Origin of the sequence: uncultured Chloroflexus sp., assembly GCF_938091255.1 — a bacterium.
Taxonomy (GTDB): Bacteria; Chloroflexota; Chloroflexia; order Chloroflexales; family Chloroflexaceae; genus Chloroflexus.
This window is the reverse complement of record NZ_CALLJH010000046.1, coordinates 1-52,677: the sequence shown is the minus strand read 5'-3', so window position 1 is coordinate 52,677 and position 52,677 is coordinate 1. Positions and strand designations below refer to the sequence as shown.

Here is a 52,677-nt window from a genome sequence, read left to right as displayed (position 1 = left end):
GGGAGGCGACGCCCGCAGCGCGTTGCTCGTCCGGCTAAGCACGGCTGCCGCGCCCGGCCCTAAGAGCATTACCTTTGCGATTGCCACCCCACCGGCGGCAGACACCACCGTACTGGTGCAGACCTTCGACAGCCGCGAGGTATTGGAGTATGCAACGGTAACGATCATCGGAAGCGGTATCTTCCCAACCCCAACCCCGATACCGCCAACGACAACCCCAACACCGATCAATTCGCCAACCCCAGCGCCAACGAATACTGCCACACCTACGCCAACCCCGCCACCGAGCGGCAACAATCAGCCTTGGAGCTTCGTCGCCGGCTCATGTGCCAGCGGCGCGATCTTTGGCATCGCTGACAGCGCCTGTGGCGGCGGCGGCACGAACTTCGATGCTGACGAAATCTTCCCACCGAGCGTCGTGTTTGATGAAGCATCGGCACTACGCCCCTGCGAGAACGGGCGCACGAGCGGTGTCTGCTACCGGATGTGGTATGTCGGGGTTAATAACCCTATTGAAGGGATCCGGCGAATTGGTTACGCGGTTTCACCCGACGGCATTACGTGGACGCGCATGCCCGGCCCGTTCGCCGGCGGCGCAGTATTTATCGGATCTGGCGTACCCGGTAGTTTTGACAACTTTGGCGTGACGACGATGCATGTAATCCGCTATGGTAATGGCTTTCGGATGTATTACAGCGGATTTGCTGCACCCGGTGTCATTGATGGCATTGGCTTAGCCGAGTCAATCGACGGCATCGCGTGGACGCGCGTGCCCGGCCCGTTGGCTGGCGGCGCAATGATCCGCGCGTCAGAGCAAGCCAATCAATTTGATACGACGTATGTCGTCGCCCCATCGGTACTGGTCGATGAAGCATCACCGATCGCACCATGCGAAGATGGCCGCACCAGTGGCGAGTGTCACCGGATGTGGTTTGAGGGTGTGCGCACCTCACCAAGCTACATCTTCCGCATTGGCTACGCCGTCTCGCCAGATGGAATCAACTGGACGCGGATTGCGACGTTTAGCGATGGTTCGGTGGTGCAGCCCGGCCCATTCCGCGATTTTGACGACAACAACGTCGGTGTGCCAATGGTGATCAAAGACGGCGCGATCTACCGGATGTGGTTCGAGGCTAACGGCTACGATACAGGTTACACCACTGGCTACCTCGTCTCAACTGATGGTCGCAACTGGACGCGTGCCGTACCGAACACACCGGTGTGGACAGGCGCGATGGATACGATTAACGAAGGTTCGCCCGATGAAGTGTGGGCCGTGCGTGCGTTGAAAGAGGGGCTATCGTACCGGCTCTATTACACGACCAGCACGCGGCCTCATTCGCGTCGCTTCGCGCTGGCCGCTATGACTCCCGGCACACCGCTGAGCGTCAGTGTTGCGCAGACCGGTACCAGCTATACGCTGAACTTTACGACGGATGCGATTTCGGCAGGCGGAAGTGTGTTGATCACGCTGCCCCCGAGCATCCCAACCAATGCCCTGAGCGCCGGCGCAGTGAGTGGCTTTGGTGGTGAGGCTAGCTTTGCGGTTGATCCCGCCGCTGTGACTGATGCACTCTCTGGCGGCGTTGCCCGTGGCGCATTGTTGTTGCGTCTCCCTACGGGAGCGCCAGCGGGGGCGAAGAGCATGACCTTTACCATCACCGGTCTCAGCACCGAGGTCAGTGCGCTGGTACAGGTGTTCAATGCGCGTGAAGTGATAGGATATGCAACTGTCACGTTAGCTGCTTCGACGGCGCCAACCGCAACCGCAACCAACGGCCCTTCGCCGACGCCGACCGCAACGAATACGCCATCACCAACCGCGACGGCAACCAACACCCCCATGCCGAGCAGTAACTTCGCGCTCAGCTTCGTGAGCAACGACAGCGCACGCGGCACGGCGATCCCCGGCTTCAACGCCAGCCATACTCTCGAATTCTGGTTCCGCCCCAGCGCCACCGGTCAAACCGGCGTCATCGCCGCCAGCGATATTACTGGCAATGCCGGTTGGGCCTTGGAACTGGAGAATAACCGGGTGGTCTGGTGGGTCTTGCGCACCAATGGCCAATGGGTTGCGGTGTCTCACCCCACCACCCTGACAGCCAATAACTGGCATCACATCGCCGTCACCTACGATGCTGCCACCGGCACTGCCCGCGTCTTTGTCAACGGTGCACCCAGCACCACTGTCACCGTGGGGACAATAACCGCCGGCCCGGACTTTGTGCTCGGCGGTGTGCCCGGCTACGGCTTCATCACTGGCCAGTTCGATGAACTGCGCGTCTCGAACACGATTCGCTACCCGGCGGCCTTTACGCCACCCAGCGCCGCCTTCGCGACCGATGCCAATACACTGGCCTTGTTTAGCTTCGACGAAGGGAGCGGCCAAGTCACCACTGACCGTTCCGGCAACAATCGCACCGTGACCCTTGGCACGACCCCTAACGCTGATGCTGACGACCCCCTCTGGGTAACGTCAACTGCGCCAACAGCGCCGTAGAGGAGGGACATAAGGGATGCAGCTTCACTGCGGATACCAGCTCAACCAAGCTACATTCAAACTCACGTTGACGGGGCTGCTATTTATTACGATTTTATTTGACACGCCGAATCTGGTTAACCCCCTGCAAGCACAGGGAGGATCATCACTACGCTTCTATGGAAGTGGCGATACGGATGCTGACCGTGTTAAGATTCCGCTTGGTTCGATCAACAGCAGCGGACGTCTTACTACGTCGTATCCCGTCAATGTAAGCAGTGCGTTCACGATCGAGTTTTGGATGAAAGCCACTGCTGCCCACAACCCCGCCCCGGCCTGTCCCGGTGGTTGGTATACCGGCAACATCCTCATCGACCGAGATGTGTTTGGCGCTGGCGATTATGGCGATTATGGCGTCGCCATCTGCAATCAGCGGTTAGTGGTGGGGGTGAGTATCGGGAGCGATGAAGCCCTCTTGACCGGCGCTACGATTGTGACCGACGGGCAATGGCATCACATCGCGATTACCCGCGCTGAGAGCGGGCAGGTGCGCTTGTTTGTCAATGGCCAGCCTGACGGAGCTATCGCTGGCCCAGCCGGACGAATCGATTACCGGCTCAATCGCGCCACCGCGTACCCCGCCAGCGACCCTTTCTTGGTGCTGGGAGCCGAAAAGCACGACTACCCCGGCAGTCGGCATTACAACGGCTGGCTCGATGATCTCCGCATCTCGCGCGTCGTGCGCTACACCGACGCCTTTCTCCGTCCAACCGCGCCCCATCCGGTCGATGCGGATACTGTGGCCCTCTACCGATTTGATGAAGGTGCGAGAACGGTCATCACCGATAGCGCAACGGGTGGGATCAGCACTGGTGAACTCAAACCTCGTAATGGCAACCCGACCCAGCACTGGTCAACCGATACACCGTTTAGTGGTGGGATCACTCCTACATCCACCAGCACCCCCGTCCCCACCGCTACCCCGGTGCCCACCGCCACCGCTACCCCGGTGAGCACGCTCACGACAACACCAACCACTACACTAACAGCAGTGATTGCGCCACCGGAAAACGATCAAAACATCCGTGTCTATATACCTCTGATCAGCCGTTTGCACCGCGTACAAGCATCGTCGACACAGGAGTAACCAGCGTATGACCAGCCTACCCGTTAGCCGAACAAACCTCGCCAATCTCGTCATCACAAGCTTGCGCGACGTGCTCGAACAGAGCGGACGCCCCTCGCCGGCAACGATTGACGAGAACACGCTCCTTTTCGGCAAGGGAGCACTGCTCGACTCTTTAGCGCTCGTGACTATGGTGGTCGATCTTGAACAACGGCTCGAAGAAGAGCATGGGTTGACGTTGACGTTAGCCGATGATCGAGCGATGTCGCAGCGCAATAGCCCATTCCGCAGCGTTGGGGCATTGGTTGATTACCTCGAGCAATTGATCACCGAGGAGTACGGACGTGACTAAGCAGGAAGTGGTGCTGATTACCGGCAGCAGCCGTGGAATCGGGCGCTTTCTGGTTGAGCACTTTCTGCAACGCGGCGCCTTGGTTGAAGGATGTGCGCGTAGTGCAGTCGATTGGGAACTGCCCGGCTACACGCACCATCAAGTCGATGTCAGCAACGAAGGACAGGTCAAAGCGATGTTGAGCGCCATTCAGCGCCGGCATGGCCGGCTTGATATCGCGATCAACAATGCCGGGATTGCGGCAATGAACCACGCCCTGCTGACCCCGGGAGAAACGGCTAGTCGCATATTGAACATTAACGTGCTGGGCAGTTTTCTCGTTTGCCGAGAAGCGGCCAAACTGATGCGCCGGCGCAACTATGGCCGTATCGTCAACTTTAGCACCATCGCTGTGCCACTGCGGCTTGAGGGAGAGGCGCTCTACACCGCAGCGAAGAGCGCGGTCGAAATGCTGACGCGCGTGCTAGCGCGTGAATTTGCCCCCTTTGGGATCACGGTCAACGCGCTTGGGCCAACACCAATCGAGACCGATCTGATCCGGGGTGTGCCGCGCGAGAAGTTGCAGCATATCATTGACACGCTTGCGATCAGGCGCTTTGGCACCTTTGCCGACGTGGCCCATGTGATTGACTTTTTTACCAATCCGGCCAGTGATTATATCACCGGACAGGTGATCTATCTCGGCGGCGGCGGCTAATGCCGATTGTCGCATGGAGGCTGCTATGAGCATCGCATGGCTTCGTGAACGGATGGAACAGTGGGCCGATCACCCGGCCATTGTCTGGAATGACCATCCTTACCCATACCGTGACCTACTGACGCGCATGCAAGCGTGGCACACGGCGCTCGACCAACACGATGTCGGCCCCGGCCACGTCGTGACGATTGAAGGCGATTATTCGCCGAACGCAGTGAGTTTGCTCTTGACCCTGATCGAACGCAACACGATTGTGGTTCCGCTGACCCGTAGCGTTGCTGCGCAGCGCGACGAGTTTCTCGCTATCGCCGAAGTGCAGGTCGTGGTTAGTTTCGATGACAATGATCAGTGGCAGATCGAGCGCCGCACCGTTGCCGTGACCAATCCGCTCACCCGCCAGTTGATCGATCGCGGTCATCCGGGGTTGGTGCTCTTCTCGTCGGGTTCGACCGGCAAGAGCAAGGCAGCCCTGCACGATTTCATCCCGCTGTTAGAGAAGTTCCAAGTGCCGCGCCATCGCCGGGTGACACTGACCTTTTTGCTGCTCGACCACATCGGCGGGATCAATACGCTCTTCTACACGCTGGCCAACGGCGGCACGGTGGTAGCGGTGCAATCACGCGATCCCGATATCGTTTGCCGCGCTATCGAGACACACCGGGTGCAAACCCTACCAACCTCGCCAACCTTTCTCAATTTGTTGTTGATTTCGGAAGCCTACCGGCGCTATGATTTCTCGTCGCTTGAGCTGATCACCTACGGCACCGAGGTGATGCCAGAGAGCACCTTGCACCGGATTCACAACCTCTTCCCTAATGTGCAGCTCTTACAAACGTATGGCCTCTCAGAGCTTGGCATCTTGCGCTCGAAATCGCGCGACTCCAACTCGCTATGGGTCAAAGTCGGCGGCGAGGGCTTCGAGACAAAGATCGTCGATGGGGTGCTGTGGGTGCGGGCCAAATCGGCCATGCTCGGCTACCTTAACGCACCCAGCCCATTTGACGAAGAGGGTTGGATGAATACACAAGATGTGGTCGAAGTTGATGGCGAATACATCCGCATTTTGGGACGGCGGAGCGAAATCATCAACGTCGGCGGGCAGAAGGTCTACCCAGCAGAGGTAGAGAGCGTGCTGTTGCAGATGCCAAATGTGAAAGACGTGGCCGTAGTGGGTGAGAGCAATCCCATCACCGGCCAGATCGTCACTGCTCGCTTCAATCTGTTCGAGCCGGAAGACCCGAACGAGTTTAAGCGGCGGGTGCGTGCCTTCTGCCGCGAGCGGCTCGCGCCGTACAAGATTCCAGTCAAGATCATCATCACCGAGGACAAACAGCACAGCGCCCGGTTTAAGAAGATGCGGAAAGCGTAATCATACAACATCCATGATTCCAATTATCACGCTTGCCATTGACCCTGCGCTGGCGGCGCACCGCGCCGAGATCGGTTATATCTGGCGCACCCTGCTCACTGGAATGGGGTACGGTTGGTGTGAACAACCGTGGGACAGCGAGCGGGTAACGATTGCATACACCGCCGGGCAGGTCCAACCCCCACCGGCCCAGATCGTGATCCATGCGCGGCCCGAGCGGTGGGTCAACCCTGCCCAAGCGCGCCTGCTCGGCGCGAAACAGTGGAATGGGTATGATCTGCCGTTGCTGGCGGGTGATCAGGCTGACGCCCAACCTACGACCAGTGACAGCACGCTGCATATTCCCGATGACCCCATCTTTGCCGCGTTCTGGCTGCTCAGCGGTTACGAAGAGGAACAATACCCGACCGTTAAACACGGCTACCGCGACCTGACCGGCACGCCGATGCTCGAGCGTGGCCTGCTGCGCCGCGCATTGGCATCGGCGGTTGGTTGCTGGCTAGCCGATCTGCTCCGGCACTGCGGCTTGCCACCCGGCCTGCCGCGCTGGCCGAACGGCGCAGAACTAGCTGCTACCTGCGGCCACGATGTCGATTACCCGGAAGTGATACGCTGGCTCGAGCCGCTGCGCATCCTGCTGCGGCAGGGGAACGGCGGCCTCGGCGCGGCGATGGATATTATCAGCGGACGCCGCACGCACTGGCACTTTCGCTCGTGGATGGATCTCGAAGAGCGGATCGGGGCGCGCTCGGCGTTCTACTTTGTCGCCCGCCAAGGCTCGTTGTTGGAATACGCTACCGGCCTACCCGATCCCTTCTACGACGTGCAAGCGCCGCACTTTCGCACGCTGTTTCAAGAAATCAGCGCGGCAGGTTGGGAAATCGGGCTGCACGCGAGTTATCGCGCCTATACCGACCGCACGCTCTTTGCCGCCGAACGCGCCCGCCTTGCCGCAGCTAGCGGGCAACCGATCGACGGCAACCGCCACCACTACTGGCATCTCGACCCGCGCCAACCCGAACAGACCCTGCTGATGCATGAGCACGTCGGCTTTCGCTACGATGCCTCGCTGACCCACAACCGCTATCTTGGTTGGCGGCGCAGCAGCGTATGGCCCTTCTTCCCATGGCACCGTGGGTTACGCCGCGAGATTCGCACCCTGCAACTGCCTACCGGTTGGATGGATGACCATCTGTTTGGGCAGAAACAGTTTAATCCCGGTGATCGCCAGACCTTGCTCGCTGAGCTGCGCGAGACGGTGACCCGGCACGGCGGTTTACTGCTCGTTGACGTACATGATTATGTCTACGATGACCGGCTTTTTCCGGGATGGGCGGCAACCTACCGTGCGTTGTGGGAAGATCTGGCAGCGCGGGGAAGGGTCTGGTTCGCCACACCGGCAGCAATTGCCGAACATTGGCGGCAGCGCGCAGAGCAGATCGCGGCAGCGAGCGAGGGGTTAGGGCCGTGAACGCTCCAATGCAGGCGGAGCGCGAGCGGCGCGCCCGCCACCAGTGCGTACCAGCAACGGTTCCGCTCCAGCGGGAGATTGCTTCGGGAGCTGCACCACCGCGCCATGACAGACCAGCTCGGCATTGCGAGTCGAACGGAGGGGCAGCGCGGTGAAGCAATCCCCCGCGAGCGCGGGAGACAACCGCTCAGGTATACTTACCGCTCCAGCGGGAAATTGCTTCGGTCGGACAACCTCCCGCTGTGCGTGGTACCGCCGCTCCCTTGCAATGACATCTACGGTATCCTTATGAACCTGTCATCGGTTCGTTATTTACCGCGCCGAGAAGGATCACTTGCAATGACATCTACGGTATCCTTATGAACCTGTATCGCACCATCATCTTCATCTTACTCTTCATCGCACCGCCAGCGACCAAGCCGGCGATCTTGCGCATCTGCTGCGGTGCACAGATCGGACGCGACGTTTCGATCGGCTGGTTCGCCACCGTCATGGGCCGGCATATCAGCATCGGCGACTACAGCGCTATCCGGGCGCTGACGGTGATCAACTGCGGCGGCGACATCAGCATTGGTCGCTATAGCATCATCAGCAGCTTCACGCTCGTGTACGGCGCTGATGGCTTACGCATCGGCGATCACAGCTACATCGGCCCGCAATCGCTGATCAACACCGAAGAAGAAGTCCGGATCGGTCACTGGAGCGCGCTCGGCGCGCGCTGTATGGTCTACACCCATGGTTCGTTCTTGCCGTACACTGAAGGCTACTGGGTACGATTCGCGCCGGTGGCGGTCGGCAACCGAGTCTGGTGCGCCGCCGGGGTCTTCCTCCATCCCGGCGCGACGGTCGGCGATAACAGTTTTGTGAACTCGCGCTCGGTGGTAAGTGGCGAGATTCCGCCCGACTCAATTGTGGAAGGCAACCCAGCGCGGGTGGTCAACGCGATGAGCCGCATGCAACGCGCCATCACTCCGCGCCGGCTCGACGCGATCGCTGAGCAGATGGTGCGCCACTTTGTGGCGCTAGCGGCTGCGCATGGCGATCTACGGGTGCTGGCCAAACAGCCCCACCTGCTCGTGCAGGCCGGACGGCAAACCTACCAGATCGCGATTGCGCCGGCAGCAAGTGACGTACCGGCAGTTGATCCCGCTCCCTCTACCATCTGGTTGATCTGCCGGCGCGACTGGCAGCCGTCGTCGGATCTATGGCTCGATTTGACCAATAACCGGCGCAGTCCACGCCATGCTGCGCCACTCGATGCGCTCTGCACCTTCTTGCAGCGATACTACGGCATTCAACTCGAATACGAAGCGAGGTAAGCTATGGCTCGTGTCCTCACCGTGCTCGGCACCCGACCTGAGATTATCAAACTCTCACCACTCATTCCACTACTGGAAGAGCGGTTCGAGCATATTTTGGTGCATTCTGGCCAGCACTATTCCTACGAAGTTGATGCTATCTTCTTCGAAGAGCTGAGTTTACCAGCGCCGCGTTACACCCTTGGCGTCGGTTCGGCCCAGCATGGTGAACAGACGGCGCGCATTCTGACCCGGCTCGAACCGATTTTGCTGCAAGAACGGCCCGATCTGGTGCTGGTGCAAGGCGACACCAACACGACCATGGCCGGCGCACTCTGCGCAGCGAAACTCGGCTTGCCGGTAGTACATCTGGAAGCGGGAGGACGGTCGTTCAACCGGGCTATGCCCGAAGAACTTAACCGGATCATTGTCGATCATATCGCCGAGGTTCTGCTGGCCGCCGATGAGATTGCCGCCAACAACCTGCGCGCTGAGGGGTTGCCGGAGGAGCGCATTCACGTGATCGGTTCGACCGCGATTGACGCAGCGCTGCTGCATCGTGAGCGGGCCAAACAGAGCGCGATCTTAACCCAATTGGAACTTCAGCCGGGTGAATACCTCGCGCTCACCCTGCACCGGGCCGAGAACACCGAACCGGCAGTGCTGCCCGGCATCGTGCGCGCGCTCAACGAACTCGCCGAAAGCTATCGGATCGTCTTCCCCGTACATCCGCGTACCGCCGCGGCGTTGGAACGGCAAGGGTTGCAGCTCTCGCCACGGATTCTGACCACACGCCCGCTTGGCTACCTCGACACGCTCTGCCTCGTGCAAGCGGCCCAAGCCCTGCTTACCGATTCAGGCGGGTTGCAAGAAGAGGCCGCCGTGCTCGGCACCCCCATCCTGCTGGTGCGCAACGAGACTGAATGGCGCTATCTGGTTGATGCAGGGGTTGCAGTGCTGATCGGCAACCGTTATGAGAGCATTCTTGCAGGAGCTGCGACGTGGCTCAGTCCCGCCGGACTCGCTCGCCTGCGCGCAGCGCGCTCGCCGATTGTCAGCGGAGCCGCCGAGCGGGCCGTGGCGATTATGGCCGCATACGCTCAGTAACTACTACGCTTGGCCGGCCCTTCCGAGCGACGTTGCAATGCAACGTCGCTCGGAGATTCCTTATTACGTTTTTGTCACGCTCACACCTACCGGTAGTTAGTTAAAGTTCAGACCTGCCAGTTATGCTGGCAACACCTAGAAAAAGATGTGTGGGTGGATGAGTACCAACCATGACCGATCGATTGCAGCTCTACCTCAACCGGCAAGCCAATTCTCTGCCACGGTACATTACCGAGCAGCTCATGCAAAGTTTGTTCGGTTGGATACCGAGCGTGATCGGGATTGGCATCCGCGCGATCGCCTACCGCGCCATGATGCACATGGACGGCATTGCTGCCATTGAAGACGGCGTGCGCATCCGCTTTGCCAGTAACGTGCGACTGGGGGCGGGAGTGTACCTCGATCACGGCGTCTACCTCCACGCTTGTCCGGGAGGCATCACCATCGGCGACGAAAGCATGGTGATGAAAAACGCCATTCTCCACGTTTACAACTTTCGCAATCTCCCCCATAGCCACATCACCATTGGCCAGCGATCGCTCATCGGCGAAAGCTGCATTCTGCGCGGTCAAGGCGGTATTACCATCGGCGATGATGTCTATTTGGGGACGCTCGTGCAAATACTGGCGGTCAATCACGTCTTTAGCGACACAACCCGCCCCATTAGCGCCCAAGGCATTACCGCACAGGGGATCAGCATCGGCGACGGCTCTTGGATCGGGAGCGGCGCTATCATTCTCGACGGTGTACGGATTGGGAAGAATGTCGTGATTGGTGCGGGCGCGGTAGTGACGAAAGACATTCCCGATTACTGCATTGCGGTGGGCAATCCCGCCCGTGTAGTGCGCAATCTGAGTACCGATCCGTTACCTATCGAACAATTGGCAATGCCAGTGTACTAAACGGCGAGGCGCACAACGGTGCGTCCGGTAGGGTTGCAACTGTGCAACCAAAGGGAGGGGGAAACATGACCACGCTTTCTGTTGTGATACCGGCCTACAATGAAGAGGACGGGATCGCAGCCATTATCGAACGAGTCTTGGCGATCCGGCCGGCATTGCAAGAGGTTGGCGTTGACGAACTTGAGTGCATTGTGGTTGACGATGGTTCGAAGGATCGCACCGCAGCAATTGTGCAGAGCTTTGGGGATCGGGTGCGGTTGATCCGGCAGCAGAATCGCGGCTATGGCGGCGCATTGAAAACCGGCTTCAGCCAAGCGCGCGGCGAGCTGATTGGCTTCCTCGATGCCGACAGCACCTACCCGCCCGAATACTTCCCGCAGATGTGCAAAATCGTGCTGGAAGGCGCCGACATCGTGATCGGCAGCCGCATGGCGGGTGCGCACAGCGAGATGCCGTTGGTGCGCCGGATCGGCAACACGATCTTCGCTACAATGCTCTCGCTAGTGGCTGGCGTGCGGATCAGCGACAGCGCCAGCGGCCAGCGCGTGTTGCGCCGCTCAATCTTGCCGGTCATCTACCCGCTGCCCAACACCCTCGATTTCACCCCTGCGATGAGCACCCGCGCCCTCCACGAAGGGCTACGGATGGTCGAAGTACCCATCCCGTACAAAGAACGGTCGGGTCGCAGCAAGCTCCACGTGATTCGCGACGGTCTGCGCTTTACTAAATCGATTGTCTGGACAGCATTGACCTATAACCCGGTGCGAATCTTTGGCGGAATCGGGCTAGCCTTGTTGGCATTAGCCTTGCTGATCACAGTGGGACAGAGCATCGGGATCGGACTAGGGCTATTGAGCGGCTGGTCGTTCCCGCAGCTCTTCGGCGCACTGGTACTCGCCGTCGCCGGTGTGACTCTCTACACCACCGGCACCTCGTTCAGCTATCTGGTCGCCCTCTTTCACAAGCGCGCCATCAGGCAAGGCTTGTTTGGCCGACGTGGCAACGGACGCCGGATCGAGCGCCATTACTGGTGGTTGGGATTACTGGCTATCTTTGGCGGAATTGTCACCTACATCGCCGCGGTCGCGTTTGACCTGACCAATCCGGCGCTAGCTAATTCGTGGTTCGCGCCTGTGCTGAGCGCGATGCTGGTATTGATGGGAGTGCAACTCGTCAGCGCATGGGGACTGGCGCGAGTCTTGGCCGAACTGAGCCGGCGCGAGAGCGAGCAAGTGGCCGATCTCAACTGGACATACACGCCGCTGACAACACCGGTCGAGCCGGCAGCGCAAACAGCCTAGCGCAAGGCAAGGATGTGGAGTCGTTTTACGTATGGAGTGAACAGAACCTCGGCCAGACTCACTATGTGATCGGCTATCTGATCATCTTAATCAGCCACAACTGGCCGATTATGGCTGCAATAGCAGCGGCGCTGTTCTTCAGCATCCAGCTCTACCAACAACCATCACGGGCCAATGCCGTCTGGCTATTTAGCGCGCTGCTCTTTGGGATGGGGTACGAATACGAAAAGCACGTGGCCGGCGAACTCCATCACGCGATCGATGTGCTGTTCGGCTTGGAAATCGTCCACTGGAACCGCCCACTGCACCTCATCGTCGGCCCATTGATCAATACGGGTTTCGTGCTGATAACTTTTCTGATCGTGTCTCACGGTCTATACCTTTCGTTCGGATCGTCTGTTATGAACGCATTCCGCCGCTTTTACCCTGCCCACATCGCTACGACAACCAGCGGCGCTACCGCATCACGTGATGCAGAACAACAAGAGGAGAACCATGAGCGAGCAGGAAACGACGCCAACTCAACGCAAACAAGCGCCGGGCGATAAACCGACCGGCATTAAGCTGGTCGCCCCGGCCCGACCCAACGAACGCGCCGGCGAGATCCGCTTTGTTGAAATGCCGCGCGAGAAGACGCCCCGGCTTGATGTGCTGGTGTTAAACCCGCCATCGCCCGACGGTGATCTCTTCTTGCGTGACATCGCCCGTGTTGGCCGGCGCACCCGCGACGGTATTATCTGGCCGCAAACCGCACTAGCCCAGATCGGCGCGGTGGTAAAAGAGGCCGGTTACACGGTCGAGGTGATCGATGCAATCGGCCTTATGATGGATTGGAAATCGTTCGAGAAATATATGTGGGAAAAGAAGCCGCGCTACATGATCATTCACGCGACGGCGCCCACCTTAACGAACGACATGCGGACGACGTTCATCGGTAAAGCGGTGGGTACCATCACGATGGCGATCGGCACCCACGTCACGCCGATGACCCGCGAGACGCTCGAATCGTACCCGACGCTCGACATCGTGGTGCGCGGGGAACCAGAGCTGACCATTGTCGATGTCATCCGCACGATTGACCGAGTGATTCAGCAAGAGCACGCCGACGAGACAGTGCCAGTCGGTAACCCTGATCTTACCGCACCATGGCGCAAATTGCCATTCCCTGACGCTTCGTACCTGACCACCCGCGGACGGTTTCTCGGTGTGCATCCCAAGATTATTGCCAAAGCCTTGCGCGAAACACTCGGCGTCGGCTACCGCGACGAGCACGGCGAGGTACGAATCAATCCTGACCGGCCATTTATTGAAGATCTTGACACCTTGCCTATCCCGTTGCACGACCAGTTGCCGTGGCAGCGCTACAAGGTACCGATTGTCGGCGGCCCCTACACCTTTGTGCTGACCAGCCGCGGCTGCCCAGCCGGATGCCGCTACTGCATCAAGCACGTGACGTATCAATCGAGCGTGCGCCACCGCAGCCCACACCACGTCTTGCAAGAGATGATTATGCTCAAAGAGATGGGCATGCATCACATCCACTTCGAGGCCGACCTGTTTACGGTCAAGAAGGAGTTTGTTTACGACCTCTGCCATACGATTATCAAAGAGGGCATCAAGTTGCGCTGGAGCTGCAACAGCCGGGTTGACTTTGTTGATGAGGATGAGTTGCGGTTAATGCGCAAGGCCGGCTGCTTTATGATCGCATGGGGTCTTGAGAGCGGCAGCGAAGAGGTGCTGAAGCGGGCACGTAAGGGCACCACCGTCAAGCGGATCGAAGAGACAATTACAGCCAGCCACCGGGCCGGGATCATGAACTGGGGCTATTTCATCATCGGCCTGCCGGGTGAGACGGTCGAAACGATTCAGCAGACGATCGCCCTCTCGAAGCGGTTGCCACTTGATATCGCCCTCTTCCATATCGCCACGCCCTACCCCGGCACGCCATTCTATTACGAAGCGGTAGCCAACGGCTGGATCAAAATGAACCAGTGGGAAGACTATGACATGTATTCCCACACGGTGTTGAACTACCCGCACCTCAGCTCGGCTGATCTGGAATACTGGGCCAAGCGGGCGGCACGCGAGTGGTCATTGCGGCCACGCCCAATCATGACCTTCCTTAAGGGCGCAGCCAACCCCGAGACGTGGGGCCAACTCTGGCAGATCGGCGTCAACCATCTGAAATGGATCGGCGGCAGCGTGCGCAATGAGGGCCTGCGCCGCCTGAGTGGCAGCGGCACGATGTAGCTCTCAACCCCCGCCTCTCTCACGAAGTAAGGGCGGGATGATAACGCAACGGTATGTGCGGCATGCGCCGCAGCCCTCGTCCCTAGCCCCTCTCCCGCCTTGCGGGAGAGGGGAAATAGAGCACCGAAGCGCGCAGCGTTCTACCAACCACTACAGCCGCCAAGCCCAATTGCTGCCGGACACCACTGACGTTAGCAACGGGGAATTATGAATAAACCCATCGCCACCCAACCACGGAGTTCATTAACCACACTTATTCACAATGGCGAGCGCATTGCAGCGTTCATCTTAATCGCTCTCATCGTTATGCTCGCTTTGATTAACCTGCCCTACGCACCCCGCACGTGGTTCGATGAAGGATCGCACCTGCACGTGCCAGAGACGCTGGTGCGCTATGGCGTCTATGCCGACATCAGCAGCGAAGGGTTTCGTTACTTTGGGCCAACGATCGGGGTCGGGCCGACAGTGATGTTGCCGGTGGCGCTGGTCTTTGCGGTGGTGGGGGTCGATCTGCTGCCGGCGCGGCTAGTGATCGTAGCGTACCTCTTTGCCGCACTGCTGATCTTCTATCAATTGGCCCGCCGCTTGCATGGGGGGCGCTTAGCGCTGCTGACGATCTTGTTACTGCTCGCCTCACGCACCCGCGGCTTTGAAGGCATGGTCGAATATGGCCGGCAAGTGTTGGGCGAGGTGCCGGGACTAGCGTGGCTCGGTGCTGGTCTGCTGGCGTATACGGTAGCCATCTTTCAGCCGGCCCAACGCCGGCGCTATGCGCTACTCGCCGGGGTTGGCTTTGGCTTGGCCCTGATCACCAAAAACCAGTTTGCGTTGATCGTAGCGCCGGGTTTAGGATTGCTGGCCCTGCTCGACTGGCGTTACTTCCGGGTGGGTGACTGGTGGTTGCGCTTGGCGCCGCCCATCATTGCTGGCGGTATGTTTGCCGGCTGGTTATTGATCATGCTGGCCTTCCTCGGCCCGGCTGATTTCAGCGCCAATCTCGCCAAGACCCGGCAAGCAGCCGGCGGCGCTATCTTTGTGTTTGATCTGGAAGCGACCCTACGCGCAGGGCGTTATCTGGTGCAAGTGTATGGCGGTTTGCTCGTGCCGGCGCTGTTGTACAGCCTCTGGCGGTGCCGGCGTGGGGGTGCTGCTGCTTTCGCCGAACTAGCGCCAACCCTCTTGGCGGTGCTCTGGCTGGTTTGGTACCTTGTATCGCTCGGCTGGCCGCGCTACGCCTTCCCGGCGGTTGCCCTAGGCGCGCCGGCGGTGGCACGTATGATCGCTGACCTGATCGGTTGGTTCTGGCAACACCGGCAACCACTGCTGGCCGGAGTCGCCGGCGCGTATTTGGCGTTGGTGATCGGTTTCTCGCTGAGCCTGACTGCTCAGGTGGTGTTCACTCCCGATGACTCAGCTCACCGGATGGCAGCGTTCCTCAACCAGACCGTGCCTGCCGATCGCATCATCGAGACATGGGAACCAGAATTAGCTACTCTTACCGACCACACCTACCACTACGTGCCAACCGAACTCCTTGATCGGGCAGTGCGGCAGGCATGGTTGAACGGGCCGCCGGTGGCTTATGATGGCCTCGCTGCCCAGCCGCAATATGTGCTGACCGGGCCATTTAGCGCATATACCAGCATCTATTCCGTCGATGCTTTAGTGCGTGAGTACACCATCATCTATAGTGCCGGGCCGTACACCCTGTGGCAGCGACGGGAACAATAACTCGACGAAAGGATCGCTATGCGTCGTTTTTGGCTGATCGTCTTTCTGCTGTTGTGCAGTTATGCCTACGTCTTGCCGCGCTGGTCGGATTGGAACCAGAACTCGCGGTTAAATTTGGTGTTGGCGCTGGTTGACGATGGCACGCCAAAAATCGATCGCTACGTTGCAAATACCGGCGACTACGCGCTTTACAACGGCCATGCCTACACCGATAAACCGCCGGGTCTCTCATTTCTCGGTATCCCGATCTACGCTGCTATCCGGCCATTGCTTGACGCGCCACCAGTGCAAGCCCAATTCGAGCGGATCGGCAGTCGGTTTGAAGAGACGCTCAAGCCCGATGGCAGCGGCTTACAGGCTGACAAGATTCGGTTTGCGTTGGTGCAGTATCTGCTCACGCTAGTGGTAGTCGCGTGGCCGGCGGCGTTGTTTGGCGGCTTCTTCTTTCGGGTGCTGCAACGGCTCGGCGTAGCGCCAGCGCCGGCCAGTATCGGCGCACTGGGGTATGGTTTAGCTACCAGCGCCGCACCATACGCCGGCAACTTCTACGCTCACCAGTTGGTAGCAGTGCTCCTCTTTACCGCCTTCGCCTTCGCGTGGTCACCACCGGCGCGCTGGTCACCGTGGGCTAGCAGTGCGCTGGTTGGCCTGCTGCTTGGCTGGGCCGTGATCAGCGAATACCCGGCGGCGCCGGCAGCCACCATTATTGGGTTGTACGCGCTCTACCGGCGCGGTTGGCGCTGGCTGCCAGCGATGGCGGTGGGAGGAGTGTTGCCGGGAGCATTGTTGATCAGCTATGACCTTGCCGCCTTTGGCACGCCGTGGCCCATTGGCTACGCCTATTCCGCGCTTTGGCAAGAGCAGCACCACACTGGTTTTATGAGCCTCACGACCCCCCAGTGGGAGGCCATCTGGGGCTTGACATTCAGCGAGTTCCGCGGCCTCTTCTTCCGCGCACCATGGCTGCTGCTCGCATTGCCGGCCTATTGGATCGGCTGGCAACGGCGCGAGCAGCGGGCCGAGTGGTGGGTGCTAGTACTAGTACCACTAGCCTTTCTGCTCTTCTACGGGTCGTCGATTATGTGGTGGGGCGGATTTGCCGCCGGGCCGCGCTATATTGTGCCGCTGATCCCCTTCCTTGCCCTGCCAGCGGCGCTCTTGATCGGGCACTGCTGGGGCCGGATTGGGTGGCGCATTGGCGCCCTCGGCTTGCTCAGCGTCTCATGGATCCTCATTTGGATGGAGGCCACAGCAACCCAACTCTTCCCCAGCGACGCCATCCGGGCCACGTGGCGCGAGTATGTCATTCCAGCATGGCAACAGGGCGATATTGCCCGCAACGCCGGCATGGTCTTACAACTTGAGGGAGCGGCCAGCTTATTGCCGCTGATCGCCGTGTTGGTCGCCGGCATCATCATCTTATTGCGCCCGCTCGAAGCGGCAGAGCGCGCGAGCGCGCGCCCAGCCGCTACTCCGCCCACCACACCCGTGGCGCCGCCTGCCCAGAGGTGAACTCATGCGTATTTTGATGCTGACACTGATCGCACCTTATCCGCCCGACAGCGGCCCCAAGATCAAGACCTACAACGTGTTGCAGTACCTATGTGAGCGACACGAGGTCACGCTAGTCTCGCTGGTGCGGAACGAGCAAGAGCGCGCGCATGCCGAATCGCTCCGCCGGATCTGCCGTGAAGTGTACACCGTGCCGTTCCAGCGTTCGCGCTGGAAAGATGCGCGCTTTTTGCTCAAGAGCGCCCTCACCGGTGAGTCGTTCATTCTCAGTCGCGACGCCTCGCCGGAACTGCACCAGTTGCTGCGCCAACTAACCGCGCGTGAGCATTTTGACATCATTCATGCCGACCAGCTCAATATGGCGTCGTTTGCGGTTGATTTACCGGGAGGGGCGCGGATCATCGACCAACACAATGCCGTGTGGACGATTGTCGCCCGCATGGCGGCCCGGTCTGATCTGATCCGACGAATCGGATTGCAGATCGAAGCTCGCCGGCTGCGGCGGGCCGAGGCGCGGTTGTGCGCGCGCTTTGATGGCATGCTGGTGGTAAGTGAACCAGATAATGCATTTCTCAAGCTCGCCGCCGCCGACGCTGGGGTCGAATTGCCGCCCACGGCGATCATTCCGATCGCGATTGATGCTCACAGCGAAGCGCCGGTGCAACGGCACAGCGCACCCAATACGATCCTCAGTATGGCGACGATGTTTTGGCCACCCAATGTCGATGGCGTGCTCTGGTTTGCCCGCGAAGTCTGGCCATTGGTACAACAAGCCGTGCCACAGGCGCGGGTCGCGTTGGTTGGTTCGCGCCCACCGGAGACGGTGCGCCAGTTAGCCGCCGATCCCGCGATTGAAGTGCCCGGCTACGTTGCCGATCCACGTCCATACCTCGAACGGACGGCAGCTTTGATCGTGCCGGTACATGCCGGCGGCGGCATGCGGGTGAAGATTTTGGAAGCTTTAGCCCGTGGCCTGCCAATCGTCTCAACGACCATCGGGTACGAAGGGATTGACCTGACGCCGGGAGAGCACCTGCTAGTGGGTGACACGCCGCAGACGTTTGCCGAAGCGTTAATCCGGCTCCTGCGCGATCCGGAGCTAGGGCGACGATTAGCCGCGCAGGGGCGGCGCGTCGCCGAAGAGCGCTACGACTGGAGAGTAGTCTGCCCAGCTATCGATCACCTGTACGCCACTGCACTGCAACGAGTCAATTCTCTGCCAGCGGGTCAGCGATGATGAACATTTTGTTTGTTGCGCCCTACACCCCATCACCGATTCGCGTGCGTCCGTACCAATTCATCAGGCATTTAGCGCAGCGCGGGCATTCGATCACGCTGGTGAGCGCCGCCGACAATGCGGCAGCGCTCACCGAACTGCGAACAATTTGCCGGCGGGTAGTCGCAGTGCCGGTGCGACGCACCGATCACCTGCTGGCCTACGCGCGCGCCGTACCGAGCGAACTGCCCCTGCAAGCGGCCCACTGCCTAACTCCCGCGATGGTCGCAGCGGTCACGCACGAAATCAAGCATGGTGAACATCACGTCATCCACATCGAACACCTCCGCGCGGCTGAGATCGTCCGCGTCGCCTTGCACCAATGCGGCGACGGCCCTCCTGCCGTGCTCGATGCCGTTGACAGTATCACCCTCTTATTCGAGCGCACACTGCGGCGCGGCGCCAACCTAAGCAGCCGGCTGCGCGCGCTGGCCGATCTGGCCCGCACCCGGCGTTACGAAGCCGCCTACCCGCACCGCTTCGCCGCAATCGCGGTGACCTCGCCCGAAGACCGCTGGGCATTGATGACACTCAACCGCGCCCTCGACCGTCCGGGAGGCAGCCCAATCATCGTCGCGCCGAACGGGGTCGATCTGACCTACTTTCAAGCCTATACCGGCCCGCGCCAACCGCACCATCTTGTCTTCACCGGCAAGATGAGCTACCACGCGAACGAGGCAGCCGCGCGCTACTTAATTGAAGAGATTATGCCGCGCGTATGGGCCAAACGGGCCGAAGTGACCGTCACCTTGGCCGGGGCCGAGCCGGGGCCGCGACTGCGCGGCTATGCCCGTGATCCGCGGATCACTGTGACCGGCGCCGTACCCGACCTACGCCCCTACCTCACCGAAGCCACACTGGCGGTCGCCCCCATCCGCTATGGCGTAGGGGTGCAGAATAAAGTGCTTGAAGCGATGGCCACCGCTACGCCCGTTATTACCACCCGACAAGCGACGGTTGCGCTCAGCGCGCAGCCCGGACACGATCTGGTGGTTGCTGAAGATGCCAACAACTTCGCCGATACCATCCTCACCTTGCTCGCCGATGATGAGCGTCGCGCTGCGATTGGGCAAGCGGGACGCATGTACGTCGAGCGCCATCACAACTGGCAGCAGAGTGTTAGCCGGCTGGAAGCCGTCTACGCTTCAGCCGGCACATCACTACCTTACCGCCAGTGATGAAGAAATCTTCATGTTTTCCACGCTAATCTTCAGAGCATCTTTAGCTCATACATCGATAATTTGACTGGCATTGGAGTAGCGCTTTCTATTCAACACCTTGCTCTCGCTCATCACCGGCGCCTGTTTACGAGGAGAAGGTCATGACCGGATACGACATATCGATTGTGATCCCCTGCTACAACGAAGCTGAAGGCATGGATGCAATGCACGAGCGGCTCACGCAGGCGTTGGCCACCCTCCGCGAGCGCGGACGGATTCAACTCGTGCTGGTCAATGATGGCAGCCGTGACGGCACTGGCGAATTGCTTGAGCAGACCTTTGGCGGCTGGCCCGATACAGTGATTGCGCATCACGCCACTAATCGCGGCTTAGGGGCCGCCTTGCGCACCGGCTTCGCACATGCCACGGGTGACGTGATTGTTACCTGCGATAGTGATGGCACCTACCCATTCAGCGAGATCCCGGCGCTGCTCAACCGGTTAACGCCCGATGTCGATCTGGTGACAGCGTCGCCGTATCACGCAGACGGCGGGATCGAGAACGTGCCAGCCTACCGGGTCTTCATCAGCAAATCTGCTTCGCTCTGTTATCGCGTGCTGGTCAATCCGCGCATCCACACCTACACCGCTCTCTTCCGCGCTTGCCGGCGTGAAGTCATCGAACGGGTCACCACGTATGCCGACGGATTTTTGATGGTGACTGAATGGTTGGTTGAAGCGATCCTCAGCGGTTATCGGGTCGCCGAATACCCAACCACGCTGCGGGTGCGGCAGTACGGGCAATCGAAAGCGCGGGTGTGGCAAATCACGAAAACCCACCTACGGTATATGGCCGGCATTCTGCGCCGCCGATTATGGGCGCAACCGCGAACCAAAGCGCTACCACGCAGCCACTAACCAATGGCTGCGAGATGATGGGAGAAACGCATGCAACAGGTGGAAGAACGCACGATTGCAACGACCGCACTAGCAGACGCCACAGAAACCGAGCAACCAACGCCACGAAAGGGCAAACTGGCTATGAGCACGATTATGCTGATTTTGATTGCCACTGCGCTAGGGGTGATCGGTCAGATGATGCTAAAGCAGGGGATGGGATCGATGGGGCCATTGGCGCTGACATTAGACACGACTCCCAGCATTGTTTGGCGAATCGTCACCTCGCCGATGGTGATTGGCGGTCTACTGATCTATGGCATCGGCACCTTCTTCTGGCTGATCACTCTCTCGCGAATCGAACTCAGCGTGGCCTACCCGTTCGTGAGTCTCAACCATATCATCATCTTCCTATTGGCATGGCTTGTGTTGCACGAACAGGTGAACCCGCTGCGCGCCGCTGGCGTGATAGTGATCTGCGCCGGTATGTTGATGGTTGCGCGCTCCTAGCTATCGTTCACATCACCGTATTGGGGGGAGGATCATGAACACACTCACGTCATACTTTGACCAAATTCGCCAGACGCTTGAGCAGTTGCCGCAGGCGTCGCTGCAACAGGTGGCTGATGCGCTGTGGGCAGCGTATAAACGCGATGCCACCATCTTTGTGTGCGGGAATGGCGGTAGCGCCGCGACTGCCTCGCATTTTGTCTGCGATTTGGCGAAGTGGACGATCAAACCATCAGTGCGCCGGGTGCGCGCGATCGCCCTCACCGACAATGTACCGCTCATTACCGCATGGTCGAACGATCAAAGCTATGCCGATGTCTTCGTCGAGCAATTAAAGGCGCTCTATCGCGATGGCGATATCATCGTCGCCATTTCGGGCAGCGGCAATTCGCCGAACGTGGTGCGCGCCATCGAGTGGGGTAATGTAGTTGGCGCTGTCACCATTGGCCTGACCGGCTTCAACGGCGGACGCCTGCACCAGATTGCGCAGATCGGTCTGCACATCAATAACCACGTGATGCCGCAAGTAGAAGATATTCACAGCACTATCTGCCACGCGCTAGCGGTCAACTTGGGCCAGCAGATTGAACTGTCGCTCCAGCCGGCAATCTTGCAGACAGTTGAAGTAGGAGGTTAGCGATGATCCCGGTTGCCCGTCCTCTGATTGGGCGCGAAGAAGAAGAGGCCGTCCTCGCCGTGTTGCGGTCGGGTATGATCGCGCAAGGGCCGGAAGTGGAGCGATTCGAGACCGAATTTGCCGCGTTATGCGGCACGCGCCATGCCGTTGCCGTGATGAACGGCACCGTCGCGCTGTACCTCGCGCTCTTGGCCCACAATATCGGGCCGGGTGATGAAGTGATCACGACACCATTCAGCTTCATCGCCACCGGCAACAGCATCCTGATGGCTGGCGCGACACCAGTGTTCGTTGATATCGATCCGCACACCTACAACATCAATCCCGATCTGATCCCCGCTGCGATCACCTCGCGGACGCGGGCGATTATGCCAGTGCATCTCTACGGGCAACCGGCTGATATGGCGCCGATAATGGAGTTAGCGCAGCGGTACCATCTGGCCGTGATCGAAGATGCCGCGCAAGCCATCGGCGCTACTTACCGCGGCAAACCAGTCGGCAGCTTTGGGGTTGGCTGTTTCTCGCTCTACGCCACGAAAAACGTGACTAGTGGTGAAGGCGGCATGATCACGACTAACGATCCGGCCATTGCCGAGCGGTTACGGTTGCTGCGCAACCATGGCAGCCGGGTGCGCTACTACCACGAACTGCTTGGTTATAACTTCCGGATGACCGACTTGCAGGCTGCGATTGGCCGGGCGCAATTGGCCAAGTGCGATCGCTTCAATTCAAAACGAATCGCGAACGCCGCGTTTCTAAGCGAACAGATTCGCCACTCCGCCGTGATTACGCCCTTTGTCCAGCCTGATGTGCGGCACGTCTTCCACCAGTACACCATCCGGGTATTAGGTGATCGCGACGCAGCGATCAAGCAATTGAATGCAGCCGGCGTCGGCACGGCCATCTTCTACCCGCTGCCGATCCCGCAACAACCGCTGTACCGCAAGTTGGGCATTGAAGCCGAAACCCCAGTAGCTGATCGGGTGGCGCGTGAAATTATCGCTTTGCCGGTGCATCCGGCATTGAGCGACGACGAGCTACACCAGATCGCAGCAGCGGTCAATGCATTGACTGTGAGCGATCCGGTGACTGCCTAGCGACGTTGTAAAACCAATACCTGCGATGACCGGCCTTGCCGCTGCTAGCGGCGGGAAATGGGCAACGGGGGTCAAGAAAGGGAGATGCAATCAATGGTCGATATTATCGGCGGCGGCATTCTCGGGCTAAGCCTTGCGTATGAGCTGCTCAAGCGCGGCACACCGGTACGGGTGTGGGAGCGCGCCAGCACGCTTGGCGGGCTCATGGGCCGCACGCGCTTTCCTGAGCTTGGCGGGATGGAGTGCGATCGCTACTATCACGCGATCCTCAGCAGTGATCGCACCCTGATGAACCTGTTTGATGAGCTTGGACTGCGCAGCCGCTTGCGCTATACCGCGACCAAGATGGGCTTTTACCACAACGGCAACATCTACCCGATGTCAACGCCGTTGGAGTTTCTGCGCTTTCCGCCACTGCGTATGATCGATCGTCTGCGCCTCGCTTACACCATTCTTGCCTGCCGCCAGATCAAAGACTGGCGCCGTCTCGAACAACTCCCGGTCGCCGAGTGGCTCACCCGTCTCAGTGGTGAACGCACGGTGCGTCATGTGTGGGCGCCACTGCTACGAGCCAAGTTCGACGGCGATTTTAGCCAAGTGCCGGCCACCTACATCTGGTCACGGCTAGTGCGCACGACCGATACCCGCACCAAAGGCGGCAGCCAAGAGTTGATGTGCTACCTGCCCAATGGCTATCAAGAATTGATTGATGCGCTGGCGGCGGCTATCCGGCAGCGCGGCGGCCAGATCGAACTGAACGCGACAATCGACACGATCAAAGTTGAGGATGGGCGCGTCAGCGGGCTGGTTGTCAATGGTCACGAAATCTCAGCCGACCATGTGGTGATTACGGCCCAAACCCCAATCGCCCGCCGGTTGTTGCCGCCGGAAGCGGCAGCCGTATCAGCACGGTGGGGCCAACTCGACGGCTTTTTGGGCATTGTTTGCATGCTGGTCGTGCTGCGCCGCCGGCTGACGCCCTACTACACACTCAATATCACCGACGAGCGCATTCCGTTCACCGGCGTCATCGAGACGACCAACTTGATCGATCCGCAGTACGTGGGCGGGTATCATCTCGTCTACCTGCCGAAATACGTCGCCGCCGACAGCCGGTTTGCCCGTATGCCTGATGATGAGTTGCGTCACGTCTTCCTTGGCTATCTGCGGCAGATGTTCCCCGATCTGCGCGACGATGAGATCGCTGCGATCCGGATCGGGCGGGAACGGTATGTGGAGCCAATCCACCCCATTGGCGCAACCGACTTGATCCCGCCGATCACCACTGACATTCACGGTCTTTTCCTTGCCAATACCGGCCAAATCTACCCGCAACTCACCAACGGCGAATCGGTTTGCGCCTTTGCGCGCTCGGTAGCAGGACAGATTCAGCCGATCGTTACCCAGCATCCATCGGCAGCCGCTTTATCACTTGCCTGAGGTGACGTATGAGCCTGACCAGTGTTGAGCTAACCAAAGTAGCTGCTACTCATTCCGACCGCGAGGCGATCTCGTACCGGAAGCTGGCTCTGATCGGCACGCTGATGGTAGGCGACGCAGCGGTGATTACCTTGAGCTTCCTACTCGCGTATGCGGTGCGCTTTTTCACCAACTTGCCCATCTTCGCCGAAGGCGCAATGCAACCAGAGTTTTATAGTCTCTTGATTGCAATGCTGGTGCCCGGCTGGATCGCGCTCTTTGCGATGCATGGACTGTACCAGCACACGGCGCTGTTCAACGGCACCCACGAATACAATCAGGTCTTCAATGCCGCCAGTAAGGGGATGTTGTTGGTCGTCATACTTACCTTCTTCTTGCCGGATATCGTCGTGGCTCGCGGCTGGCTGGTGATGAGCTGGATCCTCTCGTTTAGCTTAACGATCGCGTGGCGGTTCGGCTTTCGCCGCATCGTGTACTGGTTGCGGCGGCGTGGCCATTTGCTTGAGCGCGTATTGTTGGTCGGCGCTACTGAAGAGGGCCGGGCCATTGCCGAGCAGTTGCTGGCCGAACAACGGGCTGGCGCGCAGATTGTGGGCTTTATTGATGACCGGTTGCCGGTGGGAAGCGACGTGATCGCTGGCAAGGCGCGGATATTGGGGACAACACGTGATTTTGTGCAACTGGTCAAAGAACAAAACGTTGAGACGATTATTATTGCCGATACCAACTTGATCCGCGAACACCTGATCAACCTCAACGGCGCCATGGATCTGCTGAACCAACTCGAAGTGCGGCTAGCGCCGGGGCTGTTTGACCTGCTTACGATTGGCGTGCAGGTACGCGAGCAAGGGGCAGTACCGCTGTTAAGCCTCAACAAGACGCGCATTACCGGCTTGCATGCAATTGGCAAGACGATCATCGACCGGGTAGGAGCGCTGGTTGGCCTCATCTTGCTCGCACCGCTGTTTCTGATCGTTGCAATCGCGATTAAGCTTGATAGTCCCGGCCCGATCTTCCACCGCCGGCGCGTGATCGGAGTCGGCTACCGCGAGTTCGATGCGTTCAAGTTCCGCACAATGTACGTTGACGGCGACCAGCGCCTCACGCCGGAACAGCGGGAAGCATTACAAACCCACGGTAAGCTGAAGGACGATCCCCGGATTACGCCGATCGGTCGCTTTTTGCGCCGCACGAGCATCGATGAACTCCCACAACTCTTCAATGTGTTGCTGGGTCAGATGAGCTTGGTTGGGCCACGCATGATCACCACCAGCGAAATGCACCATTTTGGGCGCTGGCAGCATAACTTGTTGACTGTGCGACCGGGCTTAACTGGGTTGTGGCAGATCAGTGGGCGGAGCAATCTCGGTTATGAGCATCGCGTCCGGCTCGATATGCACTATATCCGCAACTATTCGATCTGGTTAGACCTGTTGATTATCTATCGCACTATCCCGGCGCTCTTGAAGGGTGAAGGAGCGTATTGATTATACGTCATAGGACGGGGAGGGGAGCAATGGAACAACGGACACTACGGGCAGCGGTGATCGGAGTCGGCAGCATGGGGCGCAACCATGCGCGCGTCTACGCGAGCCTACCGGGGGTCGAACTGGTAGCGGTCTGCGACACCAATATCGCCGCTGCGAACAGTCTGGCCAGCATCTACCGCTGTCACGTGTACACCGATTACCACGATATGTTGAGTAGCGAAGATCTCGATCTCGTGTCAGTAGTGGTGCCAACCAAATACCACTTTGCGGTGGCGAGCGCAGTGATTAGTCATGGTGTGCATGTGCTGATTGAGAAACCGATTGCTGCGACCGTCGAGCAGGGTTGGATGCTGATCGAGGCAGCGCAGCGGCAAGGCGTGATCCTCACCGTTGGCCACATCGAGCGATTTAACCCGGCGATCATCGCGCTGAAAGAGCAATTGAACAACCACGAGTTAGGCAATCTGTTCCAGATTATGTCACGCCGAGTCGGCCCCTTTCCAGCCCGGATTATGGATGTCGGCGTCGTGGTTGATCTCGCAACGCACGAGATCGATATTCTCAACTACCTGATCGGCTCGCCGATCATGCGGATGCATGTCGAGTTGCACCGCCACTTACATCAGAGCCATGAAGACATGCTCTCGGCGCTGCTGCGGTTTGAAAATGGTATGATCGGTGTGCTCGACATTAACTGGCTGACGCCAACCAAAATCCGCGAACTGAGCGTCATCGGCGAGCGGGGGATGTTCGTCGCCAACTACCTTACCCAAGACCTGACCTTCTACGAGAACGATTCGTGCCAAGGGCGGGCGTGGCCGGAATTGGCGTTGATTGGAGTCAGTGAGGGACGTAGTATCCGGCTGAAGGTGCCGCGACGCGAACCGCTGTATGAAGAGCTGCGCAGCTTCTGCGCAGCAGTGCGAAACGGCACCGAGCCGGCTATCAGCGGTGAGGCAGGTGTGGCGGCGCTGGCAATTGCCAATCAGATCGTCGAGGTTGGCTTGCGCGAACAACCGGCGGCAGGACTGATCGAGCGGGCGTTGGCCGTAGGGATATAGGGCGGGTCTGGTACGGGCGGGTTTCCAACCTGCCCGCACCCTATCTCACCGCGATCGCTTGATCCGGTAGCCAGCGGCTTCGCGATCCCATGCGTTACCAACCCCCTCAGCTTTAAGTTTGTACTTCTCAACCCGCTCGGTAGCCGTTTTGGGTAAGCTGTCGCGGAATTCGATGTAGCGCGGCACAGCAAAATAGGCCAGCCGTTCTTCGCACCAGCGCACCAACTCGAGCGGATCGAGCGTCGCGCCGGGGCGTAGCACCACCACCACCTTAACCTCTTCCTCACCCAATTCGCTCGGCACACCAACTGCGGCGCTCTCAAGCACGGCGGGATGCGTATTGACTGCTCGCTCAACTTCCCACGAGGAAATATTCTCGCCTCTCCGCCGGATTGACTGCTTGATCCGGTCGATGAAGATTGCGTAACCCGCCTCATCGAGCTGGCCAAGATCGCCGGTATGGAACCAGCCGCCGCGCATTGCCGTCGCCGTCTGCTCAGGCTGCCGGTAATACCCCATCATAATGAGGTTCTCGCGCTGCGGGCGAATCGCAATCTCACCGGGGACGCCGGGCGGGAGCGGGGTGTCATCGGGGCCAACGATCGCCAATTCAAATCCCGGCATAGCAACGCCGAAGGTTCCTACCCGCACCGCATCGCGTGGGTTAGCGACGCAAAAGCCGGCAGTCTCGGTCAGACCATAACCTTCGATGATCGTCAAACCAAACCGCTCTTCAAACGCACGCCACAGATCGGGTGGGGTTGCTGCGCAGGCCGCTATGCGCACCCGGTGGGCGAGGTCATCGGGAGAGGGCGGCTGTTTCATCAAGATCGGGATCATCGCGGCTAGCAGATTGCAGATGGTCGCCCCCAAATCGGCCAATTGCCGCCAATAACGTGAGGCGCTGAATTGTTCGAGCAGCGCGATGGTTGTGCCGCGATAGATCGCCGGCAACACGGTATGGGCCTGCGCATTGATATGAAAGAGCGGCAGACTAGTACCGAAAACATCATCCGCCGTCGCCCCAATCATCACATCAGCAAAGAGCGCTGCCGAGTGGAGATAGGCGTGATGGTTGAGCATGACCCCCTTGGGCGGGCCGGTGGTACCAGAGGTGTAGAGAATGCTGTGTAGATCAGTGGCATGGCCGGGGGTGGGATCGGCATGCCGCGCTGCGGCGAGCATTGTGTGCCATGCGAAACAATCCGGTGCGGTGACAGTACCTCGCACTAGCAGATGGCGCAGTTCGGGCAGTTGTTCGTGCAACGCCGTGATACGTTCAAGCAACGACTGCTCGATCACCAACACCTTTACGCCAGCATGTTCGAGAATGTAATGCAACACATCGCCTTTGAGGTGAATGTTGATCGGCACTGTCACCGCCCCAAGGCATGCACAACCAAACCATGCCCAGAGATAATCGGGCGTATTGCCAAGCATTAGCGCCACCCGATCACCGGAGCGTACACCGAGATCGGCCAAGACACCGGCGGCGCGCCGGGCCAGTTCGGCTGCCTCGGCGTAGCACCACTGCTGATCGGCAAAGCGGAGGAAGACGCGATCAGGCTGGCGTTCGGCCTGAGCCACCAGAGTATGCCAGAGTGTGTTCATAGACATATCGGTACAATTAAACGCGGCTTATACGGCTATTGTACCTCATGTGAGGCGAAAGGTGTCCCCCCACCCGGGGAGGGGAGATGGGCGGAATGTATTCCGCCCTACATTCAGGGCGGGTGGTGCTAGGAGGGTGCTATGGATTCCACCCCCGTCGAGCCGTTGGACGAGGAGATGTCCCCTCACCCCCGGCCCCTCCCCCACCCGGGGAGGGGAGATGGGCGGAATGTATTCCGCCCGGCGATTCGGGGAACTTTGCCCCTCACCCTAGCCCTCTCCCTGTTGGGGAGAAGGGGAAGGGGATGGTGCTGCCTCCATCAACGCGCGTTCGCCCATAGCGGCCAGCAACTGCTCATCGCGGCAATCGCTACCGACGCTCAGAAACGCCAACCAACCCACACCAGCAACCACCAGCGCCAACGGCAGCCACGATGCGCCGAACGCCGGCCAGAACGCGCTGAGGGTAGCAACCGCACCGCTACCATGCAATTGATACCATTGCACGCCTAGGCCCATCAAGCCAAACGCGCTGACTTGCAACGGGCGTAGACGCGGACCATCGATCCGGCACGAGACAGCCTTCCGTTGGCGCCAATGGGCAATCACCCCGCCGCCGATCAAGCTCACGGCCACACCTATGCCGCCACCACCGGGGCCAAGCGCCAGCTCTAACCCGATCGCGACCAGCAACCCCGCTATGATGGCCATACTCCAACGCACCCACCGATAGACAAACATCGTATGCTACTCCAATTTCACCGGCCCCAACTCAGCCTCAAGCACATTGAGCGCAGTGCGCAACACCTTAATCCGAGCATACTTCTTATCTTCCGCCTCAACGATCGTCCACGGCGCAAACGGCGTGCTGGTGCGCAATAGCATCTCATCGGCTGCTTCGAGATAGAGCGGCCACTTTTCACGGTTGCGCCAGTCTTCATCGGTCAATTTCCATGCCTTATACGGCACATTTTGGCGCTCGGTAAAGCGGCGCAACTGCTCTTCGGGACTAATGTGCAGCCAGAACTTAGCAATAATTGCGCCGAAATCAACCAATTGGCGCTCGAACTGGTTAATCTCGGCATAGGCGCGCCGCCACTCATCGGGCCGGGCAAAGCCTTCGACTCGTTCGACCAGCACCCTCCCATACCACGAACGATCAAAGACGGCGAACTGGCCGCGGGGCGGTAATCGACGCCAAAAACGGTAGAGGTAGTGGCGTGCTTTGTCATCGCCAGCCGGCGCGGCAATTGCATGGACAGTATATGCCCGTGGATCGAGTTCGGCGGTTAGGCGTTGGATAGCACCACCTTTGCCGGCGGCATCCCAGCCTTCGAACACGAACACGACTGGCCGTTTCTGATGGTAGACTTGCAAACCGAGCAGATACAGTTTGGCCTGCAACTGTTTCAACTCGCGGTGATACACATCATCATCAAGGCGCAAACTCAGATCGACCCGCCGCAACGGCCCAGCAGCGCGCAGCAGTGGCGCAGCAGGAGTGGTAACAACTGGCGTTGGAGCCGGTTCGAGCTGGTGATTCGCTGTGGCAACAGGCATAGAAACCACGGCTGCCGGTTTGCCATCAGCCGCGCCTATCGCTGGCATCCGGATCGCCACATTATAGCGTCGCAACCCTACACCACTATCATCAATACTGGCACCGCGATTGGCGGCGGTAATACCCAACCGGCTTTCCAAGGCTCCCACAATAACTTGCAGCACGGTCAAGCGGGCATAGCGTTTATCAGCCGCCGGAACAATGTGCCACGGCGCAAAGGCGGTATCGGTGCGAGCCAGCATCTCTTCAACGGCGCGGTAGACCCGCTGGTAGTGCCGGTTCTGCCAGCGATCCTCTTCCGTCACCCGCCACGCATTGAGCGGATCAGTCAATAGCTTGGCAAACCGGCGTGACTGCTGTTTCTTGGTAATGTGCAGCCAAAATTTAAGAATGAGCGCGCCATCATCAGCCAATTGGCGCTCGAAGATTGCCGCATCTTCGCAGCGGGTGCGCCACTGATCGCGGTCGCCGTTGGTCGTGTAGGCGGCCAGTAACTCGCGATACCACGAACGATCAAAGAAGGTCATCTGGCCGTAGCTTGGCACCTTCAGCCAGAAACGGTACAACCACGGATACTGTTGCTCGTAGGTGCGCGGCGGTGTAATCGAGTGGACACGAAAGCCACGCGGATCGAGACGGCGGGTCAAGGTGGCGATTGTACGCGCTTTAGCGGTACCGGCCCAGCCTTCAAACACGAAGATGGTCGGGATGCGGGCATCAAGCAACATCTGCTCAAGATCAAAGAGTCGCGCCTGCAATTCGGGAGCAGTCTGCTGATATTCCTCTTTGCCGAGCGTCACATCAGTACTACAGCGATCAAGCATAGTTTAATTCCTCGCTGATAAACCCGTCCCACGTATAACCATTCTCAGCATAGAGTGCTAAAAACACTTCAACCACTTGCGGATCGAAATGGCGGCCCGCCTGTTCGCGAATATAGGCCAGCGCGCATTCCGGCGGCCATGCCGCCCGATATGGCCGATTACTGGTCAGCGCATCATAAACATCAACGACAGCAAAGATGCGAGCTGCCAACGGTATCTCCTCGCCGCGCAAGCCGCGCGGATAGCCGGTACCGTCCCATTTCTCGTGGTGGCACCATGGAATTGCAAGAGCGGGGGCAAGAAAATTGATTGGGCGCAACAATTCAACAGCTAAGGCGGGATGGGTGCGCATAATCGCCCATTCCTGCTCGTCGAGCGGGCCGGGCTTATTCAAAATTGCATCAGGAATGCCCATCTTGCCAATATCATGCAACAATGCGCCCCACCGGATATGCACGATCTCTTCGTCCGAAAAGCCCATCCGCTCAGCAATACGCACTGTTAATTCGGTGACACGACGCGAATGGCCTTCGGTCTCGTGATCGCGTAAATCAAGGGCGCGCGCCCAGCCCTCGATAGTTGCATCATACGCAGCCCGCAATTTATCATGGGCATGTTGCACCTGTTCAAAGAGATCGATACGGCGCAGTGCATTACCCACCCGTTCGGCAGCGGCAGCCAAGAGATCAACGATGAATGCCGAAATCGAACGAGCGCAGATCAATGTTGCCACCGCATGGCAATGATGATGCGCACAATCAAAGCAACGGAACGAGACAACAACAATTTCACCAGTAGGTGCCAGCCCAGCAGGAGCCGGCTTGCGCCACACTGGACAATCTATCCATTGCTGCTCCCAGTGCGACAACCAATCAGCCAAGCCAGTAAACAGTGAGGGATCGCCAAATACTTGCTCGATCTGCCATGTCTCGTCCGTCTGCCGCCACAAGGCTACCGCATCAGCTTGGGTAATGGTGTGAAGCTGCTGTACCAACACCAAGGCCAACTCGGCCCAGTTTTGGGCCGCACGCATGACCTCGTTTAAAGCGTTTATAATCGTCTGCTTCTGCTCGCGTTGCACCCGCTCGGAAATATCTTGCTTCACGGCAATGAAATGTTCGATTACGCCATCGCGCTTGACCGGCGTAATCGTCATCTCTTCATGGTACAGCGAACCGTCTTTGCGACGATTGATCAACTCGCCACGCCATGACTGACCGCTCAGGATTTGCGCCCACATTGCGGCGTAAAACGCCCGATCCTGCTGCCCTGAACGCAATAAGCGGGTATGCTGGCCAAGCATCTCGGCCACCGAATAGCCGGTCAAGGTTGTAAACGCCGGGTTTGCCCATTCGATGGTGCCATTGGTATCGGTAATCACTATCGCCTGCGCCGACGCATTTAGCGCCGTTCGCAGCAAATCGAGCTCAGCTTGGGCTTTTCTACGTTCGCTTATATCGCGGATCACGCTCAACAACACTCGTTCGTTGCCAATATCGGCGCCGATCGAACTCACCTCAACCGGAAACACGCTGCCATCGCGACGCAGATGCAAAGTCTCAAACAAAATGCCTTGCATATTGGCCTGATTCATCTGATCACGCACGATCTGGCGCGTCTCAGGCGCGCACAAGTCATAGATCGTCTGGGCGCAAAGTTCAGCCCGGCTATAGCCATATACGCGCTCGGCAGCAGCGTTGGCTTCAAGAATTCGACCATCGCTCGCCCGGATAAACAGCACAATATCGCGGGTATAGGCGCTCAGCAACTCATAACGCGCCAGCCGGGCCGCCGCTTCGACCTGCGCCGTCACATCGCGTGCAATCCCTTCGACGGCGCCATCAACCACCACAAAGCGCACATCAAGCCAAACATACCGCCCGTCGTTCCGGCGGGTGTATAGCTGGATCTGGCCGCGGCCTTGGGCGATCAGATGTTTCGCCTGCTCGATCTGCGATTGATCAATGAATGCACTAACCGCTGGCATCTGCGTGAGCAATTGTTCCGGCTCATACCCAAGAATGTCGCGCACTGCTGGATTAACCAAATCAAGCTGCGACTGCGGCGCGAGCGCATAGCGAAAGATAATATCCGGCGCTTGTTCGGCCAGACGGCGAAAACGGGCTTCGCTCTGCTGAAATGCTGCTTGCGCCGCGTCGCGTTCAGTTGCGCGTTTACGTGACTCGATAATGTGGGCTAGGTTGCCGGCCAATAGCATGCCAATATCGATCACCGTTTCACTGAAAAAGTCCGGCTGTTCAGCGTACAGATTCAGCGTTCCGATCACCCGACCATCAATATACAACGGCAACGCCGCCGACGATCGCAACCCGCGCGGCAAGGCAGCGTCACGCCAAGGTTTCATGCGCGGATCGGTCGCAATATCGGCGGCGACCACTGGCTGGCCGAACCGCAAACTCGTGCCGGTCGGCCCGCAACTCCGCTCGGCGTCATCTAACCGGATCTGCACCACATCCACGTAATCGCTGGCCGGCCCCCAGCGCGCGACCGGCACTACCTGCTGCGTTGCCGGATCAACTAGTCCGATCCATGCAAGGCGTAAGTCAACCTCTTCGACCGCCAACCGGCACACTTCCTGTTCGAAGAGTGGTGATGGCGGCGCATTGATGGACAGTTGATGCAAGCGGGTGGCTAAACGGCTCAGGCCGCGTTGCAAGTCGATTTGATGCCAAAGCTGGGTAATAAGGCTATAACCGAACAAGGCGCTGGCGGCGATAAAGCCAATATCGAGCGGCAATCGCGTCCAAGATAGTAGCGTTTGATCGTGCCGCATCCAGAGATGCATGATCAAGAGCCACATCGTCGCGAGCAGGATATAACCGCCGGTGAAGCGAACAAGGTATTGGGCTGAAAGCGATTTATTCTTCATAGCATCACCAGCGCAAGGTGGGTGCTTGCGTGATGGTATTGTAACAAATTGATGCAGCGAAAAACGTACCAATTAAGCTGTTATGAGCACAATTGTCGCAACTCGCCGTAGCTAAATAGAAATGTTATGGAAAGATTAGTGGCGTATAATACATCAAAGAGTCGCCACATCAGCTCGAGGAGTCGCGCTATGCCATCAATCACTGATCACACCGCCGATGAGATCGAACGGCTCGTCGAAATTGCCGAACACCTGCGCGATGGCGACTTCACGATTGACGTGCCGGCCGTGCAGAGTCACGACCAACGGATCAGCCGGCTAGCAGCCTCGCTCCGCGAACTGGCTGCTAGTCTTGCCCGCCGCCAGCGCGAGATCGAGACCCTACACCGCATTACCACCCGCATCAATGCCGGCCTCATGCTCGATGAAATCCTCGACGGCGTGTATAACGACTTTCGCGAGGTGATTCCTTATGAGCGGATTGGGTTTGCCCTGCTCGAAGACGGCGGTAAGGTGTTGCGCGCGCGTTGGGCTCGCACCAGCTTACCCGCAGTCCATTTGAAACGCGGTTACGCAGCACCGATGGCCGGCAGCAGCCTTGAGAAGATCATACAAACTGGTCAACCACGCATCATCAATGACCTCGTACAGTATTTGCGCCGCAAGCCCGAGTCAGAATCAACCCGCCTGATCGTCAACGAAGGGATTCGCTCTTCGCTGACCTGCCCACTGATCGCCAACGGCGTACCGGTCGGCTTTATCTTCTTTTCAAGCACCAAACCCAATACCTACACCAACGAGCATATCGAACGTTATATGCAGATTGCCGAGCAGTTGTCGGTCATTGTGGAAAAAGGCAACCTCGTCTCGCAACTCGCGGCTCAAAAAGAGCTGCTCGAAAAGCAAAACGCCGAACTCCGCCGCTTATCGGCGCTCAAGAACAACCTGCTCGGCATGGTAGCCCACGACTTGCGCAACCCAGTAGCGATTATCCAGATGATGACCGCTATTCTGCGCAACCAAGAATTGCAGCGCCCGCCGGAAGAGCGCCAGCGGATGCTCGATGACATCTATCGCCAGACCGAGCGCATGCTAGCAATGCTGAACGATCTCCTTGATCTGAGCCAGATCGAGAATGGCACGGTGACGATTTCACCCGAACCGGTGGCGATCAAGCCATTGCTGGAAGAGACGATCAACCGCCACCAGTTATTAGCCAATCCCAAACAAACCCGCATCGAACTGGCGAGGTCGATTGATGGCACGGTGTATGCCGATCCATTGCGTCTTCGCCAAGTGCTCGACAACCTGATCTCAAACGCGGTCAAATTCTCGCCTCCCGGCAGTACCATTACGGTGAGCGCCGAACGCGACGGCGACTGGTGGAAATTTGCGGTATCCGACCAAGGGCCGGGGATTAGCCCCGATGAACGCAGCCGGCTGTTTGAAGCGTTTAGCCGGCTATCCGCCCAGCCCACCAGCGGCGAAAAGAGCACTGGTCTTGGGCTTGCCATTGCTCGTAAAGTGGTGATGGCTCATGGTGGCGTGATCGATGTCTCGTCTACACCCGGAAAGGGCGCAACCTTCTGGTTCACCCTCCCTGCCGCCCTCCGTGAAGAGGCTTAACTATGCCGCGCATCTCACCGATCCAGCGACTAACACACACGTATATCATTGGCCTCATACTAATTGCCCTGCTGGCAGTTGGCGGTTACTCGCTGCTCGCGATCAATTCGCTGCGGCTATCACAATACGATTCAGTGCTTGACCTCACCTATCGCCAGCAGATCCGCGCCCAGCAAACGGCGCTGCTCGCCACCGAGCTAGCCCTCCTTGCCAATGCCTCGCAGGCCACCTCGATCCGGGCCGAACTGCGCACCCTCAGCTCTGAATTACAGCAAACACACCAACGGTTGCTGGCAGAAGCACCGATAGCCTATCTGACCCACATGACACCAGCCCTAGAGCGGTTTTTGTTTTATGTCAAAAACCTAGTTGAAGCGCCACCCGATCAACTGAGCCGGGATAATCCCGATCTGCGCGCCATTCAAACAAACCTGATCACGGTGCAAAGCGATCTCAGTGCAGCCAGCAGTCTCTTGCTGATGCAAAGTCAAGCCTTGCGTGATCAGGTTTCACTCATACAAGCTGGTGTGCTAGCGATGATTCTCTTCCTCTTGACGGCTGGCGGTCTGCTGGTCATCCGCCCTTTTGCCCGCAGCGCTCGCCGCGAAGCCGACCAACTGCGCATGCTATCGCTAGTCGCCCGTTATACCGACAACGCGGTGATTATCACCGACCGCACCGGCATAGTAGAGTGGGTCAACGAAGGCTTTACCCGCATTTCCGGCTATACTTTCGATGAAGTGCGCGGGCGGAAACCGGGCGAATTTTTGCAGGGACCGGCGACCGATCCGGCCACGGTAGCCGCGATCAGCCAAGCTCTACGCAACGGGGAGTCAATCAAAGCCGAGATCGTCAATTACACCAAGCAAGGCCGGCCCTACTGGCTCGCACTCGACATCTCGCCGGTCTACGACGAGCAGCACAAACTCACGCACTTTATCGCGATCGAGTCAGACATTACTCATCAAAAAGAGATGGAGCGCATGCTGCGCGCGGCGTTGAAAGAGAGCCGCGACGTGATGAATGCACTCGAACAATCAGCTATCCTGTCGATTGCCGATCCCGAAGGGCACATCCTCGAAGTGAACGAACGATTCTGCGCGATCACTGGCTACCGGCCCGATGAGCTAATCGGGAGAGATCATCGCATCTTCAAATCGGGCGTGCATCCGCCAGAGTTCTTTGCCGAGTTGTGGAACACGATCAAAGCTGGCCAGATCTGGCGCAACGAGATCTGTAACCGGGCCAAAGATGGTCACCTCTTCTGGGTTGATACAACCATTGTGCCGTTTATCGGCGAAAATGGCCAGCCCGAACGATACCTCGCGGTGCGCTTTGACATCACTGCGCGCAAGAAGAGCGAGGAAGAGCTACGTGCTAGCGAGACCCGCTATCGCTCGGTGATTACTGCGATGAGCGAGGGGATCGTGGTCATGAATAAAACTGGCGTGATCGAGACGTGCAACGCCAGCGCCGAACGGATTCTTGGCCTGACCCACGACCAACTGGTAGGCCGCACCAGCTTCGATCCGCGTTGGCAAGCGATTCACGAAGACGGCAGCCCCTTTCCCGGTGAAGAACACCCAATCATGGTTGCACTCACCACCGGACGTCCGCAGAGCGATGTCATCATGGGGATACGAAAACCAACCGGTGAATTGACATGGATATCGATCAACTCTCAGCCGCTGTGTGATGAGCATGGGCAAGTCTACGCCGCCGTCGCCAGTTTCCACGACATCACGGCTCGCCGCTTAGCCGAACAAGAGCTACGCTTCCAGAAGACGCTGCTCGAGTGCCAAACTGAAGCCTCACCTGATGGTGTGCTAGTCGTGTCACCCGAACGGCGCTGCCTCTACGCTAACCGGCGTTTCTGCGAGCTGTGGAAGCTCGATAACATTCCCGTCGAACAGGCAATCTGCGCGGCCAGTATGGAAGCCATGCTAGACCAAGTGTGCGATCCGGAGCGGATGCGCAACGAGATTGAGGAGCTTTACGCCAACCCGCACCTGACCAGTAAAGCCGAGATCGAGCTGAAAGATGGCCGCACCTTCGAGCGTTACAGCGCGCCGGTGATCAGTGCCGAAGGCGATTACTACGGCAGAGTGTGGTTCTTCCGCGACGTCACCGAACGGCGGGCGGTCGAGCGGATGAAGAACGAGTTTGTCGCGGTCGTCTCGCACGAATTGCGCACGCCACTGACCTCAATCCGCGGTTCGCTTGGCTTGTTGGCTGGCGGAGTGGCTGGCGAATTACCGCCCCGTGCCGCAGCTATGATCGACATTGCGCTGAAAAATAGCGAGCGGCTAGTGCGGCTGATCAACGACATTCTCGACATCGAGAAGATCGAGTCGGGCAAGATGGTGTTTCAGCTACAACCGGTCGTACTTGACGAACTCGTGCGGCAGACGATTGAAGCCAATCGCGGCTTCGGCCAGCAATACGATGTCAAGATTGAGTTGACCGCTACCTTGCCCAATGTGCAGGTGTACGTCGATCCCGACCGGATGACGCAAGTCATCACCAACCTGATCTCGAACGCGGTCAAATTCTCGCCAGCGGGGGGCAAGGTGGAAGTAGCGATCGGGCGCGAGCCACAAGGACGGGTGCGGATTACCGTTACCGACCATGGGCCGGGGATTCCGGTAGAGTTTCGTGATCGGATCTTCCAAAAATTCGCGCAGGCCGATTCATCAAACACGCGCCAACAAGGCGGCACCGGCCTTGGCCTGAGCATCAGCCGGGCCATTGTTGAGCGGCACGGCGGCCAGATTGGCTTCGTCACCGCAACCGGCGTGGGCACAACCTTCTACGTCGATTTGATCGAATATCGGGCAAACACCACCTCTTTACCGATGCCGGCAGCGCCTCAGTATGCGCCGCGCATCTTGATCTGCGAAGACGATCCCGACATTGCTGCGCTGCTGTCACTGATGTTGCAGCAAGCCGGCTATGCCACCGACGTTGCCCACACATTGGCCAAAGCGCGCGAACTCTTGCAACAACACGACTACCGGGCAATGACGCTTGATCTGATGTGGCCGAACGAAGACGGCAGCACCTTTATCCGTGAAGTGCGCAACAAAGCGCGCACGCGCAATCTACCGATCGTCGTGGTATCGGCGCGGGCCGACGAAGAACAAACCATTGGCGGGGAAGGCGTTGATGTGATAGACTGGTTGCCAAAGCCGATCGATCAGCAACGGTTGCTCACCGCGCTGCGCCGGGCAGCACGGCGCGCCAGCGCGAGCCGGCCCCAAGTGCTGCATATCGAGGACGACAGTGATGTGGTTGCGGTCGTGCGGTTGTTATTAGCCGATATTGCCGAGGTGCAACAGGCAGCCACCATCGCTGAAGCGCAGCACTTGTTACGTACCCAAACGTTTGATCTGGTTATTCTCGATCAGAACTTGCCTGACGGCAACGGGATTGATCTCTTGCCACTGATCGAGAGCCAGCAACCGCCACTGCAAGTCATCCTCTTCTCTGTGCGCGATCTCGACCCGGAAATTGCCAATCGCGTCGCCGTTACGTTGGTCAAATCACGCACGACGAATGCCGAGCTCCTGACCGCCGTGACGCGCCTGCTCGATCAGGCTGCTCCCGCCTCAACATCGCCCACATCGACTAGGTAAAGGAGAACCGCGTATGGCATCGTTGCAGAAAATCCTCTTCGTCGAAGACGATCCTGATATTCAGATGGTGGCCCAACTGGCCTTAGAAGCGGTTGGCGGCTACACTGTGCAGATGTGCAGTTCAGGAGCTGAAGCATTGGCAGTGGCTGAACAATTTGCGCCTGATCTGATCCTGCTCGATGTGATGATGCCGGGGATGGACGGCCCGACGACGCTGGCCGAGTTGCGGAAGAAGCCGGCGCTGGCACAGACGCCAGTGATCTTTATGACGGCGCGGGTGCAGCGCCACGAAGTCGAGCAATACTTGGCGCTTGGGGCAGCCGATGTGATCTCGAAGCCATTTGATCCAATGACATTATCAGCGCAAGTGGCTGCAATCTGGATGAAAGCCTATGAAACCCGATCCTGCTGAACAGTTTGAAGCATTGCGCCGGCGCTACGCCTCGCAGATTGGCGACCGGGTCGAGGCGATTGTAACGGCTTGGCGCCAGCTCGAGCAGAGCCAGTGGGACAAGACGGTTGGGATGGAGGCCCGCCAACTTGCCCATAAACTGGCCGGCTCGGCAGCAATGTTCGGTTTTGCCGATTTGGGTGCGGTTGCCCGCGAGATTGACATCGGCCTGAAAGAGTGGCTCGAACATGATCAGCCCCTCGATGTCGCCGCTTACCACGCTTTGGCCCAGCAGGTCAGGCTGTTGCAGCGGATGGTAAAGGAAGGGAAAGTTACAACTGTCTTGCCGGAATCGGCATCTAAACCACCGCCAGTGCTAGCGCCAACACCCGCCGATCAACCATCTGAGCCACCGCCGCCATCGACGACCTTACCCCAACCACTAGCCCTCCACTCCTACGCATCATCGTCACGCGAACCGAACGGTCGTCCACATACGATTATCTTGGTAGAAGACGATCAAGATTTTGCCATCAATTTGAGTGAACAACTCCAGCTCTTCAACTACGATGTCCATCTCGTCAATGATCTCGAAGGATTGCCAACACTGGTGCGCGCGCTCAACCCAGCGGCGATTGTGATGGATGTCGTCTTTCCCAGCGGCGATCTCGCCGGCACCGAGTCCATTGCCGCCATCCAGCGCGAGCGCACAGTGCCGGTGCCGGTCATTTACATATCCCAACGGGATGACTTTACCGCCCGATTGGCGGCCGTGCGCAGCGGCGGGCATGCCTATTTTGCCAAGCCGGTCGATGCCGGACGGTTAATCGAAGCGCTTGATCGTCTGACCGGTGTGGAAGAGAACACGCCGTTGCGAGTGTTGATTGTTGATGATGACCCCGATTTTGGTCAGCGTTGCGTCCAGAGTCTGGAAACTGCCGGTATGTACGCGCGCGCCATTGCCGACCCGCGCGAGACGCTCGACCAGTTGCAGACCTTCCAGCCCGACTTGATCATTCTCGACGTGTACATGCCGATTTGCAGCGGCAAAGAGCTAGCTAGCGTCATTCGCCAACAAGATCGCTACGTTGGCATGCCGATCGTTTTTCTGTCAGCCGAAACCAACCGCAGCCAACAGCAATCGGCCCTTTCGCTAGGGGCAGATGATTTTCTCGCAAAGCCCATTACGCCAGAGGATCTGGTCGCTGCCATTTCGGCTCGCGCCGGCAGGGCACGCTACATCCAGCGTTTTCTCTTGCGCGACAGTCTGACCGGCCTGCTCAACCATCAGGCTGTCGAGGAAGAATTGGCGCGCGAGTTTGCCCGCGCCGAACGGTTACAACAACCGCTGGCCATCGTGATGATCGATATCGATCATTTCAAGCGCGTGAACGACCGCTATGGCCATATCATCGGCGATCAGGTGTTGCGCAGCTTTGCCCGGCTCTTGCACCAACGGTTACGGAAGAGCGATCTGATCGGGCGGCACGGCGGTGAAGAATTTCTGATCGCCCTGCCCAATACCTCGGTGATTGAGGCGCGCACGCTGATTGACGGCATTCGCGAGAGTTTTTCTGCCCTGCGCCACTACGGGCCGGCAGGTGTGTTCGGTGTCACCTTTAGCGCCGGTATTGCCGGCTATCCGCAGCATCGCAGCCAGATCGGGGCCATGCAGGCCGCCGATGCCGCCCTTTACCAAGCCAAACGGGCCGGACGCAACCGGGTGGTGGTTGACATGACCAGCAGTGAAGCTCCTTCGGCAATCACGATGGCCGCAATCGTCCCCTCGCCTGCCGGGCAGCAACTCAATTGGCGCGCGCTGATCATCAGCGCCAATGGCATTCAGCGCCGGTTGCTGCGCCAAGCACTGACCGAACACAACATTATGTACGATGTGGTCGACAATGTTGAACATGCGCTCACGTATGAGTCACCCATTCCTCCCAACTTGATTCTGGTCGATATGACGCAGATCGAGGGTGTACGAACCCCGCACTTGATGTCGCTGCGCGATCATTTTACTGCGGCGCGTATCGTGACGATTGCGCCGGCGGCTGCCGAACCTCGCGCTGCTGCCACCATCGCCTTCGGCACTGATGACTATCTTTTGCTCCCGCTTGCAGCGGGGGCTTTACCAGCCCTGCTCGACCGTCTGTCTGCATCCGAGAGGAACGCGCTATGAAACCGCCCACCCTGCTCATTGTTGATGACGACGATGTTGTCGCCGAGATGCTTGAGGTGATGTTGCGCAATGCCGGTTACGAGGTGCGGCGGGCCGCTAGTGGTGAAGAGGCCTTGCAGCAGATTTACAAAGCTCCGCCTGATGCCCTTATCTGTGATGTGCTGCTACCCGGCATCGATGGCTACACCCTTTGCAAGCGGGTGCGCCAGCATCCATTGACCAAAACGCTGCCGATACTCATGTTGACGGCGCAAGGCGATATTAGCGCCAAGATCGCCGGCTTTGAAGCGGGAGCGAACGATTATCTCGCCAAGCCGTTTGAACCGCCAGAGCTGGTTTACCGGGTGAAAAACTTGCTCGCCCGCACTGTGAGCGCAGCACCGAGCGCACCGTTGCGGCGCGGTAACATTATCGCGGTGTTTGGCGCGAAAGGCGGTGTCGGCAAAACCACCATTGCGGTATCGTTGGCACTTGCCATTCGCTTACGCACCCGCCAGCGCGTCATCATCGTCGATGCCGATCTCACCTTCGGCGATATCGCCGTTCACCTCAATATTGCGCCAACCCGCAGCATCGTTGATATTGTGCGCAGCGGTGATGAGATCGAGCGTGAAATGGTCAATCAGGTGCTGCTAGCCCATCCTTCCGGCTTGCAGGCGCTGCTGGCGCCACCCCGCCCTGAAGAAGCGGAATTGGTCAGTCCTGACCATATCACTCGCATTCTTGATTTGCTCGCCGTCAGTGCCGACTATGTCGTGGTTGATTGCCAGACCAGCTATGACGATCGCACGCTGTCGGTATTTGATCGGGCCGATCACGTCTTGTTGGTGATTACGCCCGAAATTGGCCCGCTCAAGAACACCAGCCTGTTCCTCGGCTTAGCGAACCAGTTAGGCATCAATCCCAACGCTATCAGCATTGTCTTAAACCGGGCCAACTCTGGCGTTGGGATCGGTGTCGGCGAGATCGAGCGCGTCTTGCGGCGCAAGATCAACTTCCACATCGCTAGCGGCGGCCAACCGGTGGTGACATCCGTCAATCGAGGAATGCCACTGATCCTTGAGCAGCCGAAACATCCCTTTGTGCAGCAAATGTTGTACCTTGGCGACCAGTTGGTGAAGCAGTTGGGAACCGTACCAGCCCCCCAAGCCACTGCACTGGCGGCAGAGTAGAGGCGCAGGGCATGGCACATTGAGTGCGGAGTGCGGCAGTTGAACTGTCGCACTCCGAATTTATTATTTCTTACGGGGTCGCCGTAGGCGTCGGCACTTCCGTCGGCACTTCCGTCGGTAGCATCGTTGGTATCTCCGCCGGAGGTATATCTGGCGTGGCAGCCGGCAACTCGATCGGTGGTAATTCTGGCGATAGCGTCGGCGTGGCCGTGAAGAACACCGGCGGCGGTGGAATAATAATCGGAATCGTCGGCGTATTCGTCACCGGGATCAATTCGTAAGGCGTCGCTGTTGGTGAAAGGAGCAGCGGTGCGGTTGGCGAAGCAGCCACTGTGGACGACAATGTCGCCGTAGGCGAGGCAAACTCGGTCGCTGTCAGTGAAGGCATCGTCGTGGTCACCGTCGGTGGCAGCGCTAGCGTGGGGCCGGTTGCAGTCGGAGCTGCAGTCGGATTGAGCATTGCGCCAACAAAGGCAAGACCGCCTAGCGCATACCCAAACAAGGCCAACAGTAACACCGCCAGTAACACACTGTAGATCACACGATCGCGCGGCGCAAGATCAGCGAACCATGCGCGCAGACCACTTGCCGGGGAAACTGAGACCGGCGCTAGCGCAGCCGGCGCTGCCCCAGCCGGAGCAGTCGCCGCCAGCGGGGTTGACGTTGTAGGTAATGGCATCCCCATGTATAATGGGCAACGTACATGGGACGCCGACAAGCAATAGCGAACTTGATAGTCAGGTTCAATTTGAGGGATATCTTGCGCCTGCCCGGCCGCATAGCAGCGATGCTCTGGCGTCGGCGACGCAAACCGGATCGCTTGATTCTGTTTTAATCCAAGGTACGGGCAGTGTCCTGACGGTTCAACCATAACGGCGACGCTCCTGATAACCGGGTCGCTGCCAATTATACGATCTGGCTGCGAGCATCGTCAAAACGTAAAGATATGCGGATTCTGATCCTCTCTGATATTCATTCCAACATCGTTGCACTTGAAACAGTGCTAGCCGATGCCGGTTCGTTTGACGGGTTGTGGTGTCTCGGCGACACGATCGGCTACGGGCCGGCACCGAATGAGTGCATTGAATTGATGCAGCAACACGCCTCGGTCATCTTAACTGGCAACCACGATTTGGCCTGTCTGGGTAAGATTAGTCTCAACGACTTTAACCCCGATGCCCGGCGGGCTAATCTCTGGAACGGCGCTCAACTCAAACCGGCAAACCGTGAATGGATGTTGCCGCTCCAACCAGTCCATACAGTTAACAATCGCTATTATCTTGCGCACGGCAGCCCACGTGAACCGATCTGGGAATACCTGCTTATGCCATCACAGGCGCTCGCCAACCTCGAATGGTTTACCGAACCGGTCTGCTTCATTGGGCATTCACACGTCCAGTTTGCCTTTCGCTGCCCCAACGGCGAAGATCGGTGCGAGCGCATCATACCGGAAGGGAATAGCCAAATCACGCTCACCAGCGATGCGCGCTACTTCATCAATCCCGGCAGCGTCGGCCAGCCACGCGATCACGATCCACGCGCTGCATACGCCATCTTCGACACCGACAAGCAGATCCTTACCTTTAAGCGGGTAGCCTACGATGTGCAACGCACCCAAGAACAGATGCGCAGCTACGGCTTGCCGGCAGCACTGATCTATCGCCTCAGCGTAGGGATGTAATGCGTATGTCACTCGAACAACTCTACCGCCAACGATTTGCCGGCTCGGCTGTCTTGGCCGAACGCGCCTTGCAACGCTTTCCCGGCGGCGCGACTCACGATGGCCGCTACGCCGATCCCTTCCCTCTCTTCATGGAACGCGCCAACGGGCCGTATAAGTGGGATGTGGATGACAATCGGATGATCGACTATTGGTGTGGCCACGGTGCGCTCTTGCTCGGTCACGGCCACCCGGCGATTGTCGAGGCCATCGAACGGCAAGCGCCGGTCTCAACCCATCTTGGCGCCAGCCACCGGCTCGAGCTAGAGTGGGCCGATCTGATCGCCGAGCTTATTCCGGGAGTGGAGCGTATCCGATTTACCGCTTCGGGCAGCGAGGCAACAACCCTCGCCCTCCGCATTGCCCGTGCTGCAACCGGCAGGATGACACTCATCCGCTTTACCGGCCATTTTCACGGTTGGCACGACGCGCTCGCACCCGGCGCTGATCCCGATGACCCCAATCGCGGCGTGTTACCTGAAACACTAGCGAGTTTGATCATCTTACCAACCGACCTTGATCAGGTAGAAGCAACCCTTGCTGCACGCGATGATGTCGCTGCGGTGATCCTCGAACCAACCGGCGCATCGTATGGCTCGATCCCGTTGCCTACCGATTTTTTAGTCGGCCTGCGCGAGATAACCCAACGCCATGGCGTCTTGCTGATCGCCGATGAAATTGTGACCGGCTTTCGCGTCGCTCCCGGCGGAGCCTGCGCGCGGGCCGGCGTTGTTCCTGATCTGGTCTGTCTGGCTAAGATTGTGGCCGGCGGCTTGCCCGGCGGCGCATTGGCTGGCAGGACCGAATTGCTCGACCTACTGGCGCACGACGAGCATGGCCCCCGCGGGCGCATCCGCCAACAGGGAACGTTCAATGCCAACCCGCTCTCGGCGGCGGCAGGAATCGCGATGTTGCGCGCTGTCGCAACCGGTGAACCCGGCGCAATCGCAGCTCAACGCGGCGAACTGCTTGTCAAGATGCTCAACGAACTCTTTGCGAGTAAGGGCCTGCGCGGGTGGACGGCCTTCGGTGATGGGTCGATCTTCCACGTATTTGTCGATCCTGCCACTGATCTTGCCCCCGGCGACATCCCGCGCAATCTGCCATTGGCGACGCTCAAACGCGGTGGCGATGCCCAACTCTTGCGCCGGTTACGCATGGCGCTGCACCTCAACGGTGTGGATCTGATGCGCGGACGGAGCGGGTTTGTCTCGGCGGTGCATAGCGAGGCGGATATTCGCGCTACCGTTGCGGCAGTGGCGGAGTCAATTGAGATGGTGTTGAATGAGACATAATATTTGCGTTGAAACGGTTGCGCTGGGCGCAACCATGTGATGGAGTGCGGCAATGCAACTGTCGCACTCCATTGTAGAGCATCCTATCCGGCGGCAGACGCCCTCGCACATATTGAAAGTTACGCCCTGCCCGCACGGGTATCGAGCGGTCTGTCACGTAGCCAACAAGGTTTGAATTCCATCATGCAAACACAATCAATCTCGCTACCCCGTTCCAGCCTCTTTATCGGGTTTGCCGTCTTGCTCGCCTTCGCCTTGCTCATCACTGCACCTGTCAACCCCGATTGGTGGCAGATTGTGGTGTTGGGGATTGTGCAAGGCATCACCGAGTGGCTGCCGATCTCGTCGACTGCCCACCTCTTGCTGACCAGCCAATTGCTCAACTATCAAGGCAGCATCGGCGGCACCTTTGAGATCGCGATCCAGTTTGGCACCGTCTGCTCGGTGTTGCTCTTTTATTGGCGCGATCTGTTTGGTCAAGCCAACGCTCTGATCGGGCGCGGCGATCCGGAAACGATCGCCACGGCACGCAAGCTTTGGCTCGGTGTGATCATCGCGTTTGTACCGGCGGCGGCGGTAGGCATTGTAGCCCGCGATTTTATCAAAGCGGTGCTGTTCGAGTCGCCACTGGTCATCGCGGCAGCGTTGATCAGCGGCGGGATCATCTTTCTTTGGATCGAACGGGGCAGCACCAAGCGCCGCACTAGCACTGCTGTTGATTTTGCCACTGTCTCGAACCGGCGAGCCTTGACAGTTGGTATTGCCCAAATCTTCGCGCTCGTGCCGGGGGTCTCGCGATCGGGCGCGTCAATCGTTGGCGGGTTGCTGGCCGGCTTCGACCGACCCACCGCGACGGCGTTTTCGTTTTATCTTGCTATCCCAACCCTTGGCGCAGCAACGTTGGTTGATTTAATCGGCAGCCTTGACCAGATTCAGACTGCCGATTGGGGCCGATTGTTGCTGGGCGCAACGGTGGCCATGATTGTCGGATATGGATGCATCGGCTGGTTGCTACGCTACATCGCGACCCATAACTTTACCGTGTTTGGGTATTACCGGATTTTGGCTGGGGTGCTGATTATTGGCGCAGTAGCGCTGGGGGTGTTGTAGGAATAGCCACGAAGAGACACAAAAGACATATATCCTGCTCAAGCCTTTGTGATTCTCGTGTCTTTTTGTGGCTATGCTCACATCGCCCCTCCCCCGCTGAGGAAGGGGCTAGGGTAAGGGCCACATGCCAAGCTACCGTGGAGGAAACGGAACAGCTACGAACACACACCCGCCACTCATATCCCTAAACCTTTGTGACTCTCGTGTTTTGGTGGCAATTCCATCTTGCGGCTATGCTACTTGTACCATTATGACCGATCTGGCTGAACAACCACTCACGCCCGACACGCCGATCGCCATCGCCGGCGCAATCTGGCTGGCGCGGCTATCCAGCGCCGGACTCGCCGAGGGCGATGATGACGACGAACTCGATGAAGATACCCGCGAGCGCCAACGCCACCATGCACGCCAGACCATCGCCAGCTACGAGACGGCGGTGCGCATCTTCACCCGCTGGGCCGAACGCAACGGGAAATACCGGCTGGGTGATTTGCAGATCGGCGATCTGGTGGCATACGCCCGCGCCCTGCGCAAACGCAGCTACGACCTCTCGCAGCGAGCGGCGACAGCGCGGGCCAGTGGCCAAAGCGAACGGCTCTCGGAGCGCACGGTGCATGCCTACGTGCGCCCGCTGTTCGGCTTGCTGGCACTGGCAGACTCGCAAGGGGCGATCCCGTTTCGGATCGCTGCGGCTCGCCCCGAAGTGAGCCGCGTCTTGCCGCGCCTGCCTACCCCGGTCGCGCCAACGCCACCCGACCTGCGCCGGCTGGTACGTTTTTATGACAAGTCTGCCGGCGAAGAGCGTGAGCGGCAGATGCTGACTCGCCTGCGCAACGCTGCGCTACTGCACCTGCTCTTTTCCAGTGGGGCGCGCATCTCCGAGGCGCTCAGTCTCGATGTCGGCGATGTCGCACGCGACCGACGTATCTTGGCGCGAGTAATTGTGCGCGGCAAAGGCCGACGAGAAGGCACCCTCTTCATCCGCAAACATGCCGAACAAGCCCTGCACCGCTACCTTGCCGCACGGAACTGGCCGCCGGCCCGCGAACCGCTGTTTGTCGCCCTCGACCCGCGCACCGGTGGCGGACGACTATCGCGGATCAGCGGCTGGCGGATTGTCACCAGTGCCGCCAATGCACTGGCTGATCGAATGGTGTTGGAGGGCAAAGCTGACGAGGCCGAATTGTTACGTCAAGTTACCCCGCATACCTTCCGCCACTTTGTCGGATATCATTTGTTGAATGAGGGGGTTGCGCTCGCCGAAGTATCGCAAATCTTACGCCATCGCAGCGTCGAAGTAACGCGCAGCTTCTACGCCAGCTACGCTGACGTGCAACTGCAAGAGGTGCATGACCAGTTTAGCGCCGATCCGTGGCCGATGGATGAATAGAACACGGATGTGACAGCTTGGCTATCCGCGCCAATCCGTTTCTCATTTCCACGCATACCACTTATGCAAGAAAATTGTTGTATAATACCAACTATTCGCGTCCCTACTTGATCATCCCGGCATGCAGCAGAGCGGCTGCGTCCGGGCAGAGGAGTTGTTATGGCCGAGATCATTCCCCTGACGCCGGCCGGCGCCGAGGCCCCCGCCGAACCGTTTCGCGGCGGCGCGTGTAAGCTCCATCCGCAGACGATGTGCCCTGCCTTTGGCGCGTTGCGCGTGCTTACCCGGATCGAGGGCGCACAGCCGGCAATGGTGACCGATACCGGCTGCCTGTATGGGTTGACGTTTGTCACTCACTTTTACGCGGCGCGCAAGAGTATTGTCGCGCCGGCATTAGGTACGGCTGAGCTGTCGAGCGGTAAAGTGCAAGAGGCGGCCAACGCGGCGATTGCCGAAGCGGCGACGGCGGCCAATACGTCGTTTATCCCGGTAATTTCGCTCTGCGTAGCCGAAACGGCCGGGTTGGCCGAGGAGCTGCTGCCGCAAGAGGTAAACGGCAAACCGGTCATTTTGGTGCGGGTGCCGGCCTACGCCATCCATTCCCACCCCGAAGCAAAGGATGTGGCGCTAGCGGCGGTGATGCGGCGGTTTGTCGATACTAGCGACGAGCATGAGCCGGGGACGCTAGCGCTGATCGGCGAGGTCTTTCCGGCTGATCCGTTGTTGATCGATGGTGTCCTACGCAAAATGGGCGGACGGGTGGTGACAACGCTCCCCGGCCGGCACGTCGATGAGATTAAACAGGCTGGGCGGGCAGCGGTGGTGGCGGCGCTCCACCCCTTTTACCGCGAGACGATTGGCGTCTTGCGCGAGCGGGGGGTCGCCGTAGTCAGCGGCGCGCCGATCGGCGCTGAAGGCAGTGCAGCATGGCTGCGCGCTATCGGTGCGGCGCTCGACCTTGATGAAGACGCGGTTGAGCGCGTTGCCGCCGAAGAGGAAGCTGCCGCGCGTGGCTTTTTGGCCAGCAAACCGCTGCAAGGCGCGACGATTCTCGTTTCCGGCTACGAGGGCAACGAGATGCTCTATGCCCGCTTGCTGATCGAGGGTGGCGCACGCGTACCTTATGTGAGCACTAGCATTGGCCCCAGCGCCCTTACCGCTGCCGATGAAGCGTGGCTGAAGGCCCACGGCACCGAGGCGGTGATCTATCGCAAGACGCTCGAAGACGATCAGGCGGCAATGGCGCGCTGGTCGTTCGATCTCGTGATCGGCACCACCACGCTGGCTGCCTACGCCAAAGAGAAAGGCATTCCGTCGGTCTACTACACCAACATTCTCAGTGTGCGCCCGCTCTTTCTCGCTGGTGGCATGGTCGCTTCACTCAGCTTTGTGCGCGACCTGCTCAACCGCAAACCGATCTACGACCGCATGCTGGCGTTCTTCGAGGGTGATGAGGGCCGGGAGGCGAACCGATGAGTATTACCTTGATCCGCGATATTTCCGATACCAGCAGTTATTGGGGCGCGTCATGGGTGTTCGGCTGCTTCCCCGACGTGCATATTGTCTGTGACGCTCCAATCGGCTGTTACAACCTGCTTGGGATGGCGGTGACCGATTATACTGACGCGCTCCCACATATGGCGAATCTGACACCGACCTCCATCCGCGAAGAGGACGTGATTAACGGCACGGCAAAAGCGCTGATCCGCACGATTGACGATCTGCGCACGATGGGGATGCTGGAAGGCAAACGGCTGCTGGTGGTTTCGACCGCCGAGAGCGAGATGATTAGCGCCGATCACGCCCAACTGGTAGCGCAGATCGACCCTGAAGCGCGGTTCTTCTGGAGCCAGTCGCTCGAACAGGATGAGTGGACGGGGCGCGAGCGGGCGTTGCTGTTTGCGTGGGAACAGTACGGCAAGCCATTTGTGCCGGCGGATGTCAAACCCCGCCCGCGCACGGTCAATATCATCGGCCCTTCGTTAGGATGTTTCAACGCGCCTAGCGACCTCTTCGAACTCAAGCGGTTGATCACTGGCATTGGCGCCGAGATTAATCTCGTTTACCCCTACGAAGGCAGTATCGCCACTACTCCCAAGCTGGCGGAAGCAGCGATCAACGTGGTGATGTACCGCGAGTTTGGCCAAGGCTTAGCCGAAGCGTTGGGCCGTCCCTACCTCTTCGCACCGTTCGGCGTCTTTGGCACTACTGCCTTCTTGCGCGAACTCGGCCAACTGCTCGGCCTCGACCCGACGCAAGTCGAGGCGTTCATCGCGCATGAGAAGCGTACCACCCTGCAACCGGTGTGGGACCTGTGGCGTGGCCCGCAAAGCGACTGGTTTGCAACAGTGGATTGCGCTATTGTAGCTGCGCGCAGCTATGCCGATGGGTTGCGTAGCTTCCTTGGCGATGAGCTAGGGATGAAGATCGCGTGGGTATCGGGCCGACCGCGTCGAGACGACGAGCCGGACAACATCGAAATCCGCAAGCGACTGCATGCCAAAGCGCCGGCGTTCGTGTTCGGCAGCATCAACGAGAAGATTTATCTGGCTGAAGCTAACGCGCGTGGCACGCACTACATTCCGGCCACCTTCCCCGGCCCGGTCGTGCGCCGTACAACCGGTACGCCGTTTATGGGGTATGCTGGGGCGGCCAACCTCATGCAAGAGCTGGTCAACCGCTTCTATGAGACGGTAATCAACTTCTTACCGGTCGAGACAGTGACGCCAACCGCCGGCGGCCCGCCCAAGCCGAGCGGAGCCGAGACGATGCCGTGGACGAAGGAAGCAACCGACCGGCTGAACGCGGCACTTGACGCGGTGCCCTACCTTGCCCGTATCAGCGCCAGTCGTTCGCTGCGCGCCGCCGCCGAGCAAGCGGCCCGCGCACGCGGCCTGAAAGAAGTCACGCTCGACATCATCGAAACGGCAATTGCTCAGGGAGCCGCGTCGTGATATGCTGAAAGCGGAGCGCGGTGGCAGGCCGAATGCATCGGTGCGCGGATGCAGAGCGTTGGTGCGAAGATGTCTAGGCAACCGATGCTTTGCTGCCGCCTTGAGGCGCAGGCCGTTGGCCCGTCGGCAATGGTTCGTAGCTCTAAGCGGCAGTATGGTTGCACGCCGCCTTCCCTTAACAGGGGAGCGAAACGGATTTTCACCGGCACTAATGCTGTCGCGAGCCGACTAGCGCTCCGCTTGACGCCACCAATCACGAGCATTGCGGAGTCTCTGAATGCATATCTTAGTCACTAACGATGACGGTATCGACAGCCCCGGTCTCTGGGCACTAGCTGGGGCTATGCGAGCAGCCGGCGCGCAGGTCAGCGTCGTTGCTCCTGCCGAAGAGCAGAGCGCGATGAGCATGGCGCTGCCGCCGCAAGCGAATCGCGAACTGCGCGCCATTATCCCGCCTGCCGAATTTGATGGCATACTCGCCTTTGCCCACAACGGCTCACCGGTTGCGTGCGTGACGATCGCTATGCTGAGCGGCGTGCTGCCGCCGATCGACGCCGTAGTCTCGGGGATCAATCGCGGCCTCAACAGCGGCACCAACGTCATGCTCAGCGGCACCGTCGGCGCGGCGATGATCGGCGCAATGTGGGGACTACCAGCCATGGCGGTATCGCTACAGTATCGCGGCCCAGAACCGATGCCGTGGCACACGGCAGCTTATGCCGCCCAGCGCCTCTTACCGCTACTCGAACAGATTCGCAGGCATGCGCCGATCGTGCTCAACGTCAATGTTCCCCACGTCGCTTCACCATCCGAACTGCGCGGCTTTCGCCAGACCCGGCTGTCAGAATTCTTCTTTGGCCACTACATTGACATCGCCCTCACCCCACCCGGCCCCGTCGAGCGGGCGCAGATCGCGTTTCACTTTGCCCGCGAGCGCATCCCCGAATTTGCACTTGATACCGACGATGGTGCAGTACTGGCCGGCTATGTCTCGGTGACGCCGTTGCGACCGATGATTGACGGCAGCCCGGTACGGTTGGAATTACCGTAGGGGGGACGGGTTTTAACCCCGCCTCTACCTTTATCGAGGACACTCCCGGCCCCTCCGCTATAGGGGGATGGTCCCCTCTCCCCCCTTGCCCCCCTCTCCCACA

Annotated in this window: 40 protein-coding genes; 35 read left to right on the top strand and 5 right to left on the bottom strand. The window is 59.0% G+C overall.

Annotation, left to right across the window (positions count from 1 at the left end; genetic code table 11):
• The 23 genes from Q1A00_RS15300 to Q1A00_RS15190 all read left to right on the top strand — a co-directional run.
• Positions 1-2,500 (top strand): LamG-like jellyroll fold domain-containing protein (locus tag Q1A00_RS15300; protein WP_299757633.1); only part of this gene is annotated, 2,500 nt, incomplete at its 5' end.
• Positions 2,501-2,516: 16 nt separating this feature from the next.
• Positions 2,517-3,626: a LamG domain-containing protein gene (locus Q1A00_RS15295; RefSeq protein ID WP_299757630.1), complete on the top strand. Its 1,110-nt coding sequence runs from the start codon at positions 2,517-2,519 to the stop codon at positions 3,624-3,626.
• Between the two features lie 7 nt (positions 3,627-3,633).
• Positions 3,634-3,957, top strand: coding sequence for a hypothetical protein (locus tag Q1A00_RS15290; protein ID WP_298403768.1), 324 nt, complete (start codon positions 3,634-3,636; stop codon positions 3,955-3,957).
• Entirely contained in the window at positions 3,950-4,654 is a 705-nt protein-coding gene (locus Q1A00_RS15285) for an SDR family NAD(P)-dependent oxidoreductase (RefSeq protein WP_298403765.1), read from the top strand. The genes Q1A00_RS15290 and Q1A00_RS15285 overlap by 8 nt, the downstream gene beginning before the upstream one ends.
• A gap of 25 nt (positions 4,655-4,679) precedes the next feature.
• Positions 4,680-6,023 carry a fatty acid--CoA ligase family protein gene (locus Q1A00_RS15280; RefSeq protein ID WP_298403763.1) on the top strand — a complete coding sequence of 448 codons (1,344 nt, stop codon included), beginning with the start codon at positions 4,680-4,682 and terminating at the stop codon, positions 6,021-6,023.
• 13 nt (positions 6,024-6,036) lie between these two features.
• Positions 6,037-7,494 carry a polysaccharide deacetylase family protein gene (locus Q1A00_RS15275; RefSeq protein WP_298403761.1) on the top strand — a complete coding sequence of 486 codons (1,458 nt, stop codon included), beginning with the start codon at positions 6,037-6,039 and terminating at the stop codon, positions 7,492-7,494.
• 359 nt (positions 7,495-7,853) lie between these two features.
• A complete protein-coding gene (locus tag Q1A00_RS15270; RefSeq protein WP_298403759.1) occupies positions 7,854-8,813 on the top strand; it encodes a transferase in 960 nt (319 codons plus the stop codon).
• 3 nt (positions 8,814-8,816) lie between these two features.
• A complete protein-coding gene (wecB, locus tag Q1A00_RS15265; RefSeq protein WP_298403757.1) occupies positions 8,817-9,899 on the top strand; it encodes a non-hydrolyzing UDP-N-acetylglucosamine 2-epimerase in 1,083 nt (360 codons plus the stop codon).
• Positions 9,900-10,069: 170 nt separating this feature from the next.
• Positions 10,070-10,801, top strand: a complete 732-nt coding sequence (locus Q1A00_RS15260; protein WP_298403756.1) for a DapH/DapD/GlmU-related protein — start codon at positions 10,070-10,072, stop codon at positions 10,799-10,801.
• Positions 10,802-10,866: 65 nt separating this feature from the next.
• On the top strand, positions 10,867-12,102 hold the full coding sequence (locus tag Q1A00_RS15255) for a glycosyltransferase family 2 protein (protein WP_298403754.1): 1,236 nt from the start codon (positions 10,867-10,869) through the stop codon (positions 12,100-12,102).
• A 14-nt stretch (positions 12,103-12,116) separates the two neighbouring features.
• Positions 12,117-12,650: a hypothetical protein gene (locus Q1A00_RS15250; protein WP_298403751.1), complete on the top strand. Its 534-nt coding sequence runs from the start codon at positions 12,117-12,119 to the stop codon at positions 12,648-12,650.
• On the top strand, positions 12,598-14,352 hold the full coding sequence (locus Q1A00_RS15245; RefSeq protein ID WP_298403748.1) for a radical SAM protein: 1,755 nt from the start codon (positions 12,598-12,600) through the stop codon (positions 14,350-14,352). The genes Q1A00_RS15250 and Q1A00_RS15245 overlap by 53 nt, the downstream gene beginning before the upstream one ends.
• Positions 14,353-14,559: 207 nt before the next feature.
• A complete protein-coding gene (locus Q1A00_RS15240) occupies positions 14,560-16,083 on the top strand; it encodes a glycosyltransferase family 39 protein (protein WP_298403745.1) in 1,524 nt (507 codons plus the stop codon).
• A gap of 18 nt (positions 16,084-16,101) precedes the next feature.
• Positions 16,102-17,595, top strand: coding sequence for a hypothetical protein (locus tag Q1A00_RS15235; protein ID WP_298403742.1), 1,494 nt, complete (start codon positions 16,102-16,104; stop codon positions 17,593-17,595).
• A 4-nt stretch (positions 17,596-17,599) separates the two neighbouring features.
• Complete coding sequence (locus Q1A00_RS15230) at positions 17,600-18,832, top strand: glycosyltransferase family 4 protein (protein ID WP_298403739.1); 1,233 nt, start codon at positions 17,600-17,602, stop codon at positions 18,830-18,832.
• Positions 18,829-20,049, top strand: a complete 1,221-nt coding sequence (locus Q1A00_RS15225) for a glycosyltransferase (protein WP_299757620.1) — start codon at positions 18,829-18,831, stop codon at positions 20,047-20,049. Before Q1A00_RS15230 ends, Q1A00_RS15225 begins: the two co-directional genes overlap by 4 nt.
• Before the next feature lie 143 nt (positions 20,050-20,192).
• Positions 20,193-20,948 (top strand): glycosyltransferase family 2 protein, encoded by a 756-nt coding sequence (locus tag Q1A00_RS15220; RefSeq protein WP_298403732.1) that lies wholly within the window; start codon positions 20,193-20,195, stop codon positions 20,946-20,948.
• A gap of 30 nt (positions 20,949-20,978) precedes the next feature.
• Complete coding sequence (locus Q1A00_RS15215) at positions 20,979-21,437, top strand: EamA family transporter (protein ID WP_298403729.1); 459 nt, start codon at positions 20,979-20,981, stop codon at positions 21,435-21,437.
• A 34-nt stretch (positions 21,438-21,471) separates the two neighbouring features.
• Positions 21,472-22,074, top strand: a complete 603-nt coding sequence (locus Q1A00_RS15210; protein ID WP_298403727.1) for an SIS domain-containing protein — start codon at positions 21,472-21,474, stop codon at positions 22,072-22,074.
• Between the two features lie 2 nt (positions 22,075-22,076).
• Positions 22,077-23,171 (top strand): DegT/DnrJ/EryC1/StrS aminotransferase family protein, encoded by a 1,095-nt coding sequence (locus Q1A00_RS15205; RefSeq protein WP_298403724.1) that lies wholly within the window; start codon positions 22,077-22,079, stop codon positions 23,169-23,171.
• Positions 23,172-23,264: 93 nt separating this feature from the next.
• The gene (locus tag Q1A00_RS15200) at positions 23,265-24,611 is read left to right on the top strand and encodes an NAD(P)/FAD-dependent oxidoreductase (RefSeq protein WP_298403721.1); all 1,347 of its coding nucleotides are present in this window, start codon (positions 23,265-23,267) and stop codon (positions 24,609-24,611) included.
• A gap of 8 nt (positions 24,612-24,619) precedes the next feature.
• The gene (locus Q1A00_RS15195) at positions 24,620-26,098 is read left to right on the top strand and encodes a sugar transferase (RefSeq protein ID WP_298403719.1); all 1,479 of its coding nucleotides are present in this window, start codon (positions 24,620-24,622) and stop codon (positions 26,096-26,098) included.
• Positions 26,099-26,127: 29 nt separating this feature from the next.
• Complete coding sequence (locus Q1A00_RS15190) at positions 26,128-27,162, top strand: Gfo/Idh/MocA family oxidoreductase (RefSeq protein WP_298403717.1); 1,035 nt, start codon at positions 26,128-26,130, stop codon at positions 27,160-27,162.
• Positions 27,163-27,207: 45 nt separating this feature from the next.
• Here Q1A00_RS15190 and Q1A00_RS15185 read toward each other — a convergent pair whose 3' ends face one another.
• From Q1A00_RS15185 to Q1A00_RS15170, 4 genes are all read right to left on the bottom strand, one after another.
• A complete protein-coding gene (locus Q1A00_RS15185) occupies positions 27,208-28,773 on the bottom strand; it encodes an ATP-dependent acyl-CoA ligase (protein ID WP_298403714.1) in 1,566 nt (521 codons plus the stop codon).
• A gap of 270 nt (positions 28,774-29,043) precedes the next feature.
• On the bottom strand, positions 29,044-29,514 hold the full coding sequence (locus Q1A00_RS15180) for a hypothetical protein (protein WP_298403711.1): 471 nt from the start codon (positions 29,512-29,514) through the stop codon (positions 29,044-29,046).
• A 6-nt stretch (positions 29,515-29,520) separates the two neighbouring features.
• The gene (locus tag Q1A00_RS15175; RefSeq protein ID WP_298483242.1) at positions 29,521-31,158 is read right to left on the bottom strand and encodes a hypothetical protein; all 1,638 of its coding nucleotides are present in this window, start codon (positions 31,156-31,158) and stop codon (positions 29,521-29,523) included.
• A complete protein-coding gene (locus tag Q1A00_RS15170; protein WP_299757612.1) occupies positions 31,151-34,048 on the bottom strand; it encodes a PAS domain S-box protein in 2,898 nt (965 codons plus the stop codon). The genes Q1A00_RS15175 and Q1A00_RS15170 overlap by 8 nt, the downstream gene beginning before the upstream one ends.
• Positions 34,049-34,237: 189 nt before the next feature.
• On the opposite strand from Q1A00_RS15170, the gene Q1A00_RS15165 reads away from it, so the two are divergent.
• From Q1A00_RS15165 to Q1A00_RS15145, 5 genes are read left to right on the top strand one after another with little or no spacing between them, the layout of a single operon-like run.
• Positions 34,238-35,674, top strand: a complete 1,437-nt coding sequence (locus tag Q1A00_RS15165) for a GAF domain-containing sensor histidine kinase (RefSeq protein ID WP_298403702.1) — start codon at positions 34,238-34,240, stop codon at positions 35,672-35,674.
• 2 nt (positions 35,675-35,676) lie between these two features.
• On the top strand, positions 35,677-39,309 hold the full coding sequence (locus tag Q1A00_RS15160; protein ID WP_299757609.1) for a PAS domain S-box protein: 3,633 nt from the start codon (positions 35,677-35,679) through the stop codon (positions 39,307-39,309).
• A 13-nt stretch (positions 39,310-39,322) separates the two neighbouring features.
• A complete protein-coding gene (locus Q1A00_RS15155; RefSeq protein WP_298403696.1) occupies positions 39,323-39,721 on the top strand; it encodes a response regulator in 399 nt (132 codons plus the stop codon).
• On the top strand, positions 39,702-41,882 hold the full coding sequence (locus Q1A00_RS15150; RefSeq protein ID WP_299757606.1) for a response regulator: 2,181 nt from the start codon (positions 39,702-39,704) through the stop codon (positions 41,880-41,882). Before Q1A00_RS15155 ends, Q1A00_RS15150 begins: the two co-directional genes overlap by 20 nt.
• Positions 41,879-43,054 carry a response regulator gene (locus Q1A00_RS15145; RefSeq protein WP_298403691.1) on the top strand — a complete coding sequence of 392 codons (1,176 nt, stop codon included), beginning with the start codon at positions 41,879-41,881 and terminating at the stop codon, positions 43,052-43,054. Before Q1A00_RS15150 ends, Q1A00_RS15145 begins: the two co-directional genes overlap by 4 nt.
• Before the next feature lie 70 nt (positions 43,055-43,124).
• Here the strand turns inward: Q1A00_RS15145 and Q1A00_RS15140 are convergent, their stop codons facing one another.
• Positions 43,125-43,925 carry a hypothetical protein gene (locus Q1A00_RS15140; RefSeq protein WP_298490473.1) on the bottom strand — a complete coding sequence of 267 codons (801 nt, stop codon included), beginning with the start codon at positions 43,923-43,925 and terminating at the stop codon, positions 43,125-43,127.
• A 75-nt stretch (positions 43,926-44,000) separates the two neighbouring features.
• Between Q1A00_RS15140 and Q1A00_RS15135 the strand changes: the two genes are divergently transcribed.
• From Q1A00_RS15135 to surE, 7 genes are all read left to right on the top strand, one after another.
• Positions 44,001-44,735: a metallophosphoesterase family protein gene (locus Q1A00_RS15135; protein ID WP_298407342.1), complete on the top strand. Its 735-nt coding sequence runs from the start codon at positions 44,001-44,003 to the stop codon at positions 44,733-44,735.
• Between the two features lie 5 nt (positions 44,736-44,740).
• Positions 44,741-46,069: an aminotransferase class III-fold pyridoxal phosphate-dependent enzyme gene (locus Q1A00_RS15130; RefSeq protein WP_298407339.1), complete on the top strand. Its 1,329-nt coding sequence runs from the start codon at positions 44,741-44,743 to the stop codon at positions 46,067-46,069.
• Positions 46,070-46,252: 183 nt separating this feature from the next.
• Positions 46,253-47,179: an undecaprenyl-diphosphate phosphatase gene (locus Q1A00_RS15125; RefSeq protein WP_299757600.1), complete on the top strand. Its 927-nt coding sequence runs from the start codon at positions 46,253-46,255 to the stop codon at positions 47,177-47,179.
• A gap of 211 nt (positions 47,180-47,390) precedes the next feature.
• Entirely contained in the window at positions 47,391-48,569 is a 1,179-nt protein-coding gene (locus Q1A00_RS15120) for a tyrosine-type recombinase/integrase (protein ID WP_298407333.1), read from the top strand.
• 159 nt (positions 48,570-48,728) lie between these two features.
• The gene (gene bchY / locus Q1A00_RS15115) at positions 48,729-50,045 is read left to right on the top strand and encodes a chlorophyllide a reductase subunit Y (protein WP_298407330.1); all 1,317 of its coding nucleotides are present in this window, start codon (positions 48,729-48,731) and stop codon (positions 50,043-50,045) included.
• Positions 50,042-51,523: a chlorophyllide a reductase subunit Z gene (gene bchZ, locus Q1A00_RS15110; protein ID WP_298407327.1), complete on the top strand. Its 1,482-nt coding sequence runs from the start codon at positions 50,042-50,044 to the stop codon at positions 51,521-51,523. The genes bchY and bchZ overlap by 4 nt, the downstream gene beginning before the upstream one ends.
• Positions 51,524-51,800: 277 nt before the next feature.
• Entirely contained in the window at positions 51,801-52,574 is a 774-nt protein-coding gene (surE, locus tag Q1A00_RS15105; RefSeq protein ID WP_299757595.1) for a 5'/3'-nucleotidase SurE, read from the top strand.
• The last annotated feature ends 103 nt before the right edge of the window (positions 52,575-52,677 follow it).

Coding starts and splice junctions, on each gene's coding strand:
- Q1A00_RS15295 (WP_299757630.1), top strand. CDS start 2,517: ATGCAGCTTCACTGCGGATACCAGCTCAACCAAGCTACATTCAAACTC.
- Q1A00_RS15290 (WP_298403768.1), top strand. CDS start 3,634: ATGACCAGCCTACCCGTTAGCCGAACAAACCTCGCCAATCTCGTCATC.
- Q1A00_RS15280 (WP_298403763.1), top strand. CDS start 4,680: ATGAGCATCGCATGGCTTCGTGAACGGATGGAACAGTGGGCCGATCAC.
- Q1A00_RS15275 (WP_298403761.1), top strand. CDS start 6,037: ATGATTCCAATTATCACGCTTGCCATTGACCCTGCGCTGGCGGCGCAC.
- Q1A00_RS15270 (WP_298403759.1), top strand. CDS start 7,854: ATGAACCTGTATCGCACCATCATCTTCATCTTACTCTTCATCGCACCG.
- wecB (WP_298403757.1), top strand. CDS start 8,817: ATGGCTCGTGTCCTCACCGTGCTCGGCACCCGACCTGAGATTATCAAA.
- Q1A00_RS15260 (WP_298403756.1), top strand. CDS start 10,070: ATGACCGATCGATTGCAGCTCTACCTCAACCGGCAAGCCAATTCTCTG.
- Q1A00_RS15255 (WP_298403754.1), top strand. CDS start 10,867: ATGACCACGCTTTCTGTTGTGATACCGGCCTACAATGAAGAGGACGGG.
- Q1A00_RS15245 (WP_298403748.1), top strand. CDS start 12,598: ATGAGCGAGCAGGAAACGACGCCAACTCAACGCAAACAAGCGCCGGGC.
- Q1A00_RS15240 (WP_298403745.1), top strand. CDS start 14,560: ATGAATAAACCCATCGCCACCCAACCACGGAGTTCATTAACCACACTT.
- Q1A00_RS15235 (WP_298403742.1), top strand. CDS start 16,102: ATGCGTCGTTTTTGGCTGATCGTCTTTCTGCTGTTGTGCAGTTATGCC.
- Q1A00_RS15230 (WP_298403739.1), top strand. CDS start 17,600: ATGCGTATTTTGATGCTGACACTGATCGCACCTTATCCGCCCGACAGC.
- Q1A00_RS15225 (WP_299757620.1), top strand. CDS start 18,829: ATGATGAACATTTTGTTTGTTGCGCCCTACACCCCATCACCGATTCGC.
- Q1A00_RS15220 (WP_298403732.1), top strand. CDS start 20,193: ATGACCGGATACGACATATCGATTGTGATCCCCTGCTACAACGAAGCT.
- Q1A00_RS15215 (WP_298403729.1), top strand. CDS start 20,979: ATGCAACAGGTGGAAGAACGCACGATTGCAACGACCGCACTAGCAGAC.
- Q1A00_RS15210 (WP_298403727.1), top strand. CDS start 21,472: ATGAACACACTCACGTCATACTTTGACCAAATTCGCCAGACGCTTGAG.
- Q1A00_RS15205 (WP_298403724.1), top strand. CDS start 22,077: ATGATCCCGGTTGCCCGTCCTCTGATTGGGCGCGAAGAAGAAGAGGCC.
- Q1A00_RS15200 (WP_298403721.1), top strand. CDS start 23,265: ATGGTCGATATTATCGGCGGCGGCATTCTCGGGCTAAGCCTTGCGTAT.
- Q1A00_RS15195 (WP_298403719.1), top strand. CDS start 24,620: ATGAGCCTGACCAGTGTTGAGCTAACCAAAGTAGCTGCTACTCATTCC.
- Q1A00_RS15190 (WP_298403717.1), top strand. CDS start 26,128: ATGGAACAACGGACACTACGGGCAGCGGTGATCGGAGTCGGCAGCATG.
- Q1A00_RS15185 (WP_298403714.1), bottom strand. CDS start 28,773: ATGAACACACTCTGGCATACTCTGGTGGCTCAGGCCGAACGCCAGCCT.
- Q1A00_RS15180 (WP_298403711.1), bottom strand. CDS start 29,514: ATGTTTGTCTATCGGTGGGTGCGTTGGAGTATGGCCATCATAGCGGGG.
- Q1A00_RS15175 (WP_298483242.1), bottom strand. CDS start 31,158: ATGCTTGATCGCTGTAGTACTGATGTGACGCTCGGCAAAGAGGAATAT.
- Q1A00_RS15170 (WP_299757612.1), bottom strand. CDS start 34,048: ATGAAGAATAAATCGCTTTCAGCCCAATACCTTGTTCGCTTCACCGGC.
- Q1A00_RS15165 (WP_298403702.1), top strand. CDS start 34,238: ATGCCATCAATCACTGATCACACCGCCGATGAGATCGAACGGCTCGTC.
- Q1A00_RS15160 (WP_299757609.1), top strand. CDS start 35,677: ATGCCGCGCATCTCACCGATCCAGCGACTAACACACACGTATATCATT.
- Q1A00_RS15155 (WP_298403696.1), top strand. CDS start 39,323: ATGGCATCGTTGCAGAAAATCCTCTTCGTCGAAGACGATCCTGATATT.
- Q1A00_RS15150 (WP_299757606.1), top strand. CDS start 39,702: ATGAAACCCGATCCTGCTGAACAGTTTGAAGCATTGCGCCGGCGCTAC.
- Q1A00_RS15145 (WP_298403691.1), top strand. CDS start 41,879: ATGAAACCGCCCACCCTGCTCATTGTTGATGACGACGATGTTGTCGCC.
- Q1A00_RS15140 (WP_298490473.1), bottom strand. CDS start 43,925: ATGGTTGAACCGTCAGGACACTGCCCGTACCTTGGATTAAAACAGAAT.
- Q1A00_RS15135 (WP_298407342.1), top strand. CDS start 44,001: ATGCGGATTCTGATCCTCTCTGATATTCATTCCAACATCGTTGCACTT.
- Q1A00_RS15130 (WP_298407339.1), top strand. CDS start 44,741: ATGTCACTCGAACAACTCTACCGCCAACGATTTGCCGGCTCGGCTGTC.
- Q1A00_RS15125 (WP_299757600.1), top strand. CDS start 46,253: ATGCAAACACAATCAATCTCGCTACCCCGTTCCAGCCTCTTTATCGGG.
- bchY (WP_298407330.1), top strand. CDS start 48,729: ATGGCCGAGATCATTCCCCTGACGCCGGCCGGCGCCGAGGCCCCCGCC.
- bchZ (WP_298407327.1), top strand. CDS start 50,042: ATGAGTATTACCTTGATCCGCGATATTTCCGATACCAGCAGTTATTGG.
- surE (WP_299757595.1), top strand. CDS start 51,801: ATGCATATCTTAGTCACTAACGATGACGGTATCGACAGCCCCGGTCTC.